Annotated in this window: 45 protein-coding genes and 1 tRNA gene (2 of these 46 cut by a window edge); 23 read left to right on the forward strand and 23 right to left on the reverse strand. The window is 71.9% G+C overall.

Annotated features, from left to right (window positions below):
- A protein-coding gene (locus ACFYWM_RS31385; RefSeq protein ID WP_389920959.1) for an AAA family ATPase crosses the window boundary here: on the forward strand, positions 1-2,518 show its 3' portion. It extends 257 nt beyond the left edge of the window; the window shows 2,518 of its 2,775 coding nt (coding positions 258-2,775); the start codon falls outside the window, past its left edge; the stop codon is at positions 2,516-2,518.
- Positions 2,519-2,623: 105 nt separating this feature from the next.
- On the opposite strand, the gene ACFYWM_RS31390 is transcribed toward ACFYWM_RS31385, so the two are convergent.
- From ACFYWM_RS31390 to ACFYWM_RS31410, 5 genes are all read right to left on the reverse strand, one after another.
- Positions 2,624-3,025: a response regulator transcription factor gene (locus ACFYWM_RS31390; RefSeq protein ID WP_389920962.1), complete on the reverse strand. Its 402-nt coding sequence runs from the start codon at positions 3,023-3,025 to the stop codon at positions 2,624-2,626.
- Positions 3,026-3,244: 219 nt separating this feature from the next.
- Positions 3,245-4,246 (reverse strand): serine hydrolase domain-containing protein, encoded by a 1,002-nt coding sequence (locus tag ACFYWM_RS31395; RefSeq protein WP_389920965.1) that lies wholly within the window; start codon positions 4,244-4,246, stop codon positions 3,245-3,247.
- A gap of 3 nt (positions 4,247-4,249) precedes the next feature.
- Positions 4,250-4,402, reverse strand: coding sequence for a hypothetical protein (locus tag ACFYWM_RS31400; RefSeq protein ID WP_389920967.1), 153 nt, complete (start codon positions 4,400-4,402; stop codon positions 4,250-4,252).
- 122 nt (positions 4,403-4,524) lie between these two features.
- Positions 4,525-4,725 (reverse strand): DUF397 domain-containing protein, encoded by a 201-nt coding sequence (locus tag ACFYWM_RS31405; protein ID WP_389920970.1) that lies wholly within the window; start codon positions 4,723-4,725, stop codon positions 4,525-4,527.
- Positions 4,712-5,560, reverse strand: coding sequence for a helix-turn-helix domain-containing protein (locus tag ACFYWM_RS31410; protein ID WP_389920973.1), 849 nt, complete (start codon positions 5,558-5,560; stop codon positions 4,712-4,714). The genes ACFYWM_RS31405 and ACFYWM_RS31410 overlap by 14 nt, the downstream gene beginning before the upstream one ends.
- Before the next feature lie 464 nt (positions 5,561-6,024).
- Between ACFYWM_RS31410 and ACFYWM_RS31415 the strand changes: the two genes are divergently transcribed.
- The 7 genes from ACFYWM_RS31415 (at position 6,025) to ACFYWM_RS31445 (ending at position 10,068) form a co-directional block, all read left to right on the forward strand.
- Positions 6,025-6,366 carry a hypothetical protein gene (locus ACFYWM_RS31415; RefSeq protein ID WP_389920975.1) on the forward strand — a complete coding sequence of 114 codons (342 nt, stop codon included), beginning with the start codon at positions 6,025-6,027 and terminating at the stop codon, positions 6,364-6,366.
- Positions 6,363-6,683 (forward strand): hypothetical protein, encoded by a 321-nt coding sequence (locus tag ACFYWM_RS31420; RefSeq protein ID WP_389920977.1) that lies wholly within the window; start codon positions 6,363-6,365, stop codon positions 6,681-6,683. The genes ACFYWM_RS31415 and ACFYWM_RS31420 overlap by 4 nt, the downstream gene beginning before the upstream one ends.
- Positions 6,684-6,828: 145 nt before the next feature.
- A complete protein-coding gene (locus ACFYWM_RS31425; protein ID WP_389920980.1) occupies positions 6,829-7,062 on the forward strand; it encodes a hypothetical protein in 234 nt (77 codons plus the stop codon).
- An 831-nt stretch (positions 7,063-7,893) separates the two neighbouring features.
- Positions 7,894-8,286: a C40 family peptidase gene (locus ACFYWM_RS31430; RefSeq protein WP_389920983.1), complete on the forward strand. Its 393-nt coding sequence runs from the start codon at positions 7,894-7,896 to the stop codon at positions 8,284-8,286.
- Between the two features lie 317 nt (positions 8,287-8,603).
- Positions 8,604-8,678: transfer RNA gene (locus ACFYWM_RS31435), tRNA-Arg, on the forward strand.
- A gap of 146 nt (positions 8,679-8,824) precedes the next feature.
- A complete protein-coding gene (locus ACFYWM_RS31440) occupies positions 8,825-9,457 on the forward strand; it encodes a hypothetical protein (RefSeq protein WP_389920985.1) in 633 nt (210 codons plus the stop codon).
- Between the two features lie 32 nt (positions 9,458-9,489).
- Positions 9,490-10,068 (forward strand): dihydrofolate reductase family protein, encoded by a 579-nt coding sequence (locus tag ACFYWM_RS31445; protein WP_389920988.1) that lies wholly within the window; start codon positions 9,490-9,492, stop codon positions 10,066-10,068.
- Here ACFYWM_RS31445 and ACFYWM_RS31450 read toward each other — a convergent pair.
- Positions 10,050-10,760 (reverse strand): helix-turn-helix domain-containing protein, encoded by a 711-nt coding sequence (locus ACFYWM_RS31450; protein ID WP_389920991.1) that lies wholly within the window; start codon positions 10,758-10,760, stop codon positions 10,050-10,052. The genes ACFYWM_RS31445 and ACFYWM_RS31450 overlap by 19 nt on opposite strands.
- Positions 10,761-11,016: 256 nt before the next feature.
- Between ACFYWM_RS31450 and ACFYWM_RS31455 the strand changes: the two genes are divergently transcribed.
- The 6 genes from ACFYWM_RS31455 to ACFYWM_RS31480 all read left to right on the forward strand — a co-directional run bounded on the left by ACFYWM_RS31455 (position 11,017) and on the right by ACFYWM_RS31480 (position 17,721).
- Positions 11,017-11,643 carry a class I SAM-dependent methyltransferase gene (locus ACFYWM_RS31455; protein ID WP_389920993.1) on the forward strand — a complete coding sequence of 209 codons (627 nt, stop codon included), beginning with the start codon at positions 11,017-11,019 and terminating at the stop codon, positions 11,641-11,643.
- 696 nt (positions 11,644-12,339) lie between these two features.
- The gene (locus ACFYWM_RS31460) at positions 12,340-13,287 is read left to right on the forward strand and encodes a carbohydrate kinase family protein (protein WP_389920996.1); all 948 of its coding nucleotides are present in this window, start codon (positions 12,340-12,342) and stop codon (positions 13,285-13,287) included.
- Positions 13,284-14,588: an alpha-glucosidase/alpha-galactosidase gene (locus ACFYWM_RS31465; RefSeq protein WP_389920998.1), complete on the forward strand. Its 1,305-nt coding sequence runs from the start codon at positions 13,284-13,286 to the stop codon at positions 14,586-14,588. Before ACFYWM_RS31460 ends, ACFYWM_RS31465 begins: the two co-directional genes overlap by 4 nt.
- Positions 14,588-15,856, forward strand: coding sequence for an ABC transporter substrate-binding protein (locus tag ACFYWM_RS31470; protein WP_389921001.1), 1,269 nt, complete (start codon positions 14,588-14,590; stop codon positions 15,854-15,856). Before ACFYWM_RS31465 ends, ACFYWM_RS31470 begins: the two co-directional genes overlap by 1 nt.
- Positions 15,857-15,985: 129 nt before the next feature.
- Positions 15,986-16,909: a carbohydrate ABC transporter permease gene (locus tag ACFYWM_RS31475; RefSeq protein ID WP_389921004.1), complete on the forward strand. Its 924-nt coding sequence runs from the start codon at positions 15,986-15,988 to the stop codon at positions 16,907-16,909.
- Entirely contained in the window at positions 16,909-17,721 is an 813-nt protein-coding gene (locus ACFYWM_RS31480; RefSeq protein ID WP_389921006.1) for a carbohydrate ABC transporter permease, read from the forward strand. The genes ACFYWM_RS31475 and ACFYWM_RS31480 overlap by 1 nt, the downstream gene beginning before the upstream one ends.
- A 127-nt stretch (positions 17,722-17,848) precedes the next feature.
- Here the strand turns inward: ACFYWM_RS31480 and ACFYWM_RS31485 are convergent, their stop codons facing one another.
- Positions 17,849-18,634 (reverse strand): DeoR/GlpR family DNA-binding transcription regulator, encoded by a 786-nt coding sequence (locus tag ACFYWM_RS31485; protein ID WP_389921009.1) that lies wholly within the window; start codon positions 18,632-18,634, stop codon positions 17,849-17,851.
- Between the two features lie 291 nt (positions 18,635-18,925).
- Between ACFYWM_RS31485 and ACFYWM_RS31490 the strand changes: the two genes are divergently transcribed.
- From ACFYWM_RS31490 to ACFYWM_RS31500, 3 genes are all read left to right on the forward strand, one after another.
- Positions 18,926-19,795: an SIS domain-containing protein gene (locus tag ACFYWM_RS31490; RefSeq protein ID WP_389921012.1), complete on the forward strand. Its 870-nt coding sequence runs from the start codon at positions 18,926-18,928 to the stop codon at positions 19,793-19,795.
- Between the two features lie 2 nt (positions 19,796-19,797).
- A complete protein-coding gene (locus ACFYWM_RS31495) occupies positions 19,798-20,703 on the forward strand; it encodes a 1-phosphofructokinase family hexose kinase (RefSeq protein WP_389921016.1) in 906 nt (301 codons plus the stop codon).
- A gap of 93 nt (positions 20,704-20,796) precedes the next feature.
- Positions 20,797-21,636: a class II fructose-bisphosphate aldolase gene (locus ACFYWM_RS31500; protein ID WP_389921020.1), complete on the forward strand. Its 840-nt coding sequence runs from the start codon at positions 20,797-20,799 to the stop codon at positions 21,634-21,636.
- A gap of 132 nt (positions 21,637-21,768) precedes the next feature.
- On the opposite strand, the gene ACFYWM_RS31505 is transcribed toward ACFYWM_RS31500, so the two are convergent.
- From ACFYWM_RS31505 to ACFYWM_RS31515, 3 genes are all read right to left on the reverse strand, one after another.
- On the reverse strand, positions 21,769-22,917 hold the full coding sequence (locus ACFYWM_RS31505; RefSeq protein WP_389921022.1) for an NAD(P)/FAD-dependent oxidoreductase: 1,149 nt from the start codon (positions 22,915-22,917) through the stop codon (positions 21,769-21,771).
- A 249-nt stretch (positions 22,918-23,166) separates the two neighbouring features.
- Positions 23,167-24,132, reverse strand: coding sequence for an LLM class F420-dependent oxidoreductase (locus tag ACFYWM_RS31510; protein WP_389921024.1), 966 nt, complete (start codon positions 24,130-24,132; stop codon positions 23,167-23,169).
- A 61-nt stretch (positions 24,133-24,193) separates the two neighbouring features.
- A complete protein-coding gene (locus ACFYWM_RS31515) occupies positions 24,194-25,564 on the reverse strand; it encodes an NAD(P)/FAD-dependent oxidoreductase (RefSeq protein WP_389921025.1) in 1,371 nt (456 codons plus the stop codon).
- A 478-nt stretch (positions 25,565-26,042) separates the two neighbouring features.
- Between ACFYWM_RS31515 and ctaD the strand changes: the two genes are divergently transcribed.
- Entirely contained in the window at positions 26,043-27,743 is a 1,701-nt protein-coding gene (gene ctaD / locus ACFYWM_RS31520) for a cytochrome c oxidase subunit I (RefSeq protein WP_389921028.1), read from the forward strand.
- 97 nt (positions 27,744-27,840) lie between these two features.
- Here ctaD and mshB read toward each other — a convergent pair whose 3' ends face one another.
- Both mshB and ACFYWM_RS31530 read right to left on the reverse strand, forming a co-directional pair.
- The gene (gene mshB / locus ACFYWM_RS31525) at positions 27,841-28,692 is read right to left on the reverse strand and encodes an N-acetyl-1-D-myo-inositol-2-amino-2-deoxy-alpha-D-glucopyranoside deacetylase (RefSeq protein ID WP_389921031.1); all 852 of its coding nucleotides are present in this window, start codon (positions 28,690-28,692) and stop codon (positions 27,841-27,843) included.
- 74 nt (positions 28,693-28,766) lie between these two features.
- A complete protein-coding gene (locus tag ACFYWM_RS31530) occupies positions 28,767-29,777 on the reverse strand; it encodes a hypothetical protein (RefSeq protein ID WP_389921034.1) in 1,011 nt (336 codons plus the stop codon).
- A 622-nt stretch (positions 29,778-30,399) separates the two neighbouring features.
- On the opposite strand from ACFYWM_RS31530, the gene mshA reads away from it, so the two are divergent.
- Positions 30,400-31,677, forward strand: a complete 1,278-nt coding sequence (gene mshA, locus ACFYWM_RS31535) for a D-inositol-3-phosphate glycosyltransferase (protein WP_389921036.1) — start codon at positions 30,400-30,402, stop codon at positions 31,675-31,677.
- A 104-nt stretch (positions 31,678-31,781) separates the two neighbouring features.
- On the opposite strand, the gene ACFYWM_RS31540 is transcribed toward mshA, so the two are convergent.
- Together ACFYWM_RS31540 and ACFYWM_RS31545 are read right to left on the reverse strand one after the other, a co-directional pair.
- Positions 31,782-32,567 carry a tyrosine-protein phosphatase gene (locus tag ACFYWM_RS31540; protein WP_389921039.1) on the reverse strand — a complete coding sequence of 262 codons (786 nt, stop codon included), beginning with the start codon at positions 32,565-32,567 and terminating at the stop codon, positions 31,782-31,784.
- 84 nt (positions 32,568-32,651) lie between these two features.
- The gene (locus tag ACFYWM_RS31545; RefSeq protein WP_389921042.1) at positions 32,652-34,175 is read right to left on the reverse strand and encodes a hypothetical protein; all 1,524 of its coding nucleotides are present in this window, start codon (positions 34,173-34,175) and stop codon (positions 32,652-32,654) included.
- 474 nt (positions 34,176-34,649) lie between these two features.
- On the opposite strand from ACFYWM_RS31545, the gene ACFYWM_RS31550 reads away from it, so the two are divergent.
- Both ACFYWM_RS31550 and ACFYWM_RS31555 read left to right on the forward strand, forming a co-directional pair.
- Positions 34,650-41,225: an amino acid adenylation domain-containing protein gene (locus ACFYWM_RS31550; protein WP_389921045.1), complete on the forward strand. Its 6,576-nt coding sequence runs from the start codon at positions 34,650-34,652 to the stop codon at positions 41,223-41,225.
- Positions 41,226-41,376: 151 nt separating this feature from the next.
- On the forward strand, positions 41,377-41,829 hold the full coding sequence (locus ACFYWM_RS31555) for an acyl carrier protein (RefSeq protein WP_389921048.1): 453 nt from the start codon (positions 41,377-41,379) through the stop codon (positions 41,827-41,829).
- A 37-nt stretch (positions 41,830-41,866) separates the two neighbouring features.
- Here ACFYWM_RS31555 and ACFYWM_RS31560 read toward each other — a convergent pair whose 3' ends face one another.
- Both ACFYWM_RS31560 and ACFYWM_RS31565 read right to left on the reverse strand, forming a co-directional pair.
- Positions 41,867-42,775 carry an MBL fold metallo-hydrolase gene (locus ACFYWM_RS31560; protein WP_389921051.1) on the reverse strand — a complete coding sequence of 303 codons (909 nt, stop codon included), beginning with the start codon at positions 42,773-42,775 and terminating at the stop codon, positions 41,867-41,869.
- 36 nt (positions 42,776-42,811) lie between these two features.
- On the reverse strand, positions 42,812-43,693 hold the full coding sequence (locus ACFYWM_RS31565) for a LysR family transcriptional regulator (RefSeq protein WP_389921054.1): 882 nt from the start codon (positions 43,691-43,693) through the stop codon (positions 42,812-42,814).
- A 455-nt stretch (positions 43,694-44,148) separates the two neighbouring features.
- On the opposite strand from ACFYWM_RS31565, the gene ACFYWM_RS31570 reads away from it, so the two are divergent.
- Positions 44,149-44,490 carry a hypothetical protein gene (locus ACFYWM_RS31570; protein ID WP_389921057.1) on the forward strand — a complete coding sequence of 114 codons (342 nt, stop codon included), beginning with the start codon at positions 44,149-44,151 and terminating at the stop codon, positions 44,488-44,490.
- Positions 44,491-44,620: 130 nt separating this feature from the next.
- On the opposite strand, the gene ACFYWM_RS31575 is transcribed toward ACFYWM_RS31570, so the two are convergent.
- Together ACFYWM_RS31575 and ACFYWM_RS31580 are read right to left on the reverse strand one after the other, a co-directional pair.
- Positions 44,621-45,514, reverse strand: coding sequence for a serine/threonine-protein kinase (locus ACFYWM_RS31575; RefSeq protein ID WP_389921059.1), 894 nt, complete (start codon positions 45,512-45,514; stop codon positions 44,621-44,623).
- Positions 45,515-45,539: 25 nt separating this feature from the next.
- Positions 45,540-47,540: a class I SAM-dependent DNA methyltransferase gene (locus ACFYWM_RS31580; RefSeq protein ID WP_389921062.1), complete on the reverse strand. Its 2,001-nt coding sequence runs from the start codon at positions 47,538-47,540 to the stop codon at positions 45,540-45,542.
- Between the two features lie 84 nt (positions 47,541-47,624).
- Here ACFYWM_RS31580 and ACFYWM_RS31585 point away from each other — a divergent pair, with 84 nt between their 5' ends.
- Positions 47,625-48,428, forward strand: a complete 804-nt coding sequence (locus tag ACFYWM_RS31585) for a PP2C family protein-serine/threonine phosphatase (protein WP_389921064.1) — start codon at positions 47,625-47,627, stop codon at positions 48,426-48,428.
- 221 nt (positions 48,429-48,649) lie between these two features.
- Here ACFYWM_RS31585 and ACFYWM_RS31590 read toward each other — a convergent pair whose 3' ends face one another.
- The 5 genes from ACFYWM_RS31590 to ACFYWM_RS31610 form a co-directional block, all read right to left on the reverse strand.
- Positions 48,650-49,480: a phosphoribosylaminoimidazolesuccinocarboxamide synthase gene (locus ACFYWM_RS31590; protein ID WP_389921066.1), complete on the reverse strand. Its 831-nt coding sequence runs from the start codon at positions 49,478-49,480 to the stop codon at positions 48,650-48,652.
- A gap of 273 nt (positions 49,481-49,753) precedes the next feature.
- A complete protein-coding gene (locus ACFYWM_RS31595; RefSeq protein ID WP_389921069.1) occupies positions 49,754-50,116 on the reverse strand; it encodes a DUF488 domain-containing protein in 363 nt (120 codons plus the stop codon).
- A gap of 150 nt (positions 50,117-50,266) precedes the next feature.
- Positions 50,267-55,363: a DNA repair ATPase gene (locus ACFYWM_RS31600; RefSeq protein WP_389921071.1), complete on the reverse strand. Its 5,097-nt coding sequence runs from the start codon at positions 55,361-55,363 to the stop codon at positions 50,267-50,269.
- Positions 55,360-57,513, reverse strand: coding sequence for a flotillin family protein (locus ACFYWM_RS31605; RefSeq protein WP_389921073.1), 2,154 nt, complete (start codon positions 57,511-57,513; stop codon positions 55,360-55,362). The genes ACFYWM_RS31600 and ACFYWM_RS31605 overlap by 4 nt, the downstream gene beginning before the upstream one ends.
- Before the next feature lie 13 nt (positions 57,514-57,526).
- Positions 57,527-57,671 carry the end of a hypothetical protein gene (locus tag ACFYWM_RS31610; protein WP_389921078.1) on the reverse strand. The gene runs 446 nt beyond the window's last position, so 145 of the gene's 591 nt are visible here — the last part of the coding sequence; its start codon lies beyond the right edge, outside the window; the stop codon is at positions 57,527-57,529.

Consider the following 57,671-nt stretch of genomic DNA (forward strand, 5'->3'; position numbering starts at 1 on the left):
GGCACGCGGGGAGCTGCGCGCTGCGCTCGACGCGAGGCCGGTCCTCGGCAGGCTGCTTCCCGGCGGCACCGACTCCGGCGGGGAGAGCACGTCGAGCCTGACGCAGCAGCAGCTCTTCGGCTCGGTGCTCGGCTTCCTGTCCACGCGGCCCGTCCTGCTGGTCCTGGAGGACCTGCACTGGGCCGACCAGTCCACCCGCGACCTGCTGATCTTCCTCAGCCGGATGCTGCAGACCGAGCGCGTCTGCCTCGTCGGCACCTACCGCACCGACGATCTCCACCGCCGCCACCCGCTGCGCCGGGTCCTCGCCGAGCTCAAGCGTCTCCCCTCGGTGACGCCGGTGGAGCTGGAGCCTCTCGGCCGCCACGAGATGACCGACTACCTGGCCGCGCTCGGCGGCACCGACGCGGGCGTGATGCGGAAGGTCGTCGACCGGGCCGAGGGCAATCCCTTCTACGCCCAGGAGCTGCTGGACGCCGCCTCCGAGGGCTCCTCGATGCCCGACGGCCTGGCCGGCCTGCTGCTCTCCCGGGCGGAGCTGCTCTCCGACCCCGCCCAGCGGGTGCTCGGCGGCGCGGCCGTCGCGGGCCGCCGGGCCGACCACGACCTGCTCCAGCAGGCCTCCGGCCTCGACGACCTCGCCTTCGAGGAGGGCATGCGGGAGATCGTCTCGCGCGGCCTGCTCCGCCCCGACGGTGAGTACGGCTACGCCTTCCGGCACGCTCTTCTCCAGGAGGTCGTCTACAACGACCTGCTGCCCGGCGAGCGGACCAGGATGCACGCGGAGTTCGCCCGCCTGCTGACCGCCCGAGGGGGAGCGGCGGCCGAGCTCGCCCACCACTACCTGGCGGGTCACGACCTGCCCGGGGCGCTGGCCGCGTCCGTGGAGGCCGGGCGCAGGGCCGAGCGGCTGGGGGCTCCCGCCGAGGCGCACCGCCACTTCGACCGGGCGCTCGGGCTCTGGGACCGCGTCCCGGACGCCGAGCGGCCGGCCGGGATCGACCACGTCGGCCTCGCCGCGCGCAGCGCCGCCGCGGCGGCCGACAGCGGCGACAACCACCGGGCGATCTCCCAGCTCCGGCGCCTCCCGCCCTCCGCGGAGATCAACGAGCGGCTGTCGTACTACCTCATCGACACCGACGACGCCGAGGGCGCGATCACCACCGCGTACGCGGCCGTCGAGGCGGCGCCGGAAGGGCCCGTGCGCGCCCGCGCGCTCGCGACCTACGCCCGCTCGCTCTACTGGACCGAGCGGCACGACGAGGTCGAGGCCACGGCCCGCCGCGCCCTGGAGACGGCCCGCGCGAGCGACGCCGCCGACGCGGAGACCAGCGCGCTGATCACCCTCGCCGCCCTCGCCGCGCTCGCCGGCGACATCTCCCGGGCCAAGGATCTGCTCGCCTGCGCGAGCGCCGAGAGCTCGGGCAACCTCGCCATCGACCTGCGGGCCATCTTCACCTACGCCCGGGTCCAGTACGAGAGCGGTGACCTCGCGGAGGCGGCCGTCACCACCGACCGGGGGCTGCGGCTCGCGCGCGAGAGCGGGCTCAACTGGAGCACCTTCGGCACCGACCTGCGCTTCCTGCGCCTCATGATCCACTACGTCGCGGGGGAGTGGGACCTGGCGGAGAAGGTCGCCTCCGGGTTCGCCGTCCGCGTCGGCACCCCGGCGGAGGCGCTCCTGTCGTCCTTCGCGCTCTTCGTCGAGGTGGCCAGGGGCCTGCCCGTCGTCGAGGAGCGCCTGTCCTGGCTGAAGTCCTTTTGGTCCGGCGACGTCACGGTCATCGCGATGAGCCGCGGCCTCGCCGCCGAGCACGCCCTGTGGCACGGCGACCCCGAGACCGCCCTCGACCACGCCCGTGCCGGGCTCGACGCCCTGCTTCCCAACGACCCCGCCGTGATCCGGCTCAGCGGCACCGCCCTGTGGGCGCTGACGGAGCTGGGACGCGCGGAGGAGGCCGACGCCTTCCTGGAGCGGGCCAGGGTGCCCGCGGCCATCGGCCCCGGCTCCGTCCGGCGCGGCCCGCTCGGTCCCGAGGGGCTGGCCTGGCTGGCCAGGGCGGAGGCCGAACGGCACCGCGCGCACGGCCGCCTCGACGTCGCGGCGTGGCGCGCGGTGGTCGAGGCCTTCGACTTCGGGTTCGTCTACGAGGTCGCGCGCTCGCGGTGGCGGCTGGCCGAGGCGCTGCTCGTCGAGGGCGACCGCGCCGCCGCCCTGGAGGAGTGGAAGCTCGCCGTCGAGGCCGCCGAGTCACTGGGCGCCCGGCCGCTCGGCGAGGCCCTGGCGGAGCTGGGCCGCAGGGCGCGCTTCACCTCCGCGCCGCCGACCGTGCTCACGGCCCGCGAGCAGGAGGTGCTCGCCCTGGTGGCCGAGGGCCTGCCCAACCGCGAGATCGGCGAGCGGCTGTTCATCGCGCAGAAGACGGTGAGCGTGCACGTCTCCAACATCCTGGGCAAGCTGGGAGTCTCCTCCCGCACCCAGGCCGCCGCCGTGGCCCACCGGGACGGCCTGCTCTGACGAGCTGTGACATGGGCTTCGTAAGGCCCGGTCGTGATCGGCTTCGCAGAGGTCAGGCGTCGCCCTGATCGGCCCCGTGAGGCCGGTCCTGATCGCTCCGCGGGGTCATGCCTTGCCCCGGCCGCTGCGCGCGGTGAGGGCCAGCTCGCGGACGACCTGGATCAGCTCCGCGGGATCGAAGGGTTTCGTGAGGTAGGCGTCGACCCCGATTCCGAGGCCCCGCCGCTTGTCGTCCTCCTGCGCCCGCGCGGTGATCAGGACCACCTTGATATGGCTGGTCCCCTCGTTGTCGCGCAGCCTGGTGGCGGTCATCCAGCCGTCCAGCCGGGGCATCATGACGTCCAGCGTGATGACGTCGGGCATCACGTCCAGCACCCGGTCGAGGCAATCCTGCCCGTCGGAGGCCGTGTCAACCTGAAACCCCTCAAGGGTCAGGTTGACCGCGATGAGCTGCCGGATGACGTCGTCGTCATCCACTACCAACACCCTGCCCAGAACCTCTCCCACGGCGTGAGGCTAACTCCTCTCTCCCGCCCCCGCGCGGGTTTCCGAAGATGTGTACGTACGGTTATCCACAGGCGACAGATGTTTCCCGCTTTTTCACGAGAACTCCGGGCTCGGTGGACACGCCGCCGGAGAGGCTCGTAGAGGTGGGGACGAGGAGACTGAAGATCCCGAACGGAAGCTTTGGCGGTCGGGGCAGTTGGGGCGACCGGTGTGTGGCGATCACCGGCCTTCCTCCCCGGTGAGCCGGGCCAGCAGGTCGAACCCGTGGCGATCCACCGAGACCGAGGTCGCGGACATGACGACCACGCCGGTGCCCGCCGCGCGGTCGACTCCGAGCCACGTACGGAACCCGCCGGTGCCGCCGTTGTGCAAGGTGACGGAACGCTTCTTCACTTCGACGGTGATCCACGCGGCGCCGATGCGCACCGCCGGGCCGGAGAGTTTCGCCACGGGGTCGAGGGCCGTGACCCCGGGAGCGGTGCCGTCGAGCAGGGCGGACGTCAGGCGCGCCATGTCCTCGATCGACGCCCGGATGCCGCCCGCCGGTCCGAGTGCCTCGCCCGTCCACGGCTGCTGTACCCGTCCCGACCTGCTCCTGCCGATGACCGCGCCGGGCAGCAGCTCGTCCGGGTTGGAAGGCGTGTAGAACACGCCGAGTCCCAGGGGTTCGGCGACCCGCTTGCGGACGAGGTCGCGGTAGCTCGTCCCGGCCGCGTGCGCGATCGCGTGGCCGAACAGCTCGAACCCGAAGTTGGAGTATCTGGCTCGTGGTTTCCCGATCTTCACCCCCTGTGCCTGGGCGAGAAGCTGTTCGAGGCTCTCCCCGTAGGGATTCGTCCCGTGCCGCCACAGCGCGAGGGTCCGCCGCCACGGTTCCGCCGACTTGGGCAGGCTCGGCAGCCCCGAACGGTGGGTGCTGAGCGACGCCAGCGTCACCCCCGCCACCGGCGTCCCGTCGAGCCGCAGGAACTCGCCGAGAGTCGACGTCGCACGGATCTCTCCGCGCGCGAGGGCGTCGGCGTAGAGGAGGCCCGTGACCCCCTTCGAGATCGAGCCGATCTCGAAATCCGCGCCCAGGGGCGCGCCCACACTCGCCACCGTCGTCCCCTTGGGCGAGACCGTCGCGACCGAGATCACAGGGTGCCGATCACCCGCGAGCCCACGAATCCGCGCCGCGAGTTCTCCGTCACCGTACGAGGTCATTGGTCGCCTGTCATCCATACGTCAACCATAGTTGACGAGCATCGCGACGGCAATCCTGGTCGACGCGAACGAATGTTCCAGAAATGGCCCGCCCGTGGTCGGCGCGGACCGCTTCCCGCCGCAGGGAAGAGCACCGTCAAGGTAATCAACCACCACGGCGACGAGGTACTTCATGTCTACGACGCGTAAGGGAAATCTGGTCCTGGAGCATGCTCAAACAGGCTCACAAGAGTGGGAGTTGCTGCACAGCCGGATGGTCTTCAAAACGGTTCCGGCCGTACGGCACTCGTTTCAGATCAGATTTCTCCGCTGCGGATGCCCGTCAGGAAGTTGTTCCAAGTCGTCGGGGAGAATGTCAGCATCGGGCCGGTCGGGTCTTTGCTGTCGCGGACGGCGATGAGGCCCGGAAGATTCGTGGCTACCTCCACGCAGTTGTCACCGCCGCCGCTACGACTGGACTTGCGGAACTCGGCAGTAGATAGATCAGGGGAGGTCATGGTCGCTCCTCATCGCAGCGATGACCGCTGCGGAGTCCTTGGGGGGCAGGCAAAGGCGGGCAAGTCGTTCAAACGACAGTTTAAGATTTTGCACTTGGTCCGGCGCCTCCACGTAGATCTCCCCTCCCAGACACCCGATATAGCCTGCGTCCAGGTCCTCATCATCGAATGACAGCAGAGAGAAAGCACCCTCAAGGCCTGGATGTGCCCCTACCTGGAGCGGTAGGACCTGAAGTGCGATGTTAGGTCGGTCCACAAGCTGAAGAATGTCGTCGAGTTGGCGAGCCATGACGCCAGGTGGCCCGACAGGACGGCGCAGGGCGCAGACGTCGATGAGAGCGTGCAGTCTTGGGGCACGTGCGCCGAGCAGGTTGATCTTCCGTGTCATTCGGGCGTCCACGCGCCGGTCCAACTCGATGCTGGTGAGTTCTGGGTGCACAGCGTGGATGATCTCGCGGGCGTACTCCTCACTTTGGAGAATGCCTGGCACCAGGAGTGGTTCCCAGGTACGGATGGCCGTCGCCTCGGATTCCAGACCGACGTAGGAGCCGGCGAACACATCGCTGTAGGCGGTCCACCAACCACGTTGACCGGCATTCTGACCAAGCTGAATCAGCCCGGCCTTCGTCGGCGGGTCCACAGCGTACAGATCGCAGAGATTGGCCACGTCCGTGCCGCTGGGCATGGTTCGGGCGTTCTCGATGCGGCTTAGCTTGGCCGTGGACCAGTGGAGTGGTGTAGCCACCTCTTCTAGCGTGAGGTCTGCCTTCTCGCGGAGTCGTCGCAGCTCACGACCAAGGCGGCGGTGTCGGACGGTGGGGCTCATAGAAGCCATGCCGACAAGCATGCCTGATCGCCGTCGTCACGCGCCGAGTAAATTTGCACAAGGTACTTGTGATCATGCAAGTTGCACGCGACACTGCAAGCAGTGGTTCGACTACGAAGAGTAATTATGGAGTGGGGGTGTCCGGACGTCACCGCCACCGTCGTTGGTTGAAGGAAGTCATGATGGACTTGGTTCCTCTCGTTAGGGAGTCCAGGCGGGCACCCTGCCGCCTGCGTCCCCACTCAGATCAGCCCTCACCAGGCCATTCCGGCTGGGCTGCAGGCATCGCCTCTCGGCCCGCTCCGGGCGAACGATCACCTGCGCATTGAATCGAGCGTTGCTCGCCCCGTCTTCGTACCGGCCCACCCGGCCGGTACGGCGTACCCCTCCAGATCCTTCCCTGCTCCACAGAGCGGGCCCGTCCCACGCTGCGAACGACCGGACGGGCCCTTGATCGGATGGAGGTCCAATCAGTGAGAGATGGTAGTTCCACCCACCCAGAACCGACCAGCCCCACCACGACGATTCCCGGCTGGCGGTTGATCCTCAGCGACGCCGGACGGCTGTGGGCCAGCCGGGAGAGGCCCTTCTCCCCGGCGGCGACTCAGGCCGGGGTCGAACGGACCGTCGACGCCGACGACCTGGAGGCGTTGCGGGCCGAGACCGACCGGCAGGAGGACTTCGCCCGCGAGGCGGACGAGCAGGCGGCACGCGAACAGGAGACGCGAGAGGCCCCTGCCCCGGAAGAGCGGGAACAGAAGACGCGAGAGCGGGAGACGTCGGAACGGGAGCAGGCCGGGCGGGTGATCTCGTGATCCGCCGCTGTCTGGCCGCGGCCCGGGGCCGTCACCGCGACGGCCAGGCCGTCGCCCAGGTCCCGCGCTACACCTGGGACCACGAGGCGCGGGCCGAGGCCGCGATGCTGGAGATCACCTGGCCGGGCTGGTCGGTGCTGTACGGCACCGGCAGCCGCCTCTTCCATGCCATCGCCACCTGGCCCACCTCCGAACCGCTGATCATCTGCGATCGGACCGTCGACGGGCTGAAGAACCAGATGCGCGAGGCCGAGATGACCGCGCTCCTGCACCGCTGGGCACTCACCTCCGGCTCGGCCGGTATCGGTCACTTCTGACGAGCGGGCACGGCGACCCCCTCTCTTCCCCGATCCAGGGGCGCCGTGCCGTCCAAGACGTACCGCGCGAGGCCGAAACGCGGTGCGTGACACGAGCGGGCCGTCCACCCGGCCCGTTCGCCTCCTTCAGGCAGGAGCCTCCGCAGTGAACCTCCCGCACCAGGATTCACTCGCCGTATTGCGCCAGAACTTTCCCGGCTGGTACATCGACCACGACACGGTTCTCGGCCGCTGGATCGCGGTGCGCTATCGGCCCCTCACCATCCAGGAGGCAAAGGCCGGCGCCAAGTACTTCCTCCAACGCGGCTGCCCAGAACGGCTCAAGGTCGCGCTGGCCGACCAGACGGAACTCGCCCGCCGCACCCGTACCGTCCCCTGAACCGGTGCGGCCAGTACGGTCCGTCCCATGACGTGGTGGTGACAGAACCGATTACTGGGCGGGGTCCGCATCGCACCCCGCGAAGGGTGATTTCGGACCCGGTCACCTTTCTGGCGAGATGCTTCACGCGTTATCCACAGAATCACGTTCGGCTTGTTGGCGATCATCTCATCCCGCCGATCCTGGGGCCTCGATCCTTCATCGAGCCCAAGGAGGGCTTGCGTGATCACGACACTCGTCACCGTCACCATCCTCTCGGCGGCCCTCGCGGGAAGCTCCCAGCTCCCCGCGCCCCGCCTCTCCCCGGAAGCCTGCGACGCCTGGGGCCGCCTCCTCTCCCTCTCCCGGGCCGCTCCACCGGACGGCACCCCTCACTGGCTGCCGGAGGAGATCCGCACCGCCCTCGCCGCGGCCTGCGAGGCATGGTCTCCGCTCTCTCAGGACGCGGGTGGTGGCCGATCGACGTCCTCACGGGAATTCTTCCCGGCCCTGCCCTCGGACCCGAGGGACGAATGGCCGTCCGGGCCCTCGGAAGCGGACGGTGAGTGGGCGTTCGACTCATCCACTTCAGAAGAGGGAAGGCCGGTGGAGCCCTCGGACGTCTCGGATGTGTGGGTCGGCTCGTCGTCCTCGGCGGAGCAGGGAGATCCACGGTCCTCCTCCGGGCCTGGATCCTCGCGGGCGGGTGCCAAGCGGTCGCGGGGCCTCTCCGAGGGGCGGAGGGCGCCCTCCGGGCGAGGGGTGGCGTCCTCCCGGGGAAAGGCCCTCTCCGGTGGGCGGGCGGCACCTTCGCGAGGAAAGGCGGTGGCCTCACGTGAAAAGGCTCTGGCTTTGAGAGGTCGGATCGCGGCCATCACGGCACTCCGCCAGGTCGGCAAACCATACGTGTGGGGCGGCGGTTCGAGCACGGGTCCGACCGGCGGGGGTTTCGACTGCTCAGGGCTCGCCCTGCACGCCTGGGCCAAGGCCGGGGCCAGGCTCACCCACTACACCGGTGCCCAGTTCAGGCAGGGCCGCCGAGTGCCCTTCTCCCGGCTCCGTCCGGGAGACCTGGTCTTCTTCGGCGGGGGCACCGGAGACCCCACCCACGTGGGTGTCTACGTCAAGGACGGTGTCATGGTCCACGCCCCCAAGACCGGCGACGTCGTCAGGACGGCCGACTTCGCCGCCTCGCCCTACTATCTCTCCCGCTACCGGGGCGCCGTCCGCCCCACCCCGAGCTGACTCGCCCCTGCCCGGTTCCGCTCGCGCTTGGCCCGGCTCCGTTCGCCCCGACCTGGACAGGTCCTGCCTGGACAGGTCCTGCCTGGCCAGGTTCTACCTGATCCGCCGCTGCCCATCCCGCCCAGGCGTCGCCCCGTCCCGTTCGATGGCGTCCTGTTCCATCCGGCGCCCGTCCGTGCCGCCCTGTCGGCGCCTGGCTGTCCCGATGGCCTCTCGCTCCCGGCTTTCCCGTCGCCCTCGACCTGCCTTGGAGATCACTCGCTTCCCTAACCGAGTGTCGGTTTCCCTCAGGATGCTGGTAATGTAATCACGCGTTGGCCCCCTTAGCTCAGGGGATAGAGCACCGGCCTCCGGAGCCGGGAGCGCAAGTTCGAATCTTGCAGGGGGCACCAGCGATCCATCAGGGGAAACCCGGCAACGACCTGCGGCAACGCAGGTCGTTTTGCGTTCCAGGACGTGTTGCCCGATGCCACTGTTCACGCACCAGGAGCGTACCGATCAACGTGTCGGCCTTCCTCGCCACTTCGGTGGAGCGCGCTTGAAGCTGGTGAATCGGGGTGCGCCGATCTGTGCTGTTGGCGATGATGGTCAATTGATCATGCGGGGCACTGATGAGACGAACGCGGCTATGACGCCAAGCCGGAAACGGATTCGGCGGAAGCTTGTCGCGGCTTTCGCCGGGACCGCCCTGCTGATCTCCTGCGGCGCTCCTCCTGGGGGAGCTGCCAGCCCGCGGGCCGCTGTTGACGCCTACGTGAGGGGGCTGAACGCGCGCGACGCGAACGGTCTCGCTCGGCTCGCCCCGGTGGGCAACGACGCGACCGACGAAATCCGGCAGCGGCTCGTCGCGGATGGAGGGCAGGCCATCCGGCTCTACGACGTCGTCATGAGAAGCGACATCTCACCGGACGTCGTGAACGCACACGTGGCCGGCCACAGCACCGCCGGGCGTTATGACGAGACCTTCGTCGTGACCCTGAACGAGGGCCGCTGGTACATCGCTCTGGGTTCACACCCGAACCCGAAGAAGACTCCGGCCTCGACAAGCCGTACCGCAGTCGTTTCTGTACAAGACGGGTGCGGTGGCCGTTCCCTAGCATGCAGGGGCGTGGGCGCTTCGCCGTGGTGCGCCGGCATGGCGCCGCGGTCCGCTCAACGATCTACATGGTGACCTCGTCGCCTGACCGTGGGGAGAACAAGGACATGCGTGATCTGGTCTATACGGGGTTCGTCTCGCTCGACGGTGTCGTGGACTCTCCGGGCGGTGGGCCGGACGAGGAGCACCGCAGCGGTGGCTGGGTGGTCAATGACATCGAGTTCCTGCCCGAGGCCTTCTCGCTCAAGGGCGAGGAGCTTGAGGACACGACGGCGCTGATGTTCGGCCGCCGGAGCTACGAGGTGTTCGCGCCGGTCTGGCGCGACTCGGAGGACCACGCCGCCTACAAGGAGCTGCCCAAGTACGTGGTCTCGGCCACGCTGTCCGACGACGCCCTCGTCGAGGGATGGGGCCCGACGACGATCCTGCGCTCGGTCGATGACATCGTCCAGCTCAAGAAGAGCGAGGGCGGTGCGATCTTCATCCACGGGAGTGCGGAGCTCGCCCGGCGCCTGTCGGACGCGGGCCTGATCGACCGGTACAACCTGCTCGTCTTCCCTGTGCTGCTCGGAGCCGGGAAGAGCCTGTTCAGCAGGGAGGACAGGGCCAAGCAGACGCTGACCCTCCGGGAGTCCGCGGCCTACCCGAACGGCATCGTGAAGATGATCTACGACGTCGTCAGCTGATCCAGGCTAAGGGCGATCACACCGCCGGTGCCCTCGCGGAGTTGTCGCGCCGTACGGCCGACATACCGGCGCAGCGCGCGGGCCAGGTGCGGCTCGTCGAAGTAGTCGAGCCCGGAGACGACATCGGCGATCGGGGCGCCGGCGGCCAGGAGGGCCGAGGCTTCGCGTGCGCGTTCGATCTGCCGTACGGCGCCCTGGGTGAGGCCGGTCGCCGCGCGGAACCGGCGTTCGACGGTGCGTTCCGAGACCGCTGGGCGATGACCTCGGCGTACCTCGGTGACGAGCGGGTCGCGGATCACGATTCCGGAGCGGACAAGACGGTCGACCAGGGCCTCGGCGTCGTCGGGGCCGGGCGTCTCCCAGCGGACGCCGTCCAGCCGGAAGGTCCCGCGCGTGGTGTCGGGGAGCTCGGCGCCCCCGTCGACCAGGATCGGCGTGGGCACGGCCCGGAGCGACGTGCCCACGGCGAACTCGATACCGACGAAGGTCGCGTCCTCCGGCACCGGTGCGGTGCCGGTCCTGGTCTCGGGGCCGGAGACGCTCGCGTACGCCGTGCCTTCACGCTGCCAGAACACCAGGCCCCAGCACGCCGTCGCGACGGAGGTCATCTCCGTGACCTGCTCGCTCGTGGAGGTCCACACGGTGTCGATCCACGATGAGCCGGACGCGCGTGTCTCGAACCGTAGTGGCACGGGAGAAGGATATGCGCGGTGCTCTTCCTGTCCATCCCGTTTTCGGCTGTCGTGGTATGTCGACGCTCGACGGGCCGGGCAGGTGGAACGGTGCCGGCGGCCGGTTCGTTACAGGGGAGACCGGGCGTCCGGCCGATCGGGCAGAGCGTGACACCGGGCGGGCGGGGGTTCGGCGGGATGACGGTGGGGGTGCGGTCGTCGTCTCGGTGAGGGCGATTTTCGCCGTCTCGTGGCGGTGATCCGGAAGGGGGGCTCGATGCGTGCTACCACGGACGCCGACGTGCGGCGGGTGTTCGACCGGATGGCGGACCGCTATGACGACCAGATGCGGGTCTGGGAGCGGCGCCTGTTTCCGGGGAGCCGGGAGTGGGCCGTCAAGCAGGCGCGCGGACGCACCGTGGAGATCGCGGTCGGTACCGGGCTCAACCTGCCGCTGTACGGGGCCGACGTCGAGGTGATCGGGATCGAGCTGTCCGAGCGCATGCTGGAACTGGCGCGGCGGCGGGTGGCGCGGGATGCTCTCGGCGAGCGGGTGGAGCTGCGGCAGGGCGATGTGCAGCGTCTGGAGCTGCCCGACGGCAGCGCCGACACCGTGCTGTCCACGTTCACGATGTGCACCATCCCGGACCCGGCGGCCGCGGCGCGCGAGGCCTACCGCGTGCTCAGGCCGGGGGGACGGTTCGTGCTGGCCGAGCACGGGCCGTCGAGCAACCCGATCATCCGGGCCGGGATGCGGCTGGTGGAACCGGCGTTCGTCCGGTTCGAGGCCGACTATCTCACCCGCGATCCCCGGCCGTTCCTGGAGCGGGCCGGTTTCCGGATCGAGTCGGTGTCCCGGATGGCACGCGGTGTCAGCTTCCGGGTGCTGGCCGTCCGGCCGTGACCCGCCGCCGTCCACCCGTCGGGCCTGAAATGTAGATCAGCACTGGAAGGCGGGAAGCGCCGTCCAGCGGTCTTCCGTACCTTCCACGCTTTCGTGCCCTTCACGGGCTGAGCCGCTCGCGTCCTGCGTGTTCCGCGCGTCCTGCGTGTGAGGCCGGGAAGTGCGCTGTCCTCGCGCGCCGGGGCTTCCGATGGTGATCTCCCGCTCCGAGGTCGAGCGAGGTCGGAGGGGGGCGGGGGGCGGCGGTGAGTGGGCTGTTTTGAGGAGTGATGGCCATGTGACCGATTTTTAATGATTGAAATGGTTGCTTTTCACGCACAAGCGCGCAATTCTGTGACGAAACGAGAGGAGAGACGAACCTCGCGTGCTGGCATGAGTCCTACGGTTATGGGCCATGTCACTCCGGCGCCTGTGGCGAGGGTGCTGGCGGAGAGTGCGGAACAGTGCGCAGGCCATCATGAGTCCGAACTCCGTTCATGAGGAGTCACATGCGTCTCCGAGCAACCGTTTCCCCCGTCTCCCCGGGTTCTTTCGCCGCTCAAGGTCTCCTGACCGCATCCAGCTTCGCCTGCCCCCCGGACCCGCGTCAGGTCCGCGTTCAAGTCCCGTACCCGGATCGGATCCGGGGCCGTGCGCGCGCGTTCGGCGTCCCGCGGAAGAGGTCCGGTTCGGGGGCCTGTCGTGTCCGGCAGCGCGGTGTCTGAGTTCGACCTGCTGGTCGTCGGCGACGCCAACCCGGACGTGGTGCTCTCCGGGGCGCCGCGCGGGCTCGCGTACGGGCAGCGGGAGGAACTGGTGGCGGGTGGCGCGCTCGTGCTCGGCGGGTCGGGCGCGATCACCGCGTGCGGCGCGGCCCGACTCGGGTTGCGTACGGCCTTCGCGGGGCTCGTCGGTGACGATGAGGCCGGCGGGTTCGTCCTCCGGAGCCTGTCCGAGCGTGGCGTGGACGTGTCGCTCTGCTCGGTCGGCGAGCGGCCGACCGCTCTCACCGTCGTCCTGGTGAACGGGGAGGACCGGGCCATCCTCACCGCGCCCGGCTCCCTGCCCCACATGACCGTGGACGGGCTCCCCGCGGACCTCGCCAGGCACGTCCACGCGTCCTCGTACTTCCTGCAGCCCGCCCTGGCGAAAGGCCTGCCCGCGTTCTTCGAGCGGGTGAGGCGGGCGGGGGCCACCACGTCGCTCGACACGAACGACGACCCCGAGGGGAGGTGGCTCGGCCTGGACGAGGTCCTCGCCGTCACCGACGTCCTGCTGCCCAACGCCGCCGAGGCACTGGCCATCGCCGCCACAAGCCCTCTGGCCCGAGATGTCCCGGGGACGGGTGATCCAGGGGCGGACGCCCTGGAGAGGGCGGTGGAGGCGCTCGCCGGGCGCGGGCCGCTGCCGGTTGTCAAGAATGGTTCCGCGGGTACTCTGAGCTGGGCCGATGGCGGACTGGTGCACGTCGGTGCGCCGTCCGCCGACCCGGTCGACACGGTGGGCGCCGGTGACAGTTTCAACGCGGGCTTCCTCGCCGCCAGGCTGCGTGGCCTGACCCTGCGGGCGAGCATGCGCGTGGCCGCGGCCTGCGGCTCCCTATCCACTCGTGCGGCGGGCGGCACGGCCGCCCAGCCCCTCTGGGACGAGGTTCACCTCCCATGAAGATCGCATTCCTCGGCGCGGGCAGTGTCGAGTTCACCCAGGGCCTGCTGGCCGATCTGTTCGCCTTCCCCGACCTGGACGGCCTGGAGATCGCCCTGCACGACATCGACCCCGAGCGCCTCGACACCGCCGAGGCGGCCGCCAGGGTCATAGCGGGGGCGGGGGAGAGACCGGGCGGGAGGACGGCGAAGATCTCCGCGCACCTGGAGAGGCGGCGCGCCCTGGAGGGGGCCGACTTCGTCATCAACATCATCCAGGTCGGCATGATCGACGCGACCCGGGTCGACTTCGAGATCCCCGCCCGCTACGGCCTGCGCCAGACGATAGCCGACACGATCGGGGTCGGCGGGATCTTCCGGGCGCTGCGGACCTTCCCCGTGCTGGAGGGGATCGGCCGGGACATCGCCGAGGTCTGCCCGGACGCCTGGTTGCTCAACTACACCAACCCGATGGCCATGAACGTCTGGTACCTGGCCGCCGCCACGCCGGTCCGCAACGTCGTGGGCCTGTGCCACTCGGTCTTCTGGACCGCGCACGACCTGGCCGGGCTGGTCGGCGTGCCGTTCGAGAAGGTGAACTACCTCGCGGCCGGGGTCAACCACCAGGCGTGGATGTTGCGCTTCGAGTCCGGGGGCGAGGACCTCTACCCCAGGCTCGACGAGGCCATCGCCCGCGACCCGGAGCTGCTGCGCCGGGTGCGCGTGGACATGTACCGGCGGCTCGGCTACTACCCGACCGAGACCAGCGAGCACTCCTCCGAGTACGTGCCGTGGTACCTGCGCGACCCGGCAGAGGTGGAGCGGCTGCGCATCCCGGTGGGCGCCTACCTCGGCATCAGCGAGGAGAACGTGCGTCGCTACGAGGCGACCAGGGACGCCCTGCGGGCGGGCAGGTCCCTGGAGGTCGAGGCCACCATGGAGTACGCCCCGCAGATCGTGCACAGCATGGCGACGGGGACGCCCCGGGTGATCCACGGCAATGTGGTGAACAAGGGGCTGATCTCCAACCTGCCGGACGGTTGTGTCGTCGAGGTGCCGTGCCTGGTCGACGCGCTCGGCGTGCGGCCCACCGCGGTGGGCGAGCTTCCCGCGCAGTGCGCCGCGCTCAACCGCTCGTACGTCAACGTCAACGATCTCACCGTCAGGGCCGCCGTCGAGGGCCGCCCCGAGCACGTGCGGCACGCGGTGATGGCCGACCCCAACGCCGCCGCCTCCCTGACCGTCGAGCAGATCTGGGAGCTCTGCGACGACCTGGTCCGCGCCCACGGCGACCTGCTCCCCGAACCCCTCAGGAGTGTGTGATGAAACGAAGCGTGGTGCTGCTCCTGCTGGCCGCGTTGCTGGCGGGCTGCGGATCCGGGGCGAAGGACGACGCCTCCGGGCCGGTCGAGGTGGTGTGGTGGCACGGCCAGGTCGAGAGCCAGGCCGAGACGCTGGAGAAGCTGGTCGCGGAGTACAACGCCGCCCACCCCGACGTCAAGATCGTCACCGCCGTCGGCACCACCAACGTCGACAACATGCTGCAGAAGGTCCAGGCCGCGCTGGCCGGGGGCAAGGCGCCCGACATCGCCTACATGTACGGGTCGTGGATGGCGCACCTCGCCAAGAGCCCGCAGGTGTACGACCTGGCCTCGACGGTGAAGGACCCGGCGTTCGGCTGGGACGACTTCTGGCCGCCCGAGCGGGCCGTGTCCGAGGTGGACGGCAAGGTCGTCGGGATCCCGGCGGTCGTCGACAACCTCGCGGTGATCTACAACAAGAAGCTCTTCGACGCCGCAGGGGTGCCCTACCCCTCGGCCGACTGGACCTGGGACGACTTCCGCGCCGCCGCGGCCAAGCTGACCCGCGACGGGGTGTACGGCACCGCCTACCCGGTCGCCGGGGGCGAGGACACCGTGTGGCGGTTCTGGCCGCAGCTCTGGCAGCAGGGCGGGAGCATCCTGTCGCCGGACGGGAAGAAGGCGGCCTTCGACACCCCGCAGGCCGTGCAGGCCCTCGACCTGTGGGGCGCGATGGCCCGTCAGGACAAGTCCGTCTATCTCGATCAGAACGGTGAGAAGTTCCTCCCGCTCTTCCAGAGCGGCAAGGTCGGGATGATCGTCGCGGGGCCGTGGGCACTGTTCGACATCATCGAGCACAAGGTCTCGTACGGCGTGCAGGTCATGCCCGGCTACGCGGGCAACCACGAGACCGTCGCCGGGCCCGACAACTGGGTCGTCTTCAACAACGGCGACCGGCGGGCCAAGGCCGCGGCCGCCTTCCTGACCTGGCTCACCCGGCCAGAGCAGGACGCCCGCTGGAGCCTCGGACTCGGCAACCTGCCGCTCCGCAAGGCCACCATGGAGCTGCCCGCCTACAAGAAGTTCACCGAGGACTTCCCCGACGTGGACGTCTTCACCGAGAACCTGGACAACGCCAAGAAGGCGCGTCCCGCCGTACAGGCCTATCCCGAGCTGTCGGAGAAGGTCGGCGACGCGATCGCGAGCGTGCTCATCGGCGGGACCCCGGCGGCCGAGGCGCTGGCGACGGCGGCGCGGGAGAGCGACCGGATCCTGGAGAAGTCCCGGTGAGCCCGGCCGGGGCGGCGTCCGCGAGGGAGGCGGGGGCACCGGGTGCGGGGCGTTCGTGCCGGGCTTCGGCCGCCATGGCGCGGGGTGCGGGGCGTTCATGTCGGGCTTCGGGCGTGAGGGCGCGGGCCGATGGGTGACTCGCGCGCGGGGGCGGTGGCGGTGGCCCGCGTGGGCACGCGGGCGCGGAAGGGGTGGCGGCTGCCCGACCTGACCGGCTGGGGGTTCGTGCTCCCCGCCTCCCTGGTGATCGTCGGTCTGTCGATCTTCCCCGCGATCTGGGCGCTGCTGCTCTCGCTCAGGGACGGCGACCTCATCACCGGCGGGTCGTACGTGGGCCTGCAGAACTACCGCGACATGCTCGACGACACCGCCCTGCACGCGGCGGCCGGGCACACCCTGCTCTACACCGTGCTGTTCGTGCCGGGCTCGATCGTCCTGGGGCTGGTGCTGGCGACGGCGCTGAACCTGCCGATCCGGTTCATCGGGCTCTACCGCACCTGCATCTTCGTCCCGTACGTCGTCTCGGCCGCCGCCACCGGCATCCTGGCCAACTTCGTCTTCGACCCGGACTTCGGCATCGTCAACGCCGCGTTCAGGGCGCTCGGCCTGCCGGGGATGGGCTTCCTGCAGGACCCCGACCAGGCGATGATCACGCTCGTCGTGGTCTCGCTCTGGGGCGGGGTCGGCATGCCCGCCGTGGTCTACCTGGCCGCGCTGCAGGACATCCCGAAGCAGCTGGTCGAGGCGGCGCGGGTGGACGGGGCCGAGCGCAGGCACGTCTTCCGGCACGTCACCCTGCCCCAGCTGCGCCCGGCCACCGTGTTCCTCGCGATCTGGCAGACCATCACGGCGCTGCAGCTCTTCGACCTCGTCTACACCACGACCAAGGGACAGCCCCTCGACTCGACGACGGTGATCGTGTTCTACCTCTACCGGCAGGCCTTCCAGCTCTTCCACTCCGGGTACGGGGCGGCCGTCGCCTACGGCCTGTTCGTGGTCACGCTGGTCGCGTCGGCCGGGGCCCTCTGGTACACCCGTCGCGCGGAGGCCTGATGAAACGCCCCTGGCTCGCCCATCTGATCCTGGCGCCCACCGCCCTCGTCTTCGTGGCGCCCCTGCTGTGGATGACGCTGACCGCGTTCATGCCGGACGCCGAGATCAACCGGTATCCCCCCACGCTGTGGCCCTCGGAGTTCAGCCTCGACGGGTTCACCCGGATCTTCACCGAGGACGACTACCCGCGCTGGCTGCTCAACACCGTCGTCGTCTCGGCGGTCGCGGTCGCCGGGCACGTGGTCCTGTGCTCCCTGGCCGGGTACGGTTTCGCCCGGCTCAAATTCCCCGGGCGTACGGCCGGCTTCACCGCGATCATGGCGACGATCATGATCCCGGCGCAGGTGCTGATGATCCCGACGTTCATGATGTTCCGCGGCCTGGGTCTGATCGACACCCTGGGCGCGGCCTTCGTGCCCTGGCTGGCCTCGGCGTTCGGAGTCTTCCTGATGCGCCAGTTCTTCCTGTCGCTGCCGCGCGAGCTGGAGGAGGCGGCCAGGATCGACGGCTGCTCGCAGCTGGGGGTGTTCTTCAGGATCGTGCTCCCGCTGGCCAGGCCCGCCCTGGCCGCGCTGGTCGTCTTCACCCTGCTCGGCTCGTGGAACGACCTCATCTGGCCGCTCATCTCGATCAGCTCGGAGGAGACCTACACGCTGCAGATGGGCCTGTCCACGTTCGCGGGCGCCCGGCACACCGAGTGGTCGGCCCTGATGGCGGGCAACGTCGTCGCGGTCCTCCCGCTCGTCGCCGCCTTCGTCCTGGCCCAGCGGCACTTCATCGCCACCATGTCGTTCAGCGGCCTCAAGGGGTGACCGTCTGGCTCGAAGGCCCCTTCGGGACCGCTCCGGGGGGTTCTCCGACGGTCCTCCGAGGTGCCCGCCTCAGGGGCCCTCCGGTGGTTCCCCGGGGTGACCCGCCTCGGGGTACCACCGGAGCGCCTCAAGCCTGGATGACCTCGATCCCGGCGTCCGCGAAGCGCCGGACCGTGACGGCGGGGGCGTCGCCGTCGGTGACGAGGACGTCGATGTCCTCGCAGGGGCAGATCCTGGCGAACGCCCGCATGCCGAGCTTGGAGGAGTCGGCCACGACGACCACCCGGTGGGCGCGGGAGGCCATCAGCCGGTTGATCCCGGCCTCGCCCTCGTGGTGGGCGAAGGCGCCCCGCTCGGGGTCGAGCGCGTCCACGCCGAGGATCGCGACGTCGAGGGAGATCTCCCGCAGCACGCCGTCGGCGAGCGGCCCGATCAGCTCGTACGACGCGGGCATTGCGACGCCCCCGATGACCACCAGCTTGACGTGCCTGCGCACGACGAGCTCGTTGGCGATGTTGAGCGCGTTGGTGACCAGGGTGAGGCTCGGCTCGCCGCCCTGGCGGTGCAGGTCGGCGCTCGTCGCCAGCGAACGGGCGACCTCGGTGGTCGTGGTGCCGCCGTTCAGCCCGACGACCGCGCCCGCCGACACCAGCGCCGCGGCGGCCGTGGCGATCCGGTGCTTCTCCGGCGCGTGCCGCGCCGCCTTGTACTGCAGCGGCAGGTCGTAGGAGATCGCGTTGACGACGGCGCCGCCGCGGGTCCTGGTCAGCATCTGCTGGCGGTCGAGGTGGTCGAGGTCGCGGCGGACGGTGGCCGCCGACACCCCCAGCTCACCGGCCACGGCGTCCACCTCGACCTTGCCGTCCCTCGCCAGGATCGCGAGCAGCGCGTTCCACCGGTCGTGGCTCGTCATGAGTTTCCTCCTCGCCGTTTCCGCGCGTCCCCGCGCGTCCCCGGCCGTTCGTGGTCGTCCCGGGCCGTCCCGGGGCGTCGTCCGGCGAGCCGTCGGCCGTCCCGATGAGGTCCCGGCCGTGTCCGGCCGTGTCCGCCCGTTCTCGCCGGTCCCGCCCGTTTCCGCTGCCCCGTCCGTTCCTGCCTGTGCCGCTCCGCGAAGCGTATCGAGCATTGAAACAATTACTATTGCTCATACATGCTCAAATATGGCATGTTGCAAGCATAAATAAGCATCCACGAGGAGGCGCACGTGACGTACGTCCTGCGGGAGATCGCCAGCCAGCCCGCGTGCTGGCGTCAGGCGCTGGATATCGGCGCGGCGAACCCGGCGGGCCTGCCGGAGGCCGGTGAGCGCGTCGCCGTGGTCGGCTGCGGCACCTCGCTCTACATGGCGCAGGCCTACGCGGTCCTGCGCGAGCGGTCGGGGCAGGGGGAGACCGACGCCTTCCCCGCCTCCGAGGTGCCCGCGCGCCGCTACGACAGGCTGGTGGCGATCACCAGGTCCGGGACCACGACGGAGGTGCTGCACGCCCTGGAGGCGGCCGGGGACATCCCGACGGTCGCCGTCACCGCCGATCCCGAGACCCCGGTGACGGGTCTGGCCGGGACGGTGATCGCGCTGGAGTTCGCCGACGAGCGCTCGGTCGTGCAGACCCGTTTCGCCACCAGCGGGCTCGCCCTGCTCCGCGCGCACCTCGGGGAGGCCCCCGCCGACCTCGCGGCCCAGGCCGAGACCGCGCTCGCCGCGCCGCTCCCCGAGGGGGCGCTCTCGCGGCGGCAGTTCACCTTCCTCGGCGCCGGCTGGACCAACGGCCTGGCCCAGGAGGCGGCCCTGAAGCTCAGGGAGGCCGCGCTGGCCTGGTCGGAGGCGTACCCCGCGATGGAGTACCGGCACGGCCCGATCAGTATCGCCGACGAGAACAGCCTGGTGTGGTTCTTCGGCGGCCAGGAGGAGCTGCTCGACGACGTCGCCCGCACCGGCGCCCTGACCACGGTCACCGCCCTCGACCCGCTGGCCGACCTGATCCGGGCCCAGCGGCTCGCGGTGGAGCTGGCCCGCTCGCGCGGCCTCGACCCGGACACCCCGCGCAACCTGACCCGTTCGGTGATCCTCCAGTAGTCATGGGCGAGATCGTCACCGTCACCCTCAACGCCGCGCTGGACGTCACCTACGAGGTGGAGGCGCTGGTGCCGAACGCCACGCACCGCGTCACCGCCGTCCACCATCGCGCCGGGGGCAAGGGCGTCAACGTCGCCCGCGTCCTCGCCACCCTCGGTGCCGGGGTCGTCGCCACCGGGCTGGCGGGCGGGAGCACCGGCGAGCGGATCACCGCGGACCTCGCGGCGGAGGGTGTCCCGGCCCGCTTCGCGCCGGTGGCGGGCGACTCCCGCCGGACCGTGACGGTGGTCGCGGACGGCGACGCCACGATCTTCAACGAGCCGGGACCGGCCGTCACCCCGGGGGAGTGGCGGGAGTTCCTCGCCCTGTTCCTGGAGCTGTGCCGGGACGCCCGGGTCGTCGTGCTGTCGGGCAGCCTGCCGCCCGGCGTCGCCCCCGGCGCGTACGCCGAGCTGGTGACGGGCGCCCGCGCGCTCGGCGTACGCGTGCTGCTGGACGCCGACGGCGAGGCCCTTGGGCTCGGGGTGGCCGCGGGCCCCGACATCGTCAAGCCGAACGCCGCCGAACTCGAACGGGTCGCCGGTCCCGGCCCCGCGGAGGAGACCGCCTCGCGGCTGCTCGGCGCGGGCGCGGGGGCGGTGGTCGTCTCCCGGGGAGCGGGCGGCCTGCTCGCCGTCACCCCCGGCGGCAGCTGGTCCGCCCGCCCGCCCCGGCGGCTGCCGGGCAACCCCACCGGTGCCGGGGACGCCGCCGCGGCCGCGCTCGCCAGGGCGCTGCTCGGCCCCGGCCCGATCGACTGGCCCGCCGTCCTCGCCGACGCGGTCGCGCTGTCCGCCGCCGCCGTGCTGTCCCCGGTCGCCGGGACCGTCGACCTCGCCGCCTACCGCGTCCTGTCCCAGGAGACGTAATGCCAGTCGACCTCGCCATCTACCGCGTCCTGTCCCAGGAGACGTAATGCCAGTCGACCTCGCCATCTACCGCGCTCTGTCCCAGGAGACGTAATGCCGCTCGCCACGACAGCTTCGATCGTCACCTCCGCCGACGGCGGGGCGTGCGCCTTCAACATCATCACCCTGGAGCACGCCGAGGCCGTCGTGGTCGCCGCCGAGCGGGAGGGGATCCCGGTGATCCTCCAGATCAGCGAGAACGCCGTACGGTTCCGCCTCGGCAGCCCACGCCCCCTCGCCGCCGCCGCGCGCGCCCTCGCGGAGGCCGCCCCGGTGCCCGTCGCCCTCCACCTGGACCACGTCACCGAGGACGCGCTCCTGTACGAGGCCGCCGAGGCGGGGTTCGGGTCGGTCATGTACGACGCGTCGCGGGACCCGTACGAGACCAACCTCGCCAGGACGGAGGCCGCCGCGCGCTGGGCGCGGGAGAACGGCCTGTGGCTGGAGGCCGAGCTGGGCGAGGTGGGCGGGAAGGACGGGGCGCACGCGCCCGGCGCGCGTACCGACCCCGCCGAGGCCGCCGCGTTCGTCGCCGCGACCGGGGTCGACGGCCTCGCGGTGGCGGTGGGCAGCTCCCACGCCATGACCTCGCGCAGCGCCAGGCTCGACCACGACCTGATCGCTGAGCTGCGCGCGGCGCTGCCGGACTCCGTCCCGCTGGTCCTGCACGGCTCCTCGGGCGTGCCCGACGACGAGCTCCGCCGGGCCGTCGCCGCCGGGATCAAGAAGATCAACATCGGGACGGCGCTGAACGTCGCCTTCACCGGCGCGCTCCGCGACTCCTTCGCCGGGAGACCCTCGGGCGCCGACCCCCGGCCCCGGCTGGAGGCCGCGCGGGAGGCCATGGCCGCCGAGACCGCCCACCTGCTCCGCGTCGTCTCCGGCCGGGACTGACCTCCCGGCGCCGCCCCGCGCCCGGTGCCAGCCGGACGTGACCGGAGGCGCCGTCCGGTGCCCGCTCGCTGCTCGGTGCCGGTCGGTCGCCGTGCTCGGCGCCGGTGCCGGTCGGTGATCGTGTCCGGGGGTTCAGCGTCGCCGGACGGTGTTCAGGAGCCAGCGGCGGGCCACGGCCAGCGCCAGCGGCGCCGGTACCGTCCCCGCGCCGAGGCCCACGTCGACCAGCAGGTCGAACACCTCCTTGCGGCGGGCGGCGGTGTCGATCGCGGCGTCGATGAAGCCGGGTGACTGGGAGGCGAGGGCGAGCACGTCGGTGGTGCGCAGGTGCCGCCCGAGGGCCCTGCCCAGTCCGCGCCGGTACGCGGGCAGCGGATCGCCCGGCGCCCGGACGGCGGCCTCCCCGGCGAGCCGGCCGGAGACCAGCGCGTAGAAGATGCCCTCGCCGGTGAGCGGGTTGACGAGACCGGCGGCGTCACCGGCGAGCAGCACCCGCCCGGAACCCGGCCTCGGCCGTCCGGGGGACAGCGGCAGGTGGTGGGCGCGCAGGTCACGGGCGCTCACGTGGGGCAGCAGCTCGGCGAGCCTGCCGTGCAGCACCTCCCTGCCCGGCCGGCCGGTGGCGTGCAGCCGGGGCAGGAGCATGCCGTAGCCGACGTTGGCGGTGCCGTCACCGATCGGGAACGACCACGCGTACGCGGGCCACCCGTCCCGCTGCATGAAGATGGACTGGACGTCGTCGCCGGCGGGCACGTCGGCGTAGCCGCGCACGGCGATCGCGGTGTGCCTCTCGGGGGAGGGGGAGACGCCGATGAGGCGCCGTACGGTCGAGTTGGCCCCGTCCGCGGCGACGACGGCGCGGGCGGTGACGGTGCCGTCGAGGACCACGCGGTCGCCGAGGACGGCGAGCCTGCGGACCTGGTGGCGGCGGACCTCGACGCCCCGGGCGCGGGCGGCGTCGACGAGGCGGGCGTCGAAGACCTTGCGGGGCACGACGTGGTTGGGCCGGGCGGAGGTGGCCGAGACGCGCGCGCCACCGGGGGAGACCACCGCCAGGCGCTGTGTCGGCCGGTAGTCGGCGATGAGGTCGGGGAGGCCCAGCAGGGCGAGCTCGTCGCGCCCGTGGGCGGCGATGCCGTCGCCGCAGGCCTTGTCGCGGGGGAAGTCGGCCCTGTCGAGCAGCAGGACCCGCGCCTCGGGCCTGAGCTGCCTCGCGCGCAGGGCGGCGGCCGCACCCGCGGGCCCGCCGCCGACGACCACCAGATCCCACACGTCATCCACCCCGGTGAGCCTTCCCCGTACGCCCGGGGGGAACCGCCGTCGCGGCGGGTGCCCCGGGCGGGGCCCGCCGCTCCCGGTTCTCCGGTTCTTTCGGCTCCTCCGGCTCCTCCGGCTCTTCCGGCTCCTCCGGCTCTTCCGGTTTTCCCGGTTCTCCCTGCGGGTGACGGGGCCGGAGCCGAAGGCGCGTGAGGTCCGGAGCCAAGGCGGGTGAGGTCCAGGGCCGGGGCGCGTGAGGCCCGGGGCCGGTGGCTAGAGGCTCCTCAGGGCGGGGAGCAGCTCCTTCTGCGACCATTCGAGGAACGAGTCCTGGTGCTCGTGGCCGATCTGGACCAGGGCGACGTGGGTGAAACCGGCGTCGGTGTAGGCGCGTACCGCCTCGACCACGGCGTCCACGTCGGGGCCGCACGGCACCTTCGCCGCGACGTCCTCGGGCCGCACGGTCTCGGCGGAGGCGGCGAAGTTGACGGGCCCGGGAAGCTCGGCCATCACCTTCCACCCGGCCAGCGACCAGCGCCACAGCCGGTGCGCCCGCTCCCTGGCGGCCTTCATGTCGGGGTCGTAGCAGATGGCGAGCTGGCCGTAGACGGGCTTGCCCGTGCCGCCCTCGCCGGAGAACAGGCGTACCAGGTCCGCGTCGGGGTCGACGGCGACCAGCCCGTCGCCGTGCTCGGCGGCGATCCTCCCCGACCGGCCGCCGGAGGCGGCGATCGCCAGCGGGACGGGCCGGTCGGGCAGGTCGAACAGCTTGGCCGAGTCGACGTCGAAGAACTCGCCGCGGTAGTTGACGTAGCCGCCCTCGAACAGCTCCCTGATGATCTGGACGGCCTCGCGGAACATCTCGTGCCGGGTGTCGGCCGAGGGCCAGCCCTGGCCGATCACGTGCTCGTTGAGGTTCTCCCCGGCGCCCAGTCCCAGCGTGAAGCGGCCCTCGCTCAGCACGCCCATGGTCGCCGCCTTCTGCGCCACCACGACGGGGTGGTAGCGCATGATCGGGCAGGTCACGTAGGTCATCAAGGGCAGCCGCCGGGTGGCCTGCGCCGCCGCGCCGAGCACCGACCAGGCGTAGGGGGAGTGGCCCATCTCCTCCAGCCAGGGGAAGTAGTGGTCGGAGATGACCGCGTAGTCGAAGCCGACCCGCTCGGCGGTGGTGACGTCCTTGACCAGCTGCCTGGCGGGCGTCTGCTCGCACATCATCGTGTAACCGATCTCTGCCATACCCCGCCCCTACCCGGCTCCCCGGAGGCATCGCCGGAAGGGCCGAAAATCTCGTGGTCCTTTACGAATCTCCCGCTTTCGACGCGGCCTTCGCCTTCCGCGAGGCACTCTTCTTCGACGACTTCCCGTCCGATCCGTGGGGGGTCTCGGGGACGGTGTGCTTGAGCGGGACCGCCTGACCGCGGACCACGTCCAGCTGGACGGTCTGGCGGGGTACCAGCAGGTCCAGCAACCAGCTCCCCGCGATGCGCGCCCGGTTGCGCGGGATGGACAGCAGGTGGTAGCCCCGGGCGACCGCCTTGGCCAGGATGCCCGACAGCGGCACGCCCAGCGGGTTCGCGGCGGCGCCGGTCCCGCCCAGGTCGACGACGAACCCCAGGTCGCTGTGCTTGTACGGCAGGAGCCGCCCGTGGCCGTAGGAGGCGGCGACGTTGCGGGCCGCGCGCCTGCCCTGGCGGCTGGCGTGCTGGGCGGTCATCGCGGTGTACTCGCCCGGCCGGGTGAGGTCGGGAACGGCGGCCGCGTCGCCGCAGGCGAAGATCTCCGGGTGGCCGGGGACCCTCAGGTACTCGTCGACGAGCAGGCGCCCCTTCTCGGTCGGCAGCCCCAGGGACTCCACCATCGGGTCGGGACGCACCCCGACGCACCAGATCAGGGACCTGGTCGCCACGAACTCCCCGTCGGAGAGCTTGACCCCCTCCGCCGTCGCCTCGGCCACGCTCGTACCGGTGCGGATCTCCATGCCCCGCTCGGACAGCGTCCGGTGCGCGGTCCGGGACAGGCGCTCGTCCAGCTCGGGGAGGATGCGCGGGGCGATGTCGGCGAGGATCCAGCGCACCGGCTGGTCGCGCAGCCCCGGCCGCCGCCCGCGGATGTCGAGCGTGAGCAGCTGACCCTGCGCCGCGACCTCGGTCCCGGTGTACCCGGCGCCCACGACCACGAACGTGCACCTGGCCCCGCGCTCCTCGGGGTCGTCGGACGCGTCGGCGAGCTCGATCTGGCGGATCAGGTGGTCGCGCAGGTAGAGGGCCTCGGCGATGCTGCGGAAGCCGTGGGCGTACTCGGCGACGCCGGGGACGGGGAGCAGCTTGTTGACGCTGCCGACCGCGACCACCAGGCGGTCGTAGCCCAGCTCGCGGTGGTTGCCCTCGGTGTCGGTGCACTTCACGCGGCGCGCCTCGATGTCGACGCGGTCCACCGTGGCGAGCAGGTGCCGCACCCCGGGCTGGTTGCCCGCCAGCGGGACCGCGACCTTGCGCGGGTCGAGGATGCCCGCCGCGACCTCCGGCAGCAGGGGCAGGTAGAGGAAGTAGTCGGTCGGATTGATCAGGACGATCTCGATCGCCCCCTTCGCGATCCGGGAGAGGGTACGGACGGCGGTGAAACCCGCGAACCCTCCTCCGATCACGACGACTCGTTGTCGCTGGGCCATGAGGTTGCTCCTTTCTGCACTCCGTTTCCAGCGGCGTGCCCTGTCTGCCCCCGGGTCAAGCGCGACGGGCCGTCCGATGTTGCCCGGGGGATGTGGGCGGGCCGGGCCGGACCCGTGCCGTCGGGCGGCGGGGCGGGTGGGTGGCGGAAGGCGGACAAGAGGGATTAATCGCAAGGTCATCGCGCGGACAAGATGACGGCGCGGGCGAGTGGGAGCCGCTTTCCCTGGGGATGGCCGGGGGAAGGCGGCGGGAATCGGATGCCGCGCCGCTTCGGGGGCGGTCCGGCTCGGGGAGGGGCCGGTTCGGGGGCGGTCCGGTTTGCGGGCGGTCCGGTTCGTGGGGACGTGCCGGTTCGGGTGCGGTCCGGTCCGGTGCGGTTCGGTTCGGTTCGGTTCGGGGGAACGTGCCGGTTCGGGTGCGGTTCAGTTCGTGGAAACGTGCCGGTTCGGGGGCGGGCCGGGTCGAGGGGGGTGGGTCGTGACGACCTTCGAACAGTCACGCGAGGAGCCGCTGACCTCACCGCTGGCACCGCGCGGGAAGGCGCCGGGCTCGATCGTCGTACGCTGGCTCACGAGCACGGACCACAAGGTCATCGGCTACATGTATCTGATCACCTCGTTCGTCTTCTTCATGTTCGCCGGGCTGATGGCCCTGGTCATCCGGGCGGAGCTCGTCCACCCGGGGATGCAGGTGGTGAGCAACGCCCAGTACAACCAGCTGTTCACCATGCACGGCACCCTCATGCTGCTGCTGTTCGCCACGCCGCTGTTCGCCGGGTTCGCCAACGTGGTCATGCCGCTGCAGATCGGCGCGCCCGACGTGGCCTTCCCCCGGCTCAACATGGTCAGCTTCTGGCTCTTCCTGTTCGGCGGCCTCATCGCGAGCCTCGGGTTCTTCACCGACGGGGGTGCCGCCGACTTCGGCTGGACGGGGTACCCGCCGCTCTCCCGCGCCACCCACTCCCCGCAGCTCGGCGGCGACCTGTGGGTCGCGGGCCTGGTGATGTCCGGACTCGGCACGATCCTGGGCTCGGTGAACTTCATCACCACGATCATCTGCATGCGGGCCCCCGGGATGACGATGTTCCGCATGCCGATCTTCACCTGGAACACGCTGCTCACCGGCGTACTGGTGCTGATGGCCTTCCCGGTGCTGGCCGCCGCGCTGCTCGCCCTGCTGGCCGACCGGAAGTTCGGCACCCACATCTACGAGCCGCGGACCGGCGGGCCGATCCTGTGGCAGCACCTGTTCTGGTTCTTCGGCCATCCGGAGGTCTACGTCATCGCGCTGCCGTTCTTCGGCATCATCACCGAGGTGATCCCCGTCTTCAGCCGCAAGCCGCTGTTCGGCTACATCGGCCTGGTGGGCGCGACGATCGCCATCTCGGGCCTGTCGATGACGGTGTGGGCACACCACATGTTCGCCACCGGGCAGGTGTTACTGCCGTTCTTCTCGTTCATGTCCTTCCTGATAGCGATCCCGACCGGGGTGAAGTTCTTCAACTGGGTCGGCACCATGTGGCGCGGGCACCTGTCGTTCCAGACGCCGATGCTGTTCGCGTTCGGCTTCCTGGTGACGTTCCTGTTCGGCGGGCTGACCGGCGTCATCCTGGCCTCACCGCCGCTGGACTTCCATGTGACCGACTCGTACTTCGTGGTCGGGCACTTCCACTACGTGGTCTTCGGCACCGTGGTGTTCGCGATGTTCGCGGGCTTCTACTTCTGGTGGCCGAAGATGACGGGCAAGATGCTGAACGAGAAGCTGGGCAAGTGGCACTTCTGGACGCTGTTCATCGGCTTCCACGCCACCTTCTTCGTCCATCACCTGCTGGGCGCGCACGGCATGCCGCGCCGCTACGCCGACTACAGCGTGCTCGACGGCTTCACCGGGCTCAACGTGATCTCCTCGGCCGGCGCGTTCCTGCTGGGCGCCTCCACGCTGCCGTTCATCTACAACCTCTGGTACACCGCGCGCCACGCTCCGCGCGTGACGGTGGACGACCCGTGGGGGTACGGCAACTCGCTGGAGTGGGCCACCTCCTGCCCGCCTCCCCGGCACAACTTCACCTCGATCCCCACCATCCGCTCCGAGCGCCCGGCCTTCGACCTGCACCACCCGAGGGCGGGGATGCAGCCACGCCAGCTCGACCCGGCCACCGGGCTCAAGGAGGAGATCTGACCGTTCGCTCCCTCGTGACCGGTCACGTCGCAGTAGCGACAGGCCGGGCCGCGCGGCCGGTGGCGGCGCCGGGAGGACGGGTCAACAGGTCGACGGGTCAGCCGAAGAGGCCGGTCTCGCGGCCGTCCTCGCCGGGCGGGCCCGGCTCTCCCGCCAGCAGCGTGTAGTACTCCACGCCCAGCGCGGGCTGCCCCACGTTGTCGGAGAGCGCGAAGAACGAGCCGTCCACGCTCAGCTGGGTGCGGTGCGCGCGCAGTGCGGTGATCTTGGCGCCTAGATGGGCCCTCGCGTCGACCCGCGTCGTCACCCGCTCGCCCGGGACGCCGAAGCCGAACTCCTCGACGGAGCCGACCCGCTTGAACGGCCCGGTGCCCACCGCCCGCCCCAGCTCCTCCAGCGGCATGGCGGTGACGTAGAACCGGGAGGGCCGCCACGGCTCGCCCTCGCCGAAGGCCGGGTCGGGGGCCTTCTCGAACGCCCGCCACGCCACCCGGTGGGCCTGGATGTGGTCGGGATGGCCGTAGTAGCCGTTGTCGTCGTAGGTGACGACGACCTGGGGCCTGACCTCCCTGATGATCCGGACCAGCTCCGCGGCGGCCTCGTCGAGGTCGGCGCGGTGGAAGCAGTCCGGGTGGTCGTTGGACGGCGAGCCCATCATGCCGGAGTCGCGCCAGCGTCCCGGCCCGCCGAGGAAGCGGTGGTCGTGCACGCCGAGGGCCGCGCACGCCACCGCCAGCTCGCCCTCGCGGTACGGGCCCAGCCGGTTCTCCCGCCCGGCGGCGAGGTGGCCCAGCTCGGGCGGGACCACGTCGCCCTCCTCGCCCAGGGTGCACGTCACCAGGCAGACGTACGCGCCCTCGGCGACGTACCTCGCCATCGTGGCGCCCGTCCCGATGGACTCGTCGTCGGGGTGGGCGTGGACGAGGAGAATGCGACGGTCGTACGGCATGGCTCCGCTCGGCCCTCTCTGCTTCCGGGTTTCCGGGTTTCTGTAGTGATCGCCCGCCGGGCCTGCGGCGGGGGTCACCGCGCGTCGACGTACCCGCTCGCGGCGGCCCGGATCCCGGCCTGGAACCGGCTCACCGCGCTCAGGTTCTGGAGCAGCGCGCCGATGTGGCGGCGGCAGGTGCGCACCGACATCCCCAGCCTGCGGGCGACGGCCTCGTCGGTGAAGCCCTGGGCCAGCAAGGTGACGATGGCGTGCTGTATCTCGTCCGTCGCGCCCTGGTAGCCCAGGTCGGTGGCGGAGTAGGGGGTCGCGGAGTTCCACAGGTGCTCGAAGACCTCCGACAGGAACCCGACGACGGACAGGTCGCGGGCGGCGACCGCCCCCGGCGCCGCACCCGCCTCGCCCGGCCGGGACATGAAGGCGATCTCCCCGTCGAAGATCACGAGATGGTTCGGCAGCTGGGGCGTGGTGCGCACGCTGGCACCGGCCGCGATGAGCTTCTTGATGTGCCCTCTGGTGGGCAGGTCGGCGCGGGCGCTGTGCTGGTAGAGCATCCGCAGCCGCACCCCCCGCTCCAGCATGGCGAGGTTGCGCGTCAGCGTGTCGTCGAGGTCGGCCCAGGAGGGCGCGTTCGGCTCGACGCTCAGCATCTCGCGCTCGCACGCCTCCGCCGCCATGTGCAGCGATCCGCGCACGGCGGCGCCGTCGGGCAGCGACTCCACCGGGTTCGCCGGTTTCCTGGTGCGCTGCACCTCGTCGTACCCGTGCATCAGGGAGTGCATCTGCGCGCGGATGCCGGTGATCAGGTCGCGCCGGTGGTGGATCTCCGTCTCCATCGGCGATATCAGCGAGGCGGCGGCGATCTCCGGGTTCACCGGAACGAGGTTGGTCAGATGTCCCGGCTCCGGCCGGAGCAGGTGCAGGCGGGTCAGCCGTTCTATCGCGTCCTCGACGGTGCGGGGGTCGAGGCCGAGCTCGTCGGCGACGTCGTGGGCCTTACCGATATGGCCCCGGTGAAGTGCCCTGAAGTAGACGGAGGCGGTGTCCTCGTCCAGGGCACGTAGTTGGTCAGATAGTCCACCCACAAGCCTTATCCCCCTTGCGGCTATTCTTGCCAGAGTGTGCCAGAAAATTGCACAACATTGCTAGATAGTTGTGAAGAACTGTCTGGATCGCTTTCCGGATTACCGCCGGGGGCCGGCCGGGCCGAGGGGCCGTGAACGGGTCGACGGGCCGCGAAAGGCCGCCGCCGGATCTCTTCCGGGGGCCGCGAACGTAACCGCACACCAGGGCGCTGGCACCATCGGGGTGGCCAATTGTTGCCAATGTCCTGCGCCGTGACGTCGGCGTCAACAGGTTGACGACGCCGCGGGCGAGAGTGTCTGATCGTTCACAGTTCGCGACCGGCGCGTCCCGCCGGATCGCGACGACCACATCCGGCCCCCCGTGATCCCACGGCGGCCGGGCACGACTTCCGGATTCCGTCCCGGGAGAACGGCGGGGGCGCCGCGTGCGGCAGCCGTACCTCGCCGGACTCCTTCATGCCTCCGCCGGGATCCTGTGACGGCGCGGTCACCCGGGAGGCGGGACGGCTCGCGCCGCGCCGCCCGAGAACCCGGCGCCGGTGCCGCGGTTCCGGTCGCCGGAGATTCCCAGCCGCGGGAGCGGAGAACGACACGCCCCGGGCGAGTGCTCAAGCGGAGGTGAATGCCCGTGCCGCGACGCCTTCCCCTTCCCCGGAGGATCGCGACCGTCAGCGTCCTTACTTCCCCGTTCGCCCAGCCGGGCGGGGGTGACGCCGGGGGGCTCAACGTCTACATCGTCGAGGTCGCCCGGCGGATGGCGGCGCTGGGCGTCGAGGTGGACATCTTCACGCGCGCCGACGCCCCGGGCGCGCCGCCGCTGGCCGAGCTCGCCCCCGGCGTGCTGGTCAGGCATCTGGCCGCGGGACCGCCCAGGGAGCTCGACAAGAACGACCTTCCCGCCACCCTCGGCCCGTTCACCGCCGAGATGCTGCGCGCGGGGGCCGGCCGGGGACCGGACGGCGGGTACGACCTCGTGCACGCCCACCACTGGCTGGCCGGACGCGTGGGGGCGGTCGTCAAGACGCGCTGGGGCGTTCCCCTCGTGCAGTCCATGCACTCGCTCGGCGCGGTGAAGAACGCGTCGCTCGCGGCGGGCGACGAGCCCGAGCCCGCCGGGCGCATCGCGGGGGAGACGGAGGTGGTGGCCGCCGCCGACCGGCTCGTCGCCAACACCGTGCAGGAGGCCGACCAACTGGTCACGCTGTACGGGGCCGACCCGGCCAGGGTGCGGACCGTCAATCCCGGCGTCGACCTGTCCCTGTTCCGGCCGGGCTCGCGGGCCGGGGCCCGGCGCGCGCTCGGCCTCCCCCCGGACGCCGTCGTGCTGCTGTTCGCCGGGCGGGTGCAGCCCCTCAAGGCGCCGGACGTCCTGCTGCACGCCGCGGCCGGGATGATCCGCCGCACCCCCGCCCTCGCCGGGCGCCTCGTCGTGGCGATCGTGGGCGGGCCCAGCGGAGCCGGTTGGGGCCGCCCCGACCACCTGGGCAAGCTCGCCGCCACGCTCGGCCTCACCGGTCAGGTACGGCTGGAGCCGCCCTGCCCGCAGCCCAGGCTCGCCGACTGGTACCGGGCGGCGACCGCCGTCGTGGTGCCCTCCCACGCCGAGACGTTCGGGCTGGTGGCCGTCGAGGCCCAGGCGTGCGGCACCCCCGTGGTCGCCGCGGCCGTCGGCGGCCTGCGCACCGCGGTGCGGGACGGGGTCTCCGGCGTGCTCGTGGAGGGGCACGACCCGGCCGCGTACGCCCGCGTGCTCGGCGACCTCGTGGCCGCGCCGCGCCTGCTGCGGTCGCTCGGCGCGGGCGCGCTCGCCCACGCGTCCCGGTTCGGCTGGGACCAGGCGGTCGACAGGCTGACGGAGGTGTACGCCGACGCCGCCCGGATGGCGGCACCGTCCAGGTGACGGGGGCGGCGGGTGCGGCCGGTCGTGTCGTGCGGGTGGCGGGTGCGGCCTGGTCGTGTCGGCGGGTGTCGGCGGGTGTCGGCGGGTTTGGTGGAGGGTGTCGCTCAGGTGACGGGACCGACGAGCCGGTCGCGGGCGGCGGTCAGATCGGCCTCGCCGAGCCCGGCGCCGCGCAGGTAGGACTCGACGTCGAGCGACTCGACCGTGGCCATGACGACCTCGCGGGCCGTGGTGTTCGCGCGGTCGAGCGCCGCCTGGATCCTGGGACTCTCGTCGGCCTCGCCGAGCTTGACGAAGAGGGGCCGCAGCCGCTCGGTGCTCAGCTCGTAGTCGGCGGCGATGTCGGCGGCCGGCACGCCCGCGAGGGCGAGCATCAGCAGGGTGACGAGCCCGGTGCGGTCGCGGCCCGCCATGCAGTGCACGACGACCCCGCCGGGCTCGGCGCGGGCGATCGCCGATATCGCGGCGGCGCACCGCTCCGCCTTCCGCTCCAGGAAGGGCCGGTAGTACAGGGGGGTGCCGTACAGGCCCTCGGCGAGCCCGGACCAGAACTCGGTGTCGCCCCGGTCGTCCAGCGGCACGCGCACGGTGGTCAGACCGGAGGGACGGCGCACCTCCTCGCCTCGCCAGTCGCCGTCGTTGCGCAGGTCGACGACCGTACGGACGCCGTGGTCCGCGAGCGCCCGCCATCCGGCCGGGCTGAGGCGCTCGGGGGCGTCGGAGCGGACGAGGGCGCCCCAGCGCGTCTCGCGCCCGTCGGCGGTGCGCATGCCGCCCAGGTCGCGGACGTTGTGGCAGCCGTCCCAGTCGAGGTGCCGGTCCCGGGGGGCGGCGAGGCCCATGGAGACCGCCGGTCCTTCGCGACCTCGATCGTCGTGTTGAGCGTCCATGTGAGGGCCTCCCGGTGTCTCGTCGTGCCACCGCCGCGTTCACGGCGATCCTGCCACCGCCGTGCTCGCGGCGGCCCTCCCCGGTCAGGTCGCCGGGCTCGCGTCGCCGAGTTCCGGAGGGCTTCCCGCGCACCCGGACGCGGCCCAGACCATCAGGTCCTCGATGTACAGGAGCATGTCCTCCGCGGTCTCCCCCCAGCCGGTCGCGTCACTCCACTGGAGGCTGAACACGGCGCCCGCGGGGCGGTGCAGGACGGTCATCATGTAGCGGGCGCCCAGCGGGCGGGGCGGGGAGAAGGTGACGGTCCGGTCGTCCTCGTCGCCGGGGAACCCGTCGTCGCCCGCGGGCCACAGCGTGTTGAGGTCGTCGGCGACCCCCTCGTCCATGTAGCTGAACCGGGGGTAGGCCACCCCGGTCTTGTACAGGTCGCCGAGGATCTCCTCGCACATCCGTTCCGTGGCGTACGGATCGGCGTTGGCGAACCGGTGGCCGGACAGCTGCTGGGCGGCGCAGTCCGCCAGCGCCCTGCGGTACGCGGCCCCCGGCGAGTCGGCGGACAGAGCGGACAGAGCGGACAGGGGAGGCGTGGAGGGCACAGCCGGCACGGCGGGCAGGAGCACGGGCATCGTCATGGTGGCCTTGCGCACGGACCGTCCCGCCCCGGCGGAGAAGCGGTTCGCCGAGATCGCGAAGATCCCGGCCCGCGGTGACCGCTCCACCGCGCAGACGGCGGTGCCGAAGGCGAGGAGGAAGGCCGCGGAGGGGGAGACGCCCGTCGCCCGCGCTATGGCGCCCGCCGCCCGTCCCGCGCGGCGGGACGCCAGCCAGCAGGAACGGAACTCTCCTTGATCGGACGACTCGCCGGCCTGTGACCCGCCGGGACGCCCGAGGGGGGCTCGCGAGGGCGCGAAGGGCACGTGGCCGTCGAGCGCCTTGCCGATCTCGCCCAGCCGCCGCTCCCAGTAGCCCAGGGCCCGCCGCTGGTAGGCACGCCCGGCGGGAGAGGTCTCGGAGAGCGCGACGTCGATCGGCTGCTCCACGCCGAGACCGCCAGAGCCGGGGCCGGGGCCGGGGCCGGAAGCGAACGGCTCGCGGCCCGCGGCCCGCGCGCGGAGCGCGTGGTTCAGGTCGTCGCAGAGGACCCGCATCCCCCAGGGGTCGATCGCGACGTGGTCGACGACGAGGTCGATCCGGCGCACGCGCCCACCGGCCGCGTCCAGGACGGCCCTGACGGGCCACTGCTCGCCGATTCTGAAGCAGGTGCGCCGCCACGGGGTGTCGAACCGCCGCCTGAAGGACGCCTCGCCCTCCATCACCTGGACCACCTCGTCCAGCCGGTCGTCGACCGGGCAGACGTACTGGAGGCTGTCCTCGCGACCCGCGCGGCGGACCAGTGACCGCAGCCCCTCGTGCCGGGCGAGGACGTCGCGTACCGCCGAGGTGACCTGGCCGACGGGCAGGTCCCGTCCCGGTACGGCGGCGCAGATGTTGTCCTCGTAGGAGGTGTCCGTGTCGGTGGGGATCCACTGGACCCACTCGTGCTGGGCCCAGGTGAGCGGCCCCTCGCGTACCACCCTCGCGTCCGGAGACCAGCCGGGTCCGGTCAACAGAGCCCCCGCCCTCGAATGTTCGGAGATCTCTCCCGAGGCCGGGGTCCGGCGATGGTCCGGACGCGGCGGCGGGCGAAGGGAGAGAACGCCCCGGACCGTGTCCGGCGCGGTTCGGCGAGCCGCGTGATCCGCCCCTGAAGCCGCTCGCCGACAACGAATCAGACACTCACGGCGGGGGCGTGGTCAACCTCCCGCCCAGCGCCCTCGTGGTGTGGGCACCGGCAACTAGTGCCGGGCAACTTGATGTCAGCGGTACGTCCGGTACGGCGCGGACGGTCCGGGGCGAAGTCAGCGCCTCTTTAGAAGTCGATATGGGCATTCGGGGCTAAATGTCTACTCCTTGCGGATTTATGTTTTTCTCTGACAGTCTTTTGTCGTGATTATGAGGGATCTCCTTTCGGGCTCGCGATCCGCCAGCAGGGAGGCCGTTGTGAGAACGGTTCCCTCGCCTCTCCGGCGGGAGGTCTAGGGATGGACATGCTCGCGCGGGAGGAAGCACGGGACGGGATAACTCCCCGGCCCGATGACGTCCGCGAGTCGCCGCTCTCGTTCGGCCAGGAGCGCATGTGGTTCCTCGACCGGCTGGAGCGGGCCGGCGACGGCGGCGCCCACAACATCTTCATCGCCGAACGGCTCGGCGGACCGCTCGACCCGGACGCCCTGGAGCGGGCGCTCGCCGAGATCGTGGCCAGGCACGAGATCCTGCGGACCCGCTTCCCGAGCAGGGACGGCGCCCCCGTTCAGATCGTCGACGAGCCCCGCCCGCCCGGCGACCGGCCGTACCTGGGACTGCTGGACCTTTCGGATCTTCCCGAGGCGGAGCGCGAGGCGCGGAGCGCGCGGCTCGTCCGGGAGCAGATCGAGCGGCGGTTCGACCTGGCGGGCGAGCCGCCGCTCAGGGCAGGCCTGCTGCGCCTGTCCGAGCGGGATCACGCGATCTACATCGTGTTCCACCACATCGCCGTGGACGGCTGGTCGGTCGGCGTGTTCGCGCGCGAGCTGGCCGCGCTGTACGGGGCGTTCCTCGCCGGTGACCGGCCTGCGCTGGAGCCACTGCTGGAGCCGCTGCCGATCCAGTACGCGGACTTCGCGCGGTGGCAGCGCGAGCGTCCGGACGACCCGGCCGCCGAGCAGCTCGACCACTGGCGGCGAAGGCTGGCCGACCCGCCGACGCTGGAGCTCCCGACGGACCGGCCGCGTCCCGCGGTCAGGACCGCCGACGGCGCCCGCGCCCTGCTCAGGCTCCCCGCCGAGCTGGCCGACGGCGTCGACGGGCTCGCCCGGCGCACGCGCACCACGCCGTTCATGGTGCTGCTCGCCGTGTACCTGGTCCTGCTGTCACGCCGCTCCGGCCAGGAGGACGTCTGCGTCGGCACGCCGGTCGCCGGGCGGGACAGGGACGAGCTGGAACCGCTCATCGGGCTCTTCCTCAACACGCTGGTGATCCGCGGGGACCTGTCGGGCGACCCGACCTTCGGGGAACTGCTCGTCAGGGTCCGCCGCGCGGCCCTGGCGGCGTACACCAACGCGGCCCTGCCCTTCGACCGGCTGGTGAGCGAGCTGAACGTCCCCAGGGACCTCAGCCGCACGCCCCTCTTCCAGGCCCAGCTCGTCCTGCACGACTTCGGAGGCACCGCGCTGACCCTGCCCGGCGTCACCGCGGAACCGGTCGACATGGGCGACGCGCGATCGGCGATGTTCGACCTGTCGCTGGAGTTCGGGCGACGCGACGGCGACCTGGAGCTCTCCCTCGTCTACAGCACCGCCCTGTTCGACCACGGTACGGCCGAGCGCATGGCCGAGCACGTCGCGGTCATGCTGCGCAGGGCCGTCGAGGACCCCGGCACGCGCCTGTCGGAACTGGGTCTCCCCCCGGAGGCCGAACGCGAGCTGACCCTCACCACCTGGAACGACACCGCCGTCCCGCGCCCGGAGACCACCCTCCACGACCTGGTCGCGGGCGAGCCGGGGGCCGTCGCGGCCACGTGCGGGGGGCGGAGCCTGACGTACGCGGAACTGGAGACGGACGTCAACCGGCTGGCCAACCGGCTGCGGCGCGAGGGCGTGCGGCCCGGCGCCGTCGTGGCCGTGTGCGCCACCCGCTCGCTGGAGACGCTGGTCGCGCTGCTGGCCGTGATGAGGGCGGGCGGCGCCTACCTGCCCCTCGACCCCGAGTACCCCGCCGAACGCCTCGCCTTCGTGCTGCGCGACTCGGGCGCGGAACTGCTCCTCACCGAGGAGCGCGTACGCGGACGGCTCCCGGAGGGGGCCGCCCGGGTCCTGCTCGTCGAGGACCCCCGGGCGTTCGCCGACGAACCCGGCACGCCCCCCGCGCCGCTCGCGACGCCCGACGACCTCGCGTACGTGATCTACACCTCGGGCTCGACGGGCCGCCCCAAGGGGGTCGCGATCGAGCACCGCGCCGTGGTCAACCTGCTGCTGGCCATGAAGGACCTGCTCGGCTCCGGGCCCGGCCACGTCTGGCTGGCGCTCACCTCCCTGTCGTTCGACATCTCCGTGCTGGAGTTCTTCCTCCCGCTGGTCAGCGGCGCCCGGGTGGTCGTCGCGGGCAGCGCGGAGGCGTCGGACGCGCTCGCGCTGGTGAGGCTCGCCGCCGCGCACGGCGTGACGCACGTCCAGGCCACGCCGTCGGGCTGGCGGGCGCTCCTCGACGCGGGGTTCGACGGGCCGGGGGTGACCGCCCTGGCCGGGGGCGAGGCGCTGCCGCCCGCCCTCGCCGGCGCGCTGCGAGGGCGCATGCGGGCGATGTGGAACGTGTACGGGCCCACCGAGACGACGATCTGGTCCACCAGCGAGCCGGTACCCGCCGAGCCCGGGGCGGTGGCGATCGGCAGGCCGCTGGACAACACCCGTGTCCACGTGCTCGACGAGAGGTTCGACCCGGTGCCCGTCGGGGTGGTCGGGGAGTTGTCCATCGCGGGGACGGGACTGGCGCGGGGCTACCTGAACCGGCCGGGCCTGACCGCCGAGCGCTTCCTGCCCGACCCGTCCGGACCCCCGGGGTCGCGCCTGTACCGGACCGGCGACCGGGTGAGATGGCTGGCGGACGGGCGCCTGGAGTTCCTCGGCCGGGCCGACGGCCAGGTGAAGCTGCGGGGTCACCGCATCGAGCTGGGCGAGGTCGAGGCCGCCCTGGAGACCCACCCCGGGGTCTCCCGCGCGGTCGCCGCGATCGTCGACGACACCCTGGTGGCGTACGTGGTCGGGGTCGCACCCGTCACCTCCGAGGACCGTGAAACCGGAGCCGGAGCTAGAGCCGAAACCGGAGTCGGAACCGAGGCGGGAGCCGAAGCCGGCACCGGAGATGTCGCGGAGCCGTCGAACCTCGTAGAACCGCCGGACCTCGTAAAAGCATCGGACCTCGCAGAAGCGTCGGAGTCCTCGGACCTCGCGGGGCTTCAGGAGCACGTCGCGCGGTCGTTGCCCGCGATCATGGTGCCCGCGGTCGTGGTGACGTTGCCCGCGCTGCCCCTCACCCCGAACGGCAAGGTCGACCGCAAGGCGCTCCCCGCGCCCGGCATGCCGTCCGCCGGGCACGGCCGGCCGCCGGAGACCGACCTGGAACGGCGGGTGGCCGAGATCTTCGCCGAGGTGCTGGGCGTGGCCGTCGACCGGCTCGGCGCCGACGACGACTTCTTCGGCCTGGGCGGGCACTCGCTGCTCGCGGTCAAGGTCACCGCGCGGATCGCGGCGCTGCTCGGCGTTGAGGTACCCATCAGGGAGCTGTTCGTCCGGCCGACGATCGCCGGGTTCGCCGAGACCGTCGACGCCGCCGTGTCCGGCCCCGCGGACGACCGCGACGGCCGGGCCACCCCGTTGCGCCCGCGCCCCGACGGCGCGCCGGCCCCGCTCTCGCCCTCGCAGGAGCGGCTCTGGCTCATGCACCGGCTCGATCCGGACGACGCGGCGTACAACATGTTCACCGTCTGGCGCCTGCGCGGCGATCTCGACGTCGCCGCGCTGGAACACGCCTTCCGGGACCTGGCGGCGCGGCACGAGACCCTGCGCACCCGCTACCCGGAGGTGGACGGCGGGCCGGTCGCGATCACCGACCCCGCGACCGGCCCGCTGATCGAGCACATCGACCTCTCCGGCGGCGTACGGGGAGAGGGGACCGGCCCCGGAACCGCCGGAGAGGGGACCGCGGGGCTCGCCGGAAGGGAACGGGAGGCGCGGCGGCTGGTCGCGGAGCGGACCAACGCCCCCTTCGACCTCACCGGCCCGCCCCCGTTGCGGGTCAGCCTGCTGCGCCTGGCGGAGCGCGACCACGTGCTCTGCGTCATCCTCCACCACATCGCGGGCGACGGCTGGTCGCTCAACGTCCTCGCCGACGACCTGGCCGCCCTGTACGCCGCGCGCAGGGACGGGACCGAGCCCGGTCTCGCCGAGCCGCCGGTGACGTACGGGGACATCGCGTTCTGGCAGCGGGGCCACGACGACGGGGCGGCGCTCGGCTACTGGCGCGAGCGGCTCGCCGACCCTCCCGTGCTGGAGCTGCCGCTCGACCACCCCCGCCCGCCGGTCTCCTCCCACCGTGGGGGATCCCACGCCTTCCGCCTGCCACCCGATCTCGCCGCGCGGCTGGAGGAGGTGGCCCAGGAGTGCGGGGCGACCGTCTTCATGGTGCTGCTCGCCGCGTACCAGGTGCTGCTGGCCCGCCACACCGGCCAGGACGACGTCATGGTCGGCTCCTCCTACGCGGGGCGGGACCGCGTCGAGCTGGAACCGGTCGTCGGCTACCTCGCCAGCACCCTGGTCCTGCGGGGCGACCTGTCGGGAGACCCCTCCTTCACCGAACTGGTGGGCCGCACGCGGACGGTCCTGCTGGAGGCGATGGCGTACCAGGAGGTGCCGTTCGAGAAGCTCGTGACGGAGCTGGACGTGGAGCGCGGCCTGAGCCGCACGCCGCTGTTCAGGACCATGGCCATCCTGCACAGCCAGGACGACGGCACCCGCGACTCCTTCGCCGACCTGGCCCTGGAGTTCTTCGACGCCGGATACCGGCAGGCCAAGTTCGACCTCATGCTGGAGATGTGGCGCGACGACGACGGGTTCTTCCTGACGCTCGGCTACGACGCCGAGCTGTTCGAGGCCGAGACCGTCGCCCACCTCGCGGGCCGGTTCGCCGCCCTGTGCCGCGCGGTCGCGGCCGACCCCCGCCGGGCCCTCTCCGCGCTGCCGCTGCGCACCGACGAGGACGACGCCCGGCTGCGCGTCCACGAGGAGGCGGCTGCCCACGTTCCGGGCCCCCTCGTGCCGGACCTCGTCGCGGCGGCGACCGCCTCGCACGCGGACGCGATCGCGGTGGGCTGCGGCGACGAGACGCTGACCTACGCGGACCTGGAGCTCCGCGTCGCCTCGCTGGCCGCCCTGCTCCGGCGCCACGGCGTCGTACGGGAGACGGTCGTCGCGGTCCTGGCCGACCGGTCGATCGACGTCGTCGCGGCGCTGCTCGCCGTGTGGCGCGCCGGGGGCGCCTACCTGCCCGTCGACCCCGAGCTCCCGGCGGAACGGGTCGCGACGATCCTGTCCGGCAGCGGGGCCGCCCTCCTGGTGGCGGCCCGCCGGCCCGAACCGTTGTCGGTGGACGTCCCGGTGGTGCTCCTGGAGCACGGCGAGCCGGAGGAGGTCGTGCGTCCCGCCGACGGGGGCGACGCCGCGTACGTGATCTACACCTCGGGGTCCACCGGGCAGCCCAAGGGCGTGGTGGTGGAGCACCGGGCCCTGGCCGACCGGGTGGCCTGGATGCGGGAGGCGTACGGGCTGGGGCCGGGAGACCGGGTGGTCCAGTTCGCCGCGATCGGCTTCGACGCGCACGCCGAGGAGATCTATCCCGCGCTGGCCTCCGGAGCGGCCCTCGAACTCCTGCCGGGCGGCGCGGTCACCCTTCCCGAGGTGCTCGCCGAGCCCCGCGGGCGCGAGGTGACCGTGCTGGACCTGCCGACCGCCTACTGGCACCGGCTGGTCGACCAGATCGACGAGGTGGCCTGGCCGGAACGGCTGCGGCTGGTCATCCTCGGCGGCGAGCAGGTGCACGCGGAGGCCGTGGCCCGCTGGCGGGAGCGGTTCGGCGACCGGGTCAGGCTGGTCAACACCTACGGGCCCACCGAGGCCACGATCATCGCCACCGCGGCCGACCTCGGCCCCGCCGACGCCGGGGCACGCCCGCCGATCGGACGGCCGGTCGGCGGCACCCGGGCGGTCGTGGCCGAGCCGCGTGGCGTTCCCGGAGGGCCTCTCCGCCGCGTACCGCCCGGTGTCCCCGGTGAGCTGCTTCTCGGCGGCGCGGGGCTCGCCAGGGGCTACCTCGGCCGTCCGGACCTGACCGCCGAGCGCTTCCTCGACGATCCGGAGGCGGGACGGCTCTACCGCACCGGGGACCTGGTCCGGTGGCGCGCGGACGGCACGCTGGAGTTCCTGGGCCGTGTCGACGACCAGATGAAGGTCCGCGGGTTCAGGATCGAGCCCGCCGAGATCGAGGGGCGCCTCCTCACCGATCCCGGCGTACGCCAGGCGGCGGTGATCGCCCGCGAGGACAGGCTGGTCGCCTATGTCGCGGGTCCGGCCGACCCGGCGGAGCTCCGGCGCGACCTCGCCGCGGCGCTCCCGCCTTACATGGTTCCCGACGTCTGGGTGACCCTGGACGAGCTGCCGGTGACCACCGGAGGGAAGATCGACCGCCGCGCCCTCCCCGCGCCCGACCTCGGCCTCGACGAGGAACGGGCCTTCGTGGAGCCGAGGAACGACGCCGAGATCCTCGTGGCGGGCGTCTGGCAGGAGGTGCTGGGCGTCGGCAAGGTCGGCGCGCTCGACGACTTCTTCGCGCTGGGCGGCCACTCGCTGCTCGCCGTGCGCGTCGGCTCCCGCCTGCGCACGGTCGCCGGGATCGACGTGCCCGTCCGCGAGCTCTTCAGGAGCCGTACGGTGGCCGACCTCGCGGCCGTGGTGGAGCGGATCCTGATGGAGGAGCTGTCCGCGCTGACGGACGAGGAGGTCGCCCGGATGCTCGGCACGGACGGCTCCTGACCACCTCACCCCCGCCCGCCCCGGCGACGGGAGGCGGGCCGGGGAGGACCCGACACCCTCTCATCCCGGCCCGTCCCTCCATGACGGGGGCGGGGAGGACCCGACGCCCTCCCGGGACCGGAACCCGGGGCTCTCCCACTGGAGGTATCGAATGAGTCACCCAGACGTCACCGGCCCGGCGGGCCCAGCGGGCCCGGTGGGTCCGGCCGACCCGGTGGAGCCTGTCGGCCTCGCAGGTCTCGCAGGTCTCGCAGGCCCCGCAGGTCCCGCCGGGCAGACCGCGCTGGCCGAGCGGCCCGAGCGGCCCGAGCGGCCCGAGGCTGAGGGGACGGCGGGGGAGGGCGCCCCCCTTTCCGGGGACTCCCTGCGGGTGTGGCTCGCCGGAGCCCTGTCCACGGCGTGTGACGGGGAGATCTCCGCGCAGGAGATCCTCGACTCCGACACCTCGTTCGTCGCCATGGGGGTCACCTCGATCGCCACGATCCGCCTGGTCGACGCCATCGAGGCGGAGCTGGACATCATGATCGACTTCGGTGGCGACAGCTGGTTCCTCCAGGATCTGGACTCCCTGACCGCCTACCTGGACGGCCTCACCCGCTCCTGAGGGGACCCACCGCCGGACGTGAGCCCCCCGGGCCCCGTCAGGGGTGGCCCGCGCGGCCGAGGGCGATCCTGGTGGTCTCCTCGGGGTACGGCGACAGGCGCACGGCGTCGGCGGGGGACAGGGAACCCGCGATCACCCGCTCGCAGAGACGGGCCAGGGCGGAGATCTCCGCGTGCTGGGCGACGACGAACCCGCGGCCGACCGGGTCGCCGTGCCCGGGAACGACGACCGCGCCATCGGGGCCGGAGGCGGGGCCAGGACCGGACCCGAGGCCGGGATCAGGGCCGAACCCGGGACCGGGTCCGGAGGCGGGGCCACCGCCGAGCGGGGCGAGGGAGTCGATCAGGTCGAGCAGCCCGGCGACCGTGGCGGGCCATTCGAGGGGGTAGGCGTCCTCGTAGGCGGGCGGAGCCCCGTTCTCCACCAGGTCCCCGGCGAAGGTCACCCCGGCGTCCGGCACGTGGACGACCAGGTCGTTGCCGGAGTGGCCGCGGCCGAGGTGGGCCAGGACGACCGGGCGGCCCCCGACGACCAGCCGTGCCCGGTCGGTCACGAGGTGGTCCGGTGGCACGATCCCGGTCCTCGCGATGTCGCCGGCGACGTCCGCGCGTCCCAGGTCCCGGTAGTGGCGTGTCCACTCGTCCCTGGCCCGCTCGCCGTTCTCCAGCAGGTCGGCGCGGCAGCCCTCGTGCGCCCAGACGGGACAGTCGAGGAACGGACGGGTGCCGAAGCTGTGGTCGAAGTGCGAGTGGGTGATCACGACTGTCCATGGGTCACGGGTGACCCGCCTGACCTCCGCGAGCAGCTCCGCCCCCTGCCGCTCGTCCCCTCGCGTGTCGACGACCAGGCAGCCGCCGTCGCCCACGACCAGCCCCACCGACAGGTCCAGCTCGGCGTACCGCCGCACCAGAACCCGGTCCGCCACCTCGACCCATCGACCTTCCACGGGCCGTATTCTCCCCGATCGCCGGGACCGGCCGGCTCACCGCCTGGGACGGACGGTCTCCCGGACGACCTCGGCCAGGGCGGTGATCAGGGGGGAGTGCCGGGCGCTCTCCCAGGCCAGGACGACCGTGCTCGGCGGGACGTCGGCGACCGGGACGTAGACGACGTCGGACCGGGGGAACAGGAAGTTGATCGAGGGCGGGAGGAACGCCACACCGCGCCTCACCCGGACGTACTCCACGATCTCCTCGATGTCGTGCACGGCGGGCCCGGAGCGGGGACGGGTCCCGTCGGGGCGCGGGTCGACCCTCCAGAAGGCGTTCCACGCCGGGTCGGCGTCGGCGTAGTGCAGGAGCGGCTCGTCGGCGATGTCGCCGATGCTCAGCGAGGTCCTGGCCGCCAGGGGGTGGTCGGCCGGCAGCAGGACGGTGAAAGGCTCGGTGTACAGGAACATCGTGCTCAGGCCCTCGGAGATCAGGGGGAGCCGGACGAGGCCGGCGTCGACGCGGCCGTCGAGCAGGGCCTCGCTGCGGTCCTTCGAGTGCAGGCGTTTGAGCTGGACGACCACGTCGGGGTGGCGCTCGGCGAAGCGTCGCAGGGCCGGGGCTGTGTCTATGCCGAACATGAACCCGACGGTCAGGTGGCGCCCGTCCTCGCCGGCGCGGCGCGCCCTGTCCCGGACCGCGTGGCTGGCGGCGAGCAGCCGCCCCGCGTCACACAGGAGCTGCTCGCCCGCGGAGGTGAGGGCGACCTCCCGGCTGGTACGGACGAAGAGCTCGACACCCACGTCGTTTTCCAGTTGCCTGATCTGCCGGGAGAGCGCGGGTTGTGTGATGTGCAGCGCCTCGGCCGCCCGGCCGAAATGCAGCCGCTCCGCCACCGCGACGAAGTAGCGCAGTTTGCGCAGATCGAGATCCATTCGAGCACCGCTCCCGCCCGGCCGCGCCCATCGATGTCCGGAGGGCATCGATCGCGTCGGAACAAGCCTTGGACGTATGACGAAACTTGATGAAAGATTGATCCAGACGGTTACATATGGCCCGATGACCAGCCAAAAGTCTTATAAAGCCTGACCTGTGTCACCTCGTTCTCCCGGGGACCGTCGCGTGTCGGCGCCGCAGCGGTGAACGTCCCGTCGCCGCAGCGGTGAACGTCCCGTCGCCGATCGAGCTCGACGCTCCCCGGATCGGCTCGGCCGAGGCCAACGGAGCCGTCGCACGTGGGCCCCGGTCCCCCGGCCCCGGTTCACTGCCCGGCCCCTACCCCTTCGCCCGCCGCCCAACCGTCCCCGGCCGCGGGGCCGAGGGGGCATCGCCCCAGGTCAGGGTGCCGTCCGGCCGGAACCATCAGGATCGACCATGGAAGGGAACGTTCGTGGAGAAGGGCGACCTCGCTCGGATGATCGCGCTTGTCGGTACGAGCGTCGTGCTGTCGCTCGGCCTGGGCCTGCTGGTCGCGCCGAGGTGCGCGGCCGTGGCCGGCGCCGAGGCCATGCGGCAGCCAACGCCGGCCGCGGGCAACAACTGCAACCTGCCGACCTCCGTACGCCCCGGCAGCACGTACGTCACGAGCTGGAGCAACTGCTACACCTGCCTGTACGAGGAGGTCAGCGCGCACGCCGTCCACCGCGGGCGCGACTACTACTGCACCTACAACCCCGGCAGCGGCCTGAACGACCTGTTCTACGCGCCGTTGAAGCCGGAGAACGACGCCTGAGGCGTCGGAGCGACACCGCGGAAGCACCGCGGAAGCACCGCGGAAGCACCGCGCGGCGCTCTCGGCGGGGAGGCCGCGGGCGAGGACCCGATCCCGGCCCGCCCGGTGACGCCGAGGGGTCCGCGAGCCGTCAGCCCAGGACCCGGCCGACCATCCGCGCGTACATCCGTCCCGGGCTCGGCACCGACGGCGGGTGCAGGAAGCCCGGAAGCATCGGCAGGTCCACCGCGAAGGGCTGCAGCCGCTCGTAGAGGACGTCGGCGCCCGGCGGGCGGTTGTCGGGGTCCTTCTCCAGCAGCTCGGCGACGAGGCGGTTCAGTTCGTCCGGGACCCCCGGCACCTCCGGCGGGCGTTCCTTCACCTGGCGCTCGAACACGGCGTACTCGGTGGGGCCGGTGAACAGCTGGCGGCCCGTCAGCATCTCGTGGATCACGCACCCGAGGGCGTAGAGGTCGCTGCGGGGCCCGGACAGGCCGCTCTGGATCTGCTCGGGCGCCATGTACGACGGGGTGCCGAGGATCTGGCCCACCCGGGTGAACTGGGTCGAGCCGGACTCGCGGAGCACGGCCAGGCCGAAGTCGAGGACCTTCACGCTCCCGTCGGGGCAGAGCATCAGGTTGGTCGGCTTCAGGTCGCGGTGGTAGATGGACAGCGCGTGGGCGGCCGTCAGCACCGCGCAGGCCTGGGCGGCGATCGCCGCCGCCCACGGCACCGGGAGCGGGCCGTGCTCGCTGACCACGTCGGCCACGGTGACGCCCTCGATGAACTGCATCACCTGGAACAGCCGCTGGTCGAAGGTGCCGAAGTCGTACAGCACCGGGGCGCCGGGGTGCTCCAGCCTGGCCAGGATGCGCGCCTCGCGCAGGAAGCGCCGCTTCAGCTCCTCGTCGGGGCCGGTGAGGAACTTCAGGAACTTGACGGCCACCCGGCGGTCGAGATGTTTGTCATGGCCGCCGTAGACGGCCCCCATGCCCCCCTGGCCGAGAGGAAGGTCGTCGAGCACGTATCGGTCGCCGATGACCATCGACCCTCCCCTGGACCTGCGGGCATCAAGCCCCTTGGTCACACGGCCGGAGATGACCGTCGACCAGTCCGTCAAAGCCTAGCCGGATCAGCGTTTCCCCCAGCGTCCGTGTTTCGCGCAGTCTGTCCTCCAGGTCGAACAGCTCACGGAAGGCCGTACCGTACATCCGCTGGTCGGACAGGGGGAGCATGGGCACCCGCGCCCGCCGCACGTCGAGGCGGCTGGAGCTGGGATGGACCCTGGCCGCGTCGGCAGAGCGCAGGAAACCGGCGAGGAACCCCGAGTCGAGCCGCTGCGGGTCGACCCGGTAGAGCGTGAGCTGCGGGCCGAGCGCCGCGCCGCTGTGGGTGATCACTCTGACCGCGCCCAGCACGGTGGTCACCACGTCACCCGGCCTGATCATGACCAGGGCCGGGTCGAGCGTGGTGCGCCCCGAGGGCGGCGCGCCCGCCGCGGTGTCGTCGGCGGTCAGCACCGGGAGCGGGCCCTCGTCGGCGGACATCCTCGCCGGTGCCTGCAAGATCGTGATCAGCCCCGCCTTGGCCAGCTCGCCGACCGTGGTGGTCGGCAGGTCCTGGCGCTCGGCGAGCGGCTGGAGGGCGGGCGTGGCGTCCGGCAGCAGGGCCGAGGTCTCCTTGAACCTGGCCAGCGCGTCGGTGAAGTCGCGCAGGAAGTCGAGGCCGCCGTGCTGCGGGCGGTGCCTGGAGGGGGCGAGGTCGACCTCGTCGTCGAGCAGGTCGATGATCCGCACCGTCCGGCTCTCGCCGGACAGCTCGGCCTCGGGGTTCTCCAGGTACGCGCGCCAGGCCGGCTCCACGATCGACAGGTCGTCGCCCGCGTCCACCACCAGCAGCTGGGACGGCGGGCGTCCGCCGTCGGGCCTGCGCAGCATCCACAGGTCGGGGCCGCCGGGCGCCAGTGTCACCACGGCCCGCAGCGCCCCCGCCCGGAGCAGGTTGCCGCGGATCCGCTTGCCGGGACGGCGGCTGGCGGCGGCGGTGGGCATCAGGATCGCCACCAGGCCGCCCGGCCGCACCCGGGCCAGGCAGTGCTGCACCCAGGCCAGTTCCGACTCCCCGCGCGGCGGCAGCCCGTACTCCCAGCGCGGGTCACCGGCGAGCTCCTCGTGCCCCCACACCCGCTCGTTGAACGGCGGGTCGCAGACCACGGCGTCGGCGGGCTCCCCGGCCAGGCGGTCCTCGCGCAGGGAGTCACCGGCGACGATCCGCGCCTCCGCCCCGCGCAGCAGCACCCGTACGGCGGTGAGCAGCGCGTTCGTCTCGTTGATCTCCTGCCCCATCAGGATCGTCCTCCGCCCGGCCCGGGAATCCCGCTCCCGGTCCGTCGAGGCGTCCGCCCGGTCGTTGGTCTTCCGGTCCGCCGAGGCGTCCGCCCAACCCTCGTGGGAGTCCGCGCCCAGCAGCAGCGTCCCGACGCCGCACGCGGGGTCGAGCACGACGCCCCCGTCCCCGGCCGCCAGCCGGACCATGAGCGCGGCCACGTCGTCCCTGGTGACCGGGAGCTGGCGGGAGTGGGCCTCGGCGTACCGCCCGAACAGGAACTCGAAGACCTCCAGGGGGCCGTGTTCGGCGGCGAGTTCGGCGACGAGCCGGACGAGGGCCACGTCGTCCAGGCGGAGATCGGCGGAGCCGGGGAGATCCGTCGTCACCTCGGCCACGCGGGTGAGAGACTTCATACCATGATCACGCCAGGCGGTGGGCTCGCGGCGCAGGAAGAGCAGGAACGCGCCGACCTTGGCCACCAGCTCGCCCAGCCTGAGGTCGTCGACCGAGGTGCGCATCCGCTGCCAGACCAGGTCGCCGAGCGAGAACTCGAAGGATTTGCCGTTCGCGCGCAACCACACGGCGATCTCGGGCAGGGAGAACAGCGGGCTGGAGGCGGTGCCGCCCACCGGCTGGGGAAAGTCCTCGTGGCGGCGGCGCCAGTTGCTCACCGCTGCCCTGCCGACCCCGGCGAGCCGGGCGATGTCGCCCGCGTTCACGGTGATCTCCTGGCTCTCCTCCATGAAGGGCCACAGTAGTTGACTGTGCCGCAACGGTCTACAACAAGTTTGCTTGTGAAGTGCTTCAACCAATGATTTACTGCCCTCATGGCACTGAACCAACCACTTGCACTGCGCTACGCGGCCCGCTCCGACGTAGGTGTCCGCCGTGAGGCGAACGAGGATTCGGGCTACGCGAGTGCGCGCCTGCTTGCCATAGCCGACGGCATGGGTGGTCACGCGGGTGGAGAGGTCGCCAGCTCACTTGCCGTCACCGCCATGGCGAAGCTGGACGACACCCTGCCCGCCAGTGGTGTCGACCTGCGTGCCGCGCTCAAGGACGCCGCCAGGGACGTGAACCACACGCTGCGCGACATGAGCGAGCAGGATCCCACGCTCCGCGGCATGGGCACCACCCTGACCGCCATGCTCTGGGACGGCGCCACCTTCGCCCTGGCCCACGTCGGCGACTCCCGGGCCTACATGCTGCGCGACGGTGCCCTCTACCAGATCACCCACGACCACACCCTGGTCCAGTCGCTGGTGGACGAGGGGCGGATCACCCCGGAGCAGGCCGCCGAGCACCCGCGCCGGTCGATGGTGCTGCGGGTCCTCGAAGGCACCGGAGACGGGGAGCTGGACCTGTCGCTGCGCGAGGCCTACCCGCAGGACCGCTACCTGCTCTGCTCCGACGGCCTGACCGCCGTGGTCGGACCCGAGACCCTGTTCAACACGCTGACCGAGATCTCCGACCCCGACGAGGCCGTCCTCCGGCTCATCGACCTGGCCAACCGGGGTGGCGGCCCCGACAACATCACCTGCGTCGTGGCCGACTTCGGGACGCCCACCGACACGGTCCAGACGGGCCCGGCCATCGTGGGCGCCGCGGTCGAGCGGAGACTCTCCCTCTGACCCACGGCCCCTCGGCCCCGTGGGCGCGGAGAGAACGGGCGCGGAGAGAACGGGCGCGGAGAGAACGGGCGCGGAGAGAACGGGCCGGCAAGAGCCCGGTGCCCGCACGTCCCGTGCCCCGGTCCATGGCCGGTCCGCAGCCGGTCCGCAGCCGGCTCGGCGCTTGGGGACCGCTTGGGGACAGGGAGGGGCGTCGTCAGCGGGTCACGTCCCTCCGGCGCTCACCAGGTCCTGCCGGTGATGCGCTCGTACGCCTCGACGTAGCGCGCCCGGGTGACCTCCACGACCTCGGCGGGCACCTCCGGGGCGGGTTCCCTCTTGTCCCAGCCCGTGCCGGTGGCCCAGTCGCGCACGTACTGCTTGTCGAAGGAGAACTGCGCGTGGCCGGGCTCCCACCGGTCGGCGGGCCAGAAGCGGGAGGAGTCGGAGGTCAGCACCTCGTCGCCGAGCACGAGCGTGCCGTCGGCGGCCCGGCCCAGCTCGATCTTGGTGTCGGCGATGATGACACCCCGCCCTGCGGCGAGCTCGGAGCCGCGCCGGTAGACCTCCAGCGTGATCCGCCTGAACTCCTCGGCGGCCTCCGCGCCCTCCCGGGAGACGACGTCCTCGAAGGAGATGGGCTCGTCGTGCTGCCCCAGCGGGGCCTTGGTGCTCGGGGTGAAGATCGGCTCGGGGAGTTTGGAGCCGTCGACCAGCCCGGGAGGCAGCGGCACGCCCGAGACCGACCCGTGCTCGCGGTACTCCTTCAGCCCGCTGCCGGTCAGGTAGCCGCGCGCGATGCACTCGACCTGCACCATCTCCAGCCTCCGGCACCGCACCGCACGCCCCTCGAACTCGGCGGGCACGTCGGTCGCCGAGATCACGTGGTTGGGCACGATGTCGGCGAGCTGCTCGAACCACCACAGCGACAGCCGCGTGAGGATCTTCCCCTTGTCGGGGATCGGGGTGGGCAGGATCACGTCGTACACCGACACCCGGTCGGACGCCACGAGGACGATGTCCCCGCGGTCCTCGTAGACGTCGCGGACCTTCCCGGAATGAAGAAGCTTCACTGCGTTCCTTGCTCTCGCTCGACCCGGCGGCCCTCCGCGGGCCACCGGTCGCTGACCGACACCTGCTCACCGTATTCGACACCGGGCGGCACCCCGCGCCCGCCCTGCCGGACGACCGGCCCCGCCCCCGTTCCCGCCCCGGGCTCGCCCGGGGCGCCGCACTCGACTTCGCGGTACGCCGGTGAGGACCTGGGCATCACTCGCCCCCCGGCGGGCTAGCGAGGACCGCGACACCGCTGAGGACCGGCACATCGCCGAGGGCCGGGACGTCGCTCAGCTTCGCAGCAGGTCGGCGAGGACCACGGCCTCGCTGATGTCGGCCCGCCTGGTCGCGGTCAGGAGCGTCACCGTCCGGCTCCTCGCCATCTCCCGCAGGTGCTCCAGCGCGGCGGCCCGCTCGGGATCCTCCAGCTCGGCCCGGTAGCGACGGCCGAACTCCTCGAACCGGGCCGGATCGTGGCCGTACCACGTGCGCAGCCCGGTCGAGGGCGCCACCGCCTTGCACCACTCCTCCAGGTGCGCCTTCTCCTTGGACAGCCCTCGCGGCCAGATCCGGTCGACCAGCACCCGGGCGCCGTCCCGGGGCTCCGGCTCCTCGTAGACCCGGCGCACCCGCACCTCTGGTTTGACAGTCATACGGTGACCCTTCCCGGACAACCGGCGACGGCAGCCACAGGTGGCGGCAAATGTCGGTGTCCGGCGGGTCGAGGCTGACGGAGCGGCCGAAGGCGAGGTCGTTCGGGGCCGGTCGGCGACGGCCCGGCCCCGGGACTCACGGCTCGGGACTCACGGCTCGGGGGACAGGCGGTCGGCGGCGTGTTCGATGGCGGTGCTCACCCGGTCGGCCAGCAGGCCCACCGCGCCGACCGCGCGGGTCATCGGGTCGTCCTCCGCGCCGCCGAGCGCCTGGGACCGCAGGTGGGCGGCCTTCACCTCGGCCCACCGCGCGGCCTGTACGGGGGTCATGGTGCCGCGCAGCTCGGCCAGTTTGAGCAGGTTGGCCTCCGCGCCCGAGGTGAGGGTCTGGGCCTCGCCGAGGTAGTGGTCGTCGATCACGGCCTCCAGCTCGGCGTCGTTCATCACCGGGACGACCCGGGCCGCGAGCTTGTTCATGTTCCGGTAGGAGCCCTGGAGCTGGAACGGCGGCTCGGTCCGCGACGCGTCCGCCTGGGCGGCCGAGGCGATGTAGGCCTGGTTGTTGGCCAGCACCACCCGCTGGACCCGCAGCAGCTTGCGCAGCACCGCGAGGACCTGTTCCAGCTCCACCGGGGAGTACGGGTGGGAGAGCTGGTCGGCCCGGACCCCCGAGTCGCCGCGCGCCAGCCGCACCAGGAGGCGGATGTCGCCCCGGTCGCGGGTGGAGAGCGGGGACAGGACCGGGTTGGAGGTGAGCGCGTTGTCGATGTAGCTCAGCGCGAACAGCTCCTCCCGTCCCGACAGCACGTCGCCCAGGTTCCACACGTCGGCGCGGTTGGCGAGCATGTCGGGGATGCGGAAGCGTTTGCCCGCCTCGGTGTAGGGGTTGCCCGCCATGCAGACCGCGAAGCGCTTGCCCCGCAGGTCGTAGGTGCGGGTCTTCCCCTCCCAGACCCCCTCCATCCGGCGCTGGCCGTCGCACAGGGAGACGAACTTCTGCAGCAGCTCGGGTGAGGTGTGCTGGATGTCGTCCAGGTAGAGCAGGACGTTGTTGCCCATCTCCAGCGCGAAGGAGATCTTCTCGATCTCCTGCCGCGCCGTCGCGTCGGGCGCCCGCGCGGGGTCCACCGAGGTCACCAGGTGGCCCAGGGCCGGGCCGTTCACCTTGACGAAGATCAGCCCGAGCCGGTTGGCCACGTACTCCATGAGGGTGGTCTTGCCGTAGCCCGGCGGGGAGATGAGCAGCAGCATGCCCATCTGGTCGGTCCGCTTGGCGTCCCCGGCCGCGCCGAGCTGCTTGGCCAGGTTGTCGCCGATCAGCGGCAGGTAGACCTCGTCGAGCAGCTGGTTGCGGACGAAGGCGGTCATCACCTTCGGCCGGAACTCCTCCAGCCTCAGCCGCTCGCGCTCGGCCGCGACCAGCTCGTTGCGCCGCCGCTGGTAGGCGCGATACGCGGGTACGCGGTGGAGGCGGAAGTGCCGCGTCCTGGCGAGGAACTCGTCCAGGCGCAGCCCCATCGCGCGCCCGGAGATCCGGGGGTGCGCGCCGAGCAGCCCCTCGACCGTGACGGTCAACGCCGCCGAGGAGTCGTGCCGGGGCACCTCGCACAGCAGTACGGCCACCGCCTCCACCAGCTCCGCGGACCCGGCCCCCGGAGCCGGTCCCGCCCCCGGAGCCGGTCCCGTGCCCGTGGCCCGTCCCGAGCCTGGAGCCGATCCCGCGCCCGATCCCGAGACCTCGGAAACGGAGACCTCGGAGGCGGAGACGTCGAAGGCGGAGAGCCACGCCCCGGCCAGGCGGTGCCGGGCGGCGAGGTCGTCGCCGAGCGCCCGCAGGTCGTCCTCGAACTCCCCGCGCGCGGGTCCCAGCGCCCGGTCGAACCGGTCGAGCAGCGACCGCGCCCCCGCGCTCGTCACGAACCCGAACGGCTTGCCCGGCAGCTCCTCGAACAGGTACTCCCCGGCCAGCTCGAAAAGGCCCTCGTCCCCCGTGTCGCCGTGCAGGCCACGGCTGAAGGACGCGATCGCGGCGCCGAGGGCGGCGCGGGTCTCCTCCACCGCCTCCACCCCGCCGAACAGGGTCCGGGCCCGCGCGAGCGACGTCGCCCGGGTGGTCCACGTCGCCCGGGTGGCCTCGTCGGTGCCGAAGGCCCAGAAGAGCTGCGCGGCGGCCCGCGCCGCGGGCGGGTAGCGGAGCAGCCCCGCCCCCGCGTGCAGGCGGAGCGCGGCCTGGAGGATCGCGGTGGCGTCGTGGTCGTGGACGCCGCGCTCGTAGCCCTCGTCGTACCGGGTCTCCGCCACCCGGCGGACGATCTCCAGCAGCTCCCCGCCGGCCACCGCGGCCTCGTGCAGCGCCTCCAGGGAGAGTGGGGGCCCGCCGGTGCCGGAGGAGAGGGCGCCCGAGGAGACAGAACCCGGGGCTCCGGCCTCGGCGGCGGCGAGGATCGAGGCGGCCAGGTGCTCGCCCCGGTAGACCTCCGGCGACTCCGAGACCGTGAGCTGGTTCCAGAACGGCCGGGTGTCCTCGAAGGCCGCGTCGCGCACCGGGGAGCGGTAGTCGGTCCCGGTGACGGCGAACGCCATCCGGTCCTCGTGGGGGACCAGGGTGAGGTCGGCCGGCTGGGTGTTGACCGCGAACAGGTGGCGGCCGAGCCGGATGGTCTCCCCGCCGTCGCTGTAGAGGTCGAGCCGGTCGCGCAGGGCGCGGCCCGCCTCCTGGCGGGCGGACTTGATCCGTCCTTCGAGCTCCTCCGCGCGCACCTGGTCGCCCAGCGCGCGCAGCTCCCCGGCCACGCCCTTCAGCTTGAGCACCATCGGGTCGGACCCGAAGTAGGTGTTGACCTCGTCCAGCGACGCCAGACCGGCCACCCGCCGCCGTACGCTCGACAGGATGCGGGTCGCGGAGTCGGCCAGCCGGTCGGCGCGGCGGGCCCGCTCGTCGAGCAGCGCCTGGCGGCGCGAGGAGAACGCCTCGTAGACGTCCTCCCGCTTGGCGGCCAGCTGCCCCAGGAAGTCGTCGAACTCGGCGAAGCGCGACTCCAGGTTCTCCAGCTGGAGCATCAGGCGGCCCAGCTGCTCGTCGCAGCGCTCGGGGGTGCCGGACATCGCCAGCGCCCCGGTGACCGCCTGCCCCAGCAGGGCGTACTCGGCCGCGAAGGCCGCCCGCCCCTCACCGGCCAGCAGCTCCCCGCGCCGGGCCTCCAGCGTGGCGCGGGCGCGGTTGACCCCGCCGAGCACCTCGCCGACCCGTTCCAGGATGGCGGTACGCACCGTGGCGTCGGCGATGTCGAGCGTGCCGACCACCTCGACCACGATCTCCAGGCCCCTGGCCTGCCGCTCCAGCCGCTCGCCGATCGGCCCGGCCTCCGCCACGGTCGCGATCGCGCCCGCGTCGGAGACCAGCCGCTCGACCTCCTCGTGGTACCCGGCGAAGGCGTCGTCGCCCCGCAGGAACCCGGCCGCGCGCCGGCCGGTGCTGTCGAGCTCGGCCGCGAGCTCCGCGTCGAGCGCGTCGATCCTGGCGGTGTCGACGTGGCGCAGCTCGCGCAGGGTCACCAGGTGTCCCTGCGACCGCCGCAGCTCCGCCAGCCGGTCGACCCAGCCCCGCGCGGACCTCGGCGCGTCGCCGCGTGAGTGCCGTACGAGCGCGGTGACCTCGGCGGCGGCCTCCTCCAGCGCCTCGGCGGCCTGCCGGGTGAGCGACTGGACCTTCTCGAACTCGTCCAGCACCTGCTCGGCGGTGGCCCGCAGGTCGGCGAGCGGGCCGCGCAGCCGGTGCTCGCCCAGCCAGTGGTAGTGGTCGAAGACCCGGGCGCAGGAGGCGATCAGCGCCTCCAGGACCGGGACGGAGGGCGCCATCTCCTCGACCATCCGCGCCACCGACAGGCAGTCGGAGATGCCCCGCACCAGCTCCGCGTTGCCGATCCGCTCCAGCGGCCCGGTGCCGGCCGGGCGCCCGGCCGCGTGGAGGTCCGACTGGTAGGCCGTCTGCCAGACCTGCATGGGGTGGACGCGGGTGGGCTCGTCGGAGGTGGCCCTGAAGACGACCAGCGTGCCGTCGTCGAACAGCGAGTACCCGTGGCAGGACAGCGGGGTCTCCACCTGCTTGCGGATCACGTTGTACGGCAGCAGCAGCGACCGCCCCTCGGCGCGGGCGTGGAAGACGTACAGCACGTCCTCGCCGTTGGGGGAGCGGATGACCCGTTCGAACTCCAGCTCCGACACGTCGGTGTCGAACGTCTTGCTCACCCCGGTGGACAGGTAGTAGCCGCCGGGGAAGATGATCCCCTGGTCCTCGGGCAGGCGCTGGCAGGCCTGCCCGATGCCGTCGAGGCGGACCACGCCCTTGGTCCGGGTGTTGAACACCAGGTGCCGCCACTCCGGCTCCTTGTACGGCCGCACCCGCAGCAGGATCAGCGGGCCGATCCTGGCGTGGTGCACCTCCGCGTCGGCGAGGCTCTGCAGCGGTTCCGCGACGGGCTCGCGGTAGACGCCCTCCCCGGTCTCGGTGTTGTTCTCGATCTTGATGGTGAGGTCGCCGCCGACGGTCTCGACGAACACCTCCCCCCCGATCGAGATGTGCGGGTGGCGGCCCATCACGTGGTCGTCGCGGGTGGCCGGGATCCACTCGAAGTCGTGCGAGGGCGGGAACGTGTGGTCGCGTTCCCCCCGGTCGTCGATGTAGGCGAGCGTGCCGTCCGCCCCGACCTGCCAGCGCAGCACGCGGGTGTCCTGCGGGCCGGTCTGGAAGACGGCCAGCATCTTGCCCTCGACGCGGCGGAGCTGGAGCAGCCGGGTCTCCCGGTAGTACCGGTAGAGCTCGGCGAAGTCCCGCTCGAAGCGCGGGTCGCGGAACATCGGCGCGGGGTCGAAGCGGAACCCGCTCCCGCCCTCCCCGCCGTCGCCCGTCGCGTCCCGGACGAACGTGTGCACGGAGAAGACGTCCTCGACGGTCGTCTCCGGCTTCATCCCGATGAACACGTTGTAGCCGAAGAGCATGAGCCCGCCGACCGACACGATGTCGCGCGGCACGCAGTTGTTCTCGGTGCGTATCCGCTCGGTGCCGACCAGGCGCAGCTCGGCCCCGCCGAACACCGCCAGGCGCTCGGCGTTGAGCGCGTCGGACTGCCGGGCCAGCTCGGCGGCCTGCTCGGCCAGCCGGGCGCGGAGCACCTCGTAGGTGCCCGCGTCCAGCCCCGCCCCCTCGCCGGGGGCGCCGGTGACGGCCTCCGCCGTGGAGGACGTCACTGCTTGACGGAACCGGCGGAGTTGCCGGTGGAACCACCGGCGTTGGCGCCGGCACCGGAGAGCGCGGCGACGGGGACCTCGGTCGTGGTGGCCGCCTGGGCCTCGCTCAACAGGCCGCGCAGCCGGTCCGCGTCGGGGCCGCCCTCCTTGATCATTTTCATCAGCAGCGCGGACAACGAGAGGTTGCGCACGTCGGCGGTGTCGATCGAGCCGAGGACCCTGCCCAGGTCGGCGGGGAGGCTCGCCGAGCCGTCCAGGTACGGCCCGGCCAGGGTGCGGGCGACGTCGGAGTTCTCCACGAAGCCGTCCACGGCCTTGCCCATGGTGATCGAGCTCATCAGCCGGTCGAAGAACACGGTGTCGCCGCCGACGATGTCGATGTTGGCCTTGGAGAGCCCGGCCGAGACCACGGAGGCCTGCGCCTCGGCGATCTTGAGCTGGACGTTCACCCCGGCGAGGCGGATCTCCTTCTCGGCCTCCAGTCGCAGGCGGTACTCCTCGTGGGCGCGGGTCGCGTCGGTGAGCGCGGCCATCGCCGCGGCCTTCTCGGTGAGACCCTCGGCCTCGGCCTTGAGCTTCTCGCCGACCGTCGCGGCGGCGGCCAGCGCCATGGCCTGCTCGCCCTCCGCCTCGGCCTTCAGCCTCTCGCGCACCGCGGTGGCCGCGGCGTGGGCCCTGGCCTGCTCGCCCTCGGCGACCGCCAGCGCCCTCTCCCGCTCGACGGTGGCCTCGGCGCGGCCGACCTTCTCGATCGCCGCGGCGTCCCGCTCGCGTACCTGCACCTCGGCCAGGCCGACGGCGGCCATCTCGGCCTGCACGCCCTCGGCGAGACGGATCTTGGCGCGGGCGTCGAGCTCGGCGGCCTGCTGCCGCGACTCGGCCAGCACCAGCGCCTCGCGCGCCCGGTGCTTGGACGCGGCCTCGGAGGCCTCGGCCGCCTTGATGTCCTTGACCAGGCTCTCCTGCGCCTCGGCCTCGGCCTGGATGATCACGGCCTGGCGGGTCCGCTCGGCCTCCTCGACCACGCGCAGGCGCTTGATGCTCTCCTCCTGCTCGGCGACCGTCTTCTCCACCGCGATCCGCTCGCGGACCACCTCGGCGATGGAGCGCTTCTCGCCCTCCACCTCCTTGTCCTTGGAGATGCGCGACAGCTCGGTCTCGCGCTCGCGGGCGATGACCTCAAGCAGGCGGTCCTTCTCGATGCGCTCGGTCTCGATGGCGAGGACCCGCTCGCGGTTCTTCGCCGCCACCGCGATCTCGCGGGCCTGGTTCTCCTGCTGGACGCCGAGCTGCTCGTCGGTACGCAGGTGCGCGGCGTGCGCCTTGAGCCGCTCCTCGGCCTGGACCTTGGCGGTCTCCGCCTCCTCGCGGGCGCGCATGGTCTCGACCTCGCGCTTCTGCTTGGTCTCCGCGTCGGCCTGGCGGCGCTCCAGCTCCAGGATGGCCTCCCGCGCGTCCACGTTCTGGCGGGTGATCTCCTTCTCCTCGCGCCGCTGGAACTCGTTGGTCCGCACGTGCTCGATGGCGGTCAGCTCGGTGATCTTCCTGATGCCCTGCGCGTCGAGGATGTTGTTCTTGTCCAGGGAGAGCAGCGAGGTCTGCTCCAGGTAGTCGATCGCCGCGTCCTCAAGGCTGTAGCCGTTGAGGTCGGTGCCGATGACCTGGATGATCTGGTCGCGGAACTGGTCGCGCTGGGTGTAGAGGTCCACGAAGTCGAGCTGCTTGCCGACCGTCTTGAGCGCCTCGGAGAACTTGGCGTTGAACAGCTCCTGCAACGTCTCCTGGTCGCTCGCCCGCGCGGTGCCGATGGCCTGGGCGACCTTCACCACGTCCTCGACGGTCTTGTTGACGCGTACGAAGAAGGTGATGCGGATGTCGGCGCGGATGTTGTCGCGGCAGATCAGGCCCTCACGGCCGGTACGGGCGATCTCGATGGTCTTCACCGAGATGTCCATGAGCTCGGACTTGTGGAAGACGGGCAGCACGACGGCGCCGGTGAAGGTGACGTCGACCTTGTTGATCTTCGAGATGATCAGGGCCTTGCCTTGTTCCACCTTGTTGAACAGCCGGCTGATCAGGAAGAGCAGGCCGATGACGACGAGGAGGACGACGGCGAGGAGAATGCCGAGCCCGGTGGAGATGACGTCCAATGTGGTCCCTCGGTTAAATAGGACGATCAGGATCGAGTTCCGCGTCGTACGGCATCACCCAGAAGAACTCGCCGGGGGAGTCATAGGCGAATATCAGGGCGACGCTTCCGGCGGCGAAAACCTCGTCACCGGTCTGTCGTACTTGAACGAGAGCGGAT

Source organism: Streptosporangium sp. NPDC002721 (assembly GCF_042888905.1).
In the GTDB taxonomy this organism is placed as follows: Bacteria; Actinomycetota; Actinomycetes; order Streptosporangiales; family Streptosporangiaceae; genus Streptosporangium.

Coding starts and splice junctions, on each gene's coding strand:
- ACFYWM_RS31395 (WP_389920965.1), bottom strand. CDS start 4,246: ATGGATGACAGGCGACCAATGACCTCGTACGGTGACGGAGAACTCGCG.
- ACFYWM_RS31400 (WP_389920967.1), bottom strand. CDS start 4,402: ATGAAGTACCTCGTCGCCGTGGTGGTTGATTACCTTGACGGTGCTCTT.
- ACFYWM_RS31405 (WP_389920970.1), bottom strand. CDS start 4,725: ATGACCTCCCCTGATCTATCTACTGCCGAGTTCCGCAAGTCCAGTCGT.
- ACFYWM_RS31410 (WP_389920973.1), bottom strand. CDS start 5,560: ATGGCTTCTATGAGCCCCACCGTCCGACACCGCCGCCTTGGTCGTGAG.
- ACFYWM_RS31445 (WP_389920988.1), top strand. CDS start 9,490: ATGCGTGATCTGGTCTATACGGGGTTCGTCTCGCTCGACGGTGTCGTG.
- ACFYWM_RS31455 (WP_389920993.1), top strand. CDS start 11,017: ATGCGTGCTACCACGGACGCCGACGTGCGGCGGGTGTTCGACCGGATG.
- ACFYWM_RS31465 (WP_389920998.1), top strand. CDS start 13,284: ATGAAGATCGCATTCCTCGGCGCGGGCAGTGTCGAGTTCACCCAGGGC.
- ACFYWM_RS31470 (WP_389921001.1), top strand. CDS start 14,588: ATGAAACGAAGCGTGGTGCTGCTCCTGCTGGCCGCGTTGCTGGCGGGC.
- ACFYWM_RS31475 (WP_389921004.1), top strand. CDS start 15,986: ATGGGTGACTCGCGCGCGGGGGCGGTGGCGGTGGCCCGCGTGGGCACG.
- ACFYWM_RS31480 (WP_389921006.1), top strand. CDS start 16,909: ATGAAACGCCCCTGGCTCGCCCATCTGATCCTGGCGCCCACCGCCCTC.
- ACFYWM_RS31485 (WP_389921009.1), bottom strand. CDS start 18,634: ATGACGAGCCACGACCGGTGGAACGCGCTGCTCGCGATCCTGGCGAGG.
- ACFYWM_RS31495 (WP_389921016.1), top strand. CDS start 19,798: ATGGGCGAGATCGTCACCGTCACCCTCAACGCCGCGCTGGACGTCACC.
- ACFYWM_RS31500 (WP_389921020.1), top strand. CDS start 20,797: ATGCCGCTCGCCACGACAGCTTCGATCGTCACCTCCGCCGACGGCGGG.
- ACFYWM_RS31510 (WP_389921024.1), bottom strand. CDS start 24,132: ATGGCAGAGATCGGTTACACGATGATGTGCGAGCAGACGCCCGCCAGG.
- ACFYWM_RS31515 (WP_389921025.1), bottom strand. CDS start 25,564: ATGGCCCAGCGACAACGAGTCGTCGTGATCGGAGGAGGGTTCGCGGGT.
- mshB (WP_389921031.1), bottom strand. CDS start 28,692: ATGCCGTACGACCGTCGCATTCTCCTCGTCCACGCCCACCCCGACGAC.
- mshA (WP_389921036.1), top strand. CDS start 30,400: ATGCCCGTGCCGCGACGCCTTCCCCTTCCCCGGAGGATCGCGACCGTC.
- ACFYWM_RS31540 (WP_389921039.1), bottom strand. CDS start 32,567: ATGGACGCTCAACACGACGATCGAGGTCGCGAAGGACCGGCGGTCTCC.
- ACFYWM_RS31550 (WP_389921045.1), top strand. CDS start 34,650: ATGGACATGCTCGCGCGGGAGGAAGCACGGGACGGGATAACTCCCCGG.
- ACFYWM_RS31555 (WP_389921048.1), top strand. CDS start 41,377: ATGAGTCACCCAGACGTCACCGGCCCGGCGGGCCCAGCGGGCCCGGTG.
- ACFYWM_RS31565 (WP_389921054.1), bottom strand. CDS start 43,693: ATGGATCTCGATCTGCGCAAACTGCGCTACTTCGTCGCGGTGGCGGAG.
- ACFYWM_RS31575 (WP_389921059.1), bottom strand. CDS start 45,514: ATGGTCATCGGCGACCGATACGTGCTCGACGACCTTCCTCTCGGCCAG.
- ACFYWM_RS31580 (WP_389921062.1), bottom strand. CDS start 47,540: ATGGAGGAGAGCCAGGAGATCACCGTGAACGCGGGCGACATCGCCCGG.
- ACFYWM_RS31585 (WP_389921064.1), top strand. CDS start 47,625: ATGGCACTGAACCAACCACTTGCACTGCGCTACGCGGCCCGCTCCGAC.
- ACFYWM_RS31595 (WP_389921069.1), bottom strand. CDS start 50,116: ATGACTGTCAAACCAGAGGTGCGGGTGCGCCGGGTCTACGAGGAGCCG.